Annotated in this window: 55 protein-coding genes and 2 other annotated features (1 of these 57 running past the window's edge); of the genes, 10 read left to right on the top strand and 45 right to left on the bottom strand. The window is 41.5% G+C overall.

The window, feature by feature from the left end; all coding sequences use genetic code 11:
• Window positions 1-458: part of a SafA/ExsA family spore coat assembly protein coding region (safA, locus tag ACIQXR_RS19780; RefSeq protein WP_403080584.1), annotated on the bottom strand (this coding region is incomplete at its 3' end). The annotated region extends 1,227 nt beyond the left edge of the window; the window shows 458 of its 1,685 annotated nt.
• A gap of 283 nt (window positions 459-741) precedes the next feature.
• Between safA and ypfJ the strand changes: the two genes are divergently transcribed.
• Together ypfJ and ACIQXR_RS19770 are read left to right on the top strand one after the other, a co-directional pair.
• Window positions 742-1,587 (top strand): KPN_02809 family neutral zinc metallopeptidase, encoded by an 846-nt coding sequence (gene ypfJ / locus ACIQXR_RS19775; RefSeq protein ID WP_402875767.1) that lies wholly within the window; start codon window positions 742-744, stop codon window positions 1,585-1,587.
• 148 nt (window positions 1,588-1,735) lie between these two features.
• Window positions 1,736-2,269 carry a transcription repressor NadR gene (locus tag ACIQXR_RS19770; protein WP_402875858.1) on the top strand — a complete coding sequence of 178 codons (534 nt, stop codon included), beginning with the start codon at window positions 1,736-1,738 and terminating at the stop codon, window positions 2,267-2,269.
• Between the two features lie 44 nt (window positions 2,270-2,313).
• Here the strand turns inward: ACIQXR_RS19770 and ACIQXR_RS19765 are convergent, their stop codons facing one another.
• The 11 genes from ACIQXR_RS19765 to ACIQXR_RS19715 form a co-directional block, all read right to left on the bottom strand.
• Entirely contained in the window at window positions 2,314-3,042 is a 729-nt protein-coding gene (locus ACIQXR_RS19765) for a DUF6944 family repetitive protein (RefSeq protein ID WP_402875768.1), read from the bottom strand.
• Between the two features lie 329 nt (window positions 3,043-3,371).
• The gene (gene pheA / locus ACIQXR_RS19760; protein WP_402875770.1) at window positions 3,372-4,247 is read right to left on the bottom strand and encodes a prephenate dehydratase; all 876 of its coding nucleotides are present in this window, start codon (window positions 4,245-4,247) and stop codon (window positions 3,372-3,374) included.
• A gap of 127 nt (window positions 4,248-4,374) precedes the next feature.
• Window positions 4,375-4,854, bottom strand: a complete 480-nt coding sequence (locus tag ACIQXR_RS19755) for an ACT domain-containing protein (protein WP_402958204.1) — start codon at window positions 4,852-4,854, stop codon at window positions 4,375-4,377.
• A 15-nt stretch (window positions 4,855-4,869) separates the two neighbouring features.
• Window positions 4,870-6,159 (bottom strand): GTPase ObgE, encoded by a 1,290-nt coding sequence (gene obgE, locus ACIQXR_RS19750; protein WP_402875773.1) that lies wholly within the window; start codon window positions 6,157-6,159, stop codon window positions 4,870-4,872.
• A 48-nt stretch (window positions 6,160-6,207) separates the two neighbouring features.
• Window positions 6,208-6,747, bottom strand: coding sequence for a Spo0B C-terminal domain-containing protein (locus tag ACIQXR_RS19745; protein ID WP_402875775.1), 540 nt, complete (start codon window positions 6,745-6,747; stop codon window positions 6,208-6,210).
• 549 nt (window positions 6,748-7,296) lie between these two features.
• Window positions 7,297-7,587 (bottom strand): 50S ribosomal protein L27, encoded by a 291-nt coding sequence (rpmA, locus tag ACIQXR_RS19740; RefSeq protein WP_402875777.1) that lies wholly within the window; start codon window positions 7,585-7,587, stop codon window positions 7,297-7,299.
• 12 nt (window positions 7,588-7,599) lie between these two features.
• Window positions 7,600-7,932 carry a ribosomal-processing cysteine protease Prp gene (locus ACIQXR_RS19735; protein ID WP_402875779.1) on the bottom strand — a complete coding sequence of 111 codons (333 nt, stop codon included), beginning with the start codon at window positions 7,930-7,932 and terminating at the stop codon, window positions 7,600-7,602.
• Window positions 7,933-7,946: 14 nt separating this feature from the next.
• A complete protein-coding gene (gene rplU / locus ACIQXR_RS19730) occupies window positions 7,947-8,255 on the bottom strand; it encodes a 50S ribosomal protein L21 (protein WP_402875780.1) in 309 nt (102 codons plus the stop codon).
• Window positions 8,256-8,268: 13 nt separating this feature from the next.
• Window positions 8,269-8,353: a sequence feature (ribosomal protein L21 leader region), on the bottom strand.
• A gap of 75 nt (window positions 8,354-8,428) precedes the next feature.
• Window positions 8,429-9,898, bottom strand: a complete 1,470-nt coding sequence (locus ACIQXR_RS19725) for an Rne/Rng family ribonuclease (RefSeq protein WP_402875782.1) — start codon at window positions 9,896-9,898, stop codon at window positions 8,429-8,431.
• 41 nt (window positions 9,899-9,939) lie between these two features.
• Window positions 9,940-10,806 (bottom strand): M50 family metallopeptidase, encoded by an 867-nt coding sequence (locus tag ACIQXR_RS19720; RefSeq protein ID WP_402875783.1) that lies wholly within the window; start codon window positions 10,804-10,806, stop codon window positions 9,940-9,942.
• Window positions 10,799-11,548 carry a peptidoglycan DD-metalloendopeptidase family protein gene (locus ACIQXR_RS19715; RefSeq protein WP_402875785.1) on the bottom strand — a complete coding sequence of 250 codons (750 nt, stop codon included), beginning with the start codon at window positions 11,546-11,548 and terminating at the stop codon, window positions 10,799-10,801. The genes ACIQXR_RS19720 and ACIQXR_RS19715 overlap by 8 nt, the downstream gene beginning before the upstream one ends.
• Window positions 11,549-11,820: 272 nt before the next feature.
• On the opposite strand from ACIQXR_RS19715, the gene ACIQXR_RS19710 reads away from it, so the two are divergent.
• Entirely contained in the window at window positions 11,821-12,264 is a 444-nt protein-coding gene (locus ACIQXR_RS19710) for a S1 domain-containing RNA-binding protein (RefSeq protein WP_402875787.1), read from the top strand.
• Window positions 12,265-12,390: 126 nt separating this feature from the next.
• Here the strand turns inward: ACIQXR_RS19710 and minD are convergent, their stop codons facing one another.
• The 20 genes from minD to ACIQXR_RS19610 all read right to left on the bottom strand — a co-directional run bounded on the left by minD (window position 12,391) and on the right by ACIQXR_RS19610 (window position 31,291).
• On the bottom strand, window positions 12,391-13,194 hold the full coding sequence (gene minD / locus ACIQXR_RS19705; RefSeq protein WP_402875789.1) for a septum site-determining protein MinD: 804 nt from the start codon (window positions 13,192-13,194) through the stop codon (window positions 12,391-12,393).
• 2 nt (window positions 13,195-13,196) lie between these two features.
• A complete protein-coding gene (gene minC, locus ACIQXR_RS19700; protein WP_402875791.1) occupies window positions 13,197-13,880 on the bottom strand; it encodes a septum site-determining protein MinC in 684 nt (227 codons plus the stop codon).
• A 116-nt stretch (window positions 13,881-13,996) separates the two neighbouring features.
• Entirely contained in the window at window positions 13,997-14,515 is a 519-nt protein-coding gene (mreD, locus tag ACIQXR_RS19695; RefSeq protein WP_402875793.1) for a rod shape-determining protein MreD, read from the bottom strand.
• A complete protein-coding gene (gene mreC, locus ACIQXR_RS19690) occupies window positions 14,512-15,384 on the bottom strand; it encodes a rod shape-determining protein MreC (RefSeq protein WP_402875795.1) in 873 nt (290 codons plus the stop codon). Before mreC ends, mreD begins: the two co-directional genes overlap by 4 nt.
• Before the next feature lie 154 nt (window positions 15,385-15,538).
• Complete coding sequence (locus ACIQXR_RS19685; protein WP_402875797.1) at window positions 15,539-16,558, bottom strand: rod shape-determining protein; 1,020 nt, start codon at window positions 16,556-16,558, stop codon at window positions 15,539-15,541.
• A gap of 148 nt (window positions 16,559-16,706) precedes the next feature.
• Window positions 16,707-17,381: a RadC family protein gene (gene radC, locus ACIQXR_RS19680; RefSeq protein ID WP_402875860.1), complete on the bottom strand. Its 675-nt coding sequence runs from the start codon at window positions 17,379-17,381 to the stop codon at window positions 16,707-16,709.
• Between the two features lie 58 nt (window positions 17,382-17,439).
• Window positions 17,440-18,009, bottom strand: a complete 570-nt coding sequence (locus ACIQXR_RS19675; RefSeq protein ID WP_402875798.1) for a Maf family protein — start codon at window positions 18,007-18,009, stop codon at window positions 17,440-17,442.
• A 204-nt stretch (window positions 18,010-18,213) separates the two neighbouring features.
• Complete coding sequence (locus ACIQXR_RS19670; RefSeq protein WP_402875800.1) at window positions 18,214-19,197, bottom strand: hypothetical protein; 984 nt, start codon at window positions 19,195-19,197, stop codon at window positions 18,214-18,216.
• A gap of 108 nt (window positions 19,198-19,305) precedes the next feature.
• The gene (locus tag ACIQXR_RS19665; RefSeq protein WP_403080582.1) at window positions 19,306-19,764 is read right to left on the bottom strand and encodes a type II secretion system protein; all 459 of its coding nucleotides are present in this window, start codon (window positions 19,762-19,764) and stop codon (window positions 19,306-19,308) included.
• Between the two features lies 1 nt (window position 19,765).
• Window positions 19,766-20,614, bottom strand: coding sequence for a hypothetical protein (locus ACIQXR_RS19660; RefSeq protein ID WP_402875804.1), 849 nt, complete (start codon window positions 20,612-20,614; stop codon window positions 19,766-19,768).
• On the bottom strand, window positions 20,611-21,249 hold the full coding sequence (locus tag ACIQXR_RS19655) for a PilN domain-containing protein (protein WP_402875806.1): 639 nt from the start codon (window positions 21,247-21,249) through the stop codon (window positions 20,611-20,613). The genes ACIQXR_RS19660 and ACIQXR_RS19655 overlap by 4 nt, the downstream gene beginning before the upstream one ends.
• A 2-nt stretch (window positions 21,250-21,251) precedes the next feature.
• Complete coding sequence (gene pilM / locus ACIQXR_RS19650; protein WP_402875808.1) at window positions 21,252-22,247, bottom strand: type IV pilus biogenesis protein PilM; 996 nt, start codon at window positions 22,245-22,247, stop codon at window positions 21,252-21,254.
• A gap of 24 nt (window positions 22,248-22,271) precedes the next feature.
• Entirely contained in the window at window positions 22,272-23,021 is a 750-nt protein-coding gene (locus ACIQXR_RS19645; protein WP_402875809.1) for a prepilin peptidase, read from the bottom strand.
• 36 nt (window positions 23,022-23,057) lie between these two features.
• Entirely contained in the window at window positions 23,058-23,507 is a 450-nt protein-coding gene (locus ACIQXR_RS19640) for a prepilin-type N-terminal cleavage/methylation domain-containing protein (RefSeq protein WP_402875811.1), read from the bottom strand.
• A gap of 113 nt (window positions 23,508-23,620) precedes the next feature.
• On the bottom strand, window positions 23,621-24,832 hold the full coding sequence (locus tag ACIQXR_RS19635; protein WP_402875813.1) for a type II secretion system F family protein: 1,212 nt from the start codon (window positions 24,830-24,832) through the stop codon (window positions 23,621-23,623).
• Window positions 24,833-25,873 (bottom strand): type IV pilus twitching motility protein PilT, encoded by a 1,041-nt coding sequence (locus ACIQXR_RS19630; RefSeq protein ID WP_402875815.1) that lies wholly within the window; start codon window positions 25,871-25,873, stop codon window positions 24,833-24,835.
• A 10-nt stretch (window positions 25,874-25,883) separates the two neighbouring features.
• Window positions 25,884-27,542: a GspE/PulE family protein gene (locus ACIQXR_RS19625; protein WP_402875817.1), complete on the bottom strand. Its 1,659-nt coding sequence runs from the start codon at window positions 27,540-27,542 to the stop codon at window positions 25,884-25,886.
• 18 nt (window positions 27,543-27,560) lie between these two features.
• Complete coding sequence (locus ACIQXR_RS19620; RefSeq protein ID WP_402875819.1) at window positions 27,561-29,000, bottom strand: VanW family protein; 1,440 nt, start codon at window positions 28,998-29,000, stop codon at window positions 27,561-27,563.
• A 17-nt stretch (window positions 29,001-29,017) separates the two neighbouring features.
• On the bottom strand, window positions 29,018-29,755 hold the full coding sequence (locus ACIQXR_RS19615) for a PRC-barrel domain-containing protein (protein ID WP_402875820.1): 738 nt from the start codon (window positions 29,753-29,755) through the stop codon (window positions 29,018-29,020).
• A gap of 33 nt (window positions 29,756-29,788) precedes the next feature.
• Complete coding sequence (locus ACIQXR_RS19610; protein ID WP_402875821.1) at window positions 29,789-31,291, bottom strand: hypothetical protein; 1,503 nt, start codon at window positions 31,289-31,291, stop codon at window positions 29,789-29,791.
• A gap of 123 nt (window positions 31,292-31,414) precedes the next feature.
• Here ACIQXR_RS19610 and ACIQXR_RS19605 point away from each other — a divergent pair, with 123 nt between their 5' ends.
• The 3 genes from ACIQXR_RS19605 to ACIQXR_RS19595 are packed head-to-tail and all read left to right on the top strand — an operon-like array spanning window position 31,415 to window position 34,236.
• Window positions 31,415-31,912, top strand: a complete 498-nt coding sequence (locus ACIQXR_RS19605) for a type II secretion system protein (RefSeq protein WP_402875822.1) — start codon at window positions 31,415-31,417, stop codon at window positions 31,910-31,912.
• 11 nt (window positions 31,913-31,923) lie between these two features.
• Complete coding sequence (locus tag ACIQXR_RS19600) at window positions 31,924-32,520, top strand: PilW family protein (RefSeq protein ID WP_402875823.1); 597 nt, start codon at window positions 31,924-31,926, stop codon at window positions 32,518-32,520.
• Window positions 32,521-32,532: 12 nt separating this feature from the next.
• Window positions 32,533-34,236: a hypothetical protein gene (locus tag ACIQXR_RS19595; RefSeq protein ID WP_402875825.1), complete on the top strand. Its 1,704-nt coding sequence runs from the start codon at window positions 32,533-32,535 to the stop codon at window positions 34,234-34,236.
• A gap of 29 nt (window positions 34,237-34,265) precedes the next feature.
• Here the strand turns inward: ACIQXR_RS19595 and ACIQXR_RS19590 are convergent, their stop codons facing one another.
• From ACIQXR_RS19590 to ACIQXR_RS19575, 4 genes are all read right to left on the bottom strand, one after another.
• Entirely contained in the window at window positions 34,266-35,180 is a 915-nt protein-coding gene (locus ACIQXR_RS19590; protein ID WP_402875827.1) for an ankyrin repeat domain-containing protein, read from the bottom strand.
• A 60-nt stretch (window positions 35,181-35,240) separates the two neighbouring features.
• Window positions 35,241-38,729 (bottom strand): DUF5057 domain-containing protein, encoded by a 3,489-nt coding sequence (locus ACIQXR_RS19585; RefSeq protein WP_403080580.1) that lies wholly within the window; start codon window positions 38,727-38,729, stop codon window positions 35,241-35,243.
• Window positions 38,730-38,978: 249 nt separating this feature from the next.
• On the bottom strand, window positions 38,979-40,703 hold the full coding sequence (locus ACIQXR_RS19580) for a sensor domain-containing diguanylate cyclase (protein ID WP_402875831.1): 1,725 nt from the start codon (window positions 40,701-40,703) through the stop codon (window positions 38,979-38,981).
• 221 nt (window positions 40,704-40,924) lie between these two features.
• Window positions 40,925-42,211: a bifunctional folylpolyglutamate synthase/dihydrofolate synthase gene (locus ACIQXR_RS19575; RefSeq protein WP_402875833.1), complete on the bottom strand. Its 1,287-nt coding sequence runs from the start codon at window positions 42,209-42,211 to the stop codon at window positions 40,925-40,927.
• A gap of 99 nt (window positions 42,212-42,310) precedes the next feature.
• On the opposite strand from ACIQXR_RS19575, the gene ACIQXR_RS19570 reads away from it, so the two are divergent.
• Both ACIQXR_RS19570 and ACIQXR_RS19565 read left to right on the top strand, forming a co-directional pair.
• Window positions 42,311-43,222 carry an ATP-grasp domain-containing protein gene (locus tag ACIQXR_RS19570; RefSeq protein ID WP_402875835.1) on the top strand — a complete coding sequence of 304 codons (912 nt, stop codon included), beginning with the start codon at window positions 42,311-42,313 and terminating at the stop codon, window positions 43,220-43,222.
• On the top strand, window positions 43,219-44,064 hold the full coding sequence (locus ACIQXR_RS19565) for an ATP-grasp domain-containing protein (protein ID WP_402875836.1): 846 nt from the start codon (window positions 43,219-43,221) through the stop codon (window positions 44,062-44,064). The genes ACIQXR_RS19570 and ACIQXR_RS19565 overlap by 4 nt, the downstream gene beginning before the upstream one ends.
• Before the next feature lie 54 nt (window positions 44,065-44,118).
• Here ACIQXR_RS19565 and ACIQXR_RS19560 read toward each other — a convergent pair whose 3' ends face one another.
• Complete coding sequence (locus ACIQXR_RS19560; RefSeq protein ID WP_402875838.1) at window positions 44,119-46,770, bottom strand: valine--tRNA ligase; 2,652 nt, start codon at window positions 46,768-46,770, stop codon at window positions 44,119-44,121.
• Window positions 46,771-46,812: 42 nt separating this feature from the next.
• Window positions 46,813-47,040, bottom strand: a binding site (T-box leader).
• 275 nt (window positions 47,041-47,315) lie between these two features.
• Here ACIQXR_RS19560 and ACIQXR_RS19555 point away from each other — a divergent pair.
• Complete coding sequence (locus ACIQXR_RS19555; RefSeq protein WP_402875862.1) at window positions 47,316-47,468, top strand: hypothetical protein; 153 nt, start codon at window positions 47,316-47,318, stop codon at window positions 47,466-47,468.
• A 57-nt stretch (window positions 47,469-47,525) separates the two neighbouring features.
• Here ACIQXR_RS19555 and ysxE read toward each other — a convergent pair whose 3' ends face one another.
• From ysxE to hemA, 8 genes are all read right to left on the bottom strand, one after another.
• Window positions 47,526-48,596 carry a spore coat protein YsxE gene (gene ysxE, locus ACIQXR_RS19550; RefSeq protein ID WP_402958140.1) on the bottom strand — a complete coding sequence of 357 codons (1,071 nt, stop codon included), beginning with the start codon at window positions 48,594-48,596 and terminating at the stop codon, window positions 47,526-47,528.
• A gap of 95 nt (window positions 48,597-48,691) precedes the next feature.
• Window positions 48,692-50,305 carry a LysM peptidoglycan-binding domain-containing protein gene (locus ACIQXR_RS19545; protein ID WP_402875842.1) on the bottom strand — a complete coding sequence of 538 codons (1,614 nt, stop codon included), beginning with the start codon at window positions 50,303-50,305 and terminating at the stop codon, window positions 48,692-48,694.
• Window positions 50,306-50,491: 186 nt separating this feature from the next.
• Window positions 50,492-51,781 carry a glutamate-1-semialdehyde 2,1-aminomutase gene (gene hemL / locus ACIQXR_RS19540; RefSeq protein WP_402875844.1) on the bottom strand — a complete coding sequence of 430 codons (1,290 nt, stop codon included), beginning with the start codon at window positions 51,779-51,781 and terminating at the stop codon, window positions 50,492-50,494.
• A 42-nt stretch (window positions 51,782-51,823) separates the two neighbouring features.
• Window positions 51,824-52,816 carry a porphobilinogen synthase gene (gene hemB, locus ACIQXR_RS19535; protein ID WP_402875846.1) on the bottom strand — a complete coding sequence of 331 codons (993 nt, stop codon included), beginning with the start codon at window positions 52,814-52,816 and terminating at the stop codon, window positions 51,824-51,826.
• Window positions 52,813-53,613 carry a uroporphyrinogen-III synthase gene (locus tag ACIQXR_RS19530; protein WP_402875848.1) on the bottom strand — a complete coding sequence of 267 codons (801 nt, stop codon included), beginning with the start codon at window positions 53,611-53,613 and terminating at the stop codon, window positions 52,813-52,815. The genes hemB and ACIQXR_RS19530 overlap by 4 nt, the downstream gene beginning before the upstream one ends.
• Complete coding sequence (gene hemC, locus ACIQXR_RS19525; protein WP_402875850.1) at window positions 53,613-54,545, bottom strand: hydroxymethylbilane synthase; 933 nt, start codon at window positions 54,543-54,545, stop codon at window positions 53,613-53,615. Before hemC ends, ACIQXR_RS19530 begins: the two co-directional genes overlap by 1 nt.
• 9 nt (window positions 54,546-54,554) lie before the next feature.
• Window positions 54,555-55,385 (bottom strand): cytochrome C assembly family protein, encoded by an 831-nt coding sequence (locus ACIQXR_RS19520; RefSeq protein WP_402986494.1) that lies wholly within the window; start codon window positions 55,383-55,385, stop codon window positions 54,555-54,557.
• 10 nt (window positions 55,386-55,395) lie between these two features.
• On the bottom strand, window positions 55,396-56,745 hold the full coding sequence (gene hemA / locus ACIQXR_RS19515; RefSeq protein ID WP_402875855.1) for a glutamyl-tRNA reductase: 1,350 nt from the start codon (window positions 56,743-56,745) through the stop codon (window positions 55,396-55,398).
• 246 nt (window positions 56,746-56,991) lie between these two features.
• Between hemA and ACIQXR_RS19510 the strand changes: the two genes are divergently transcribed.
• Window positions 56,992-57,474 carry a LiaI-LiaF-like domain-containing protein gene (locus ACIQXR_RS19510; RefSeq protein ID WP_402875857.1) on the top strand — a complete coding sequence of 161 codons (483 nt, stop codon included), beginning with the start codon at window positions 56,992-56,994 and terminating at the stop codon, window positions 57,472-57,474.
• Window positions 57,475-57,671: the final 197 nt, after the last annotated feature.

The raw sequence follows: 57,671 nt of genomic DNA, 5'->3' as shown, positions 1-57,671 counted from the left end.
ACAACGATTTGTTTTTCCTTAACGGGCATTTCCTTTATAGGCATTTGTTTTTCTTTAACAGGCAATTGTTTTTCCTTAATAGGCAATTGGTATTCTTTTATCGCAGGCTGTTGATATTTCTGCTGTTCTTTTATAGGTGCCTGATACTTTTGCTGTTCTTTTATGGGTGCTTGATATTTTTGTTGTTCTTTCATCACGGGTTGTTGTTGAATTTGCTGTTCTTTCATTTGAATCGGCTGAATTTGAGATTCCTTGGATTGATAGGTCACTTGTGGCGCACCCATCTCTTTTTTAATTGATCCCGATGTATTTCCAGGTATATTAATTTTCATGCCCGGCATCATCATATCCGGATTACTTAACTGAGAATTAGATTTTTTCAGTTGTTCATAACTGACGCCATATTTTTTTGCGAGCTTCCAAAGCGTATCACCTTTTTGGACTATATGAATTTTCACGCTGATAACCCCTCCTGTGCATATGTCCATATATACTATGATGTAGTGGGTAAATTGCCATTATTATTTATCATGAAAACTTATGCTTGAAGAAACTAAAATATGAATGAAAGCCACACAGTCGGAAAAACCCATTCAAATAAGGGGTTAGCAGGATTGACCGCTTTTTGCCAGAGGGCATTTCTGTCTAATCGATCCGAACTTTGGGTATAAGGTATAGGATTTATAAAATGCTGATCAAGATAGCACTACATAAAAAACAACAGTCTAGGAGGACATCTAAATGAAATGGAAAGGAAGACAAAAGAGTTCGAACGTTGAGGACAGAAGAGGAATGGGTGGAAAGAGCGTCGCCGGGATTGGCGGCGGATTTGGCATAGTTGTCGTTTTGATCGTTATGTTCCTAGGTGGCAACCCGAGTGATGTGTTGAATGGCCTTGGTTCCAATGATATTACTGATAATGGCTCCTATGAGGAAACGGACCAGGAGAAGGAGCTCGCTCAATTTGTCTCGGTCGTTCTTGGAGATACGGAGCGGGTCTGGTCAGAAGAGTTTCGTAAGCAAGGGCTAGAATATAAAGAGCCCACTCTCGTTTTGTATACGGGAAGTGTCGACTCGGCCTGTGGTACGGCCGGTTCTTCAGTCGGACCCTTTTATTGCCCCGGTGATATGAAGCTTTATATTGACTTGAGTTTCTATCAGGAACTTCAAGATGAATATCAGGCACCTGGAGACTTTGCGATGGCCTATGTCATTGCTCATGAGGTGGGACATCATGTCCAGACCCTTTTGGGCACGTCAAGAAAAGAAATGCCGGACCGGTCTAAGGTCAGTGAAAAAGAATATAATAAAGCTTCTGTTCGATTGGAACTTCAAGCTGACTATTTAGCAGGGGTATGGGCCCATCACGCCCAAGGGGAGAATTTACTTGAGGAAGGCGATCTCGAAGAGGCTTTGAGTGCAGCCAGTGGAGTGGGAGACGACACCATCCAAAAGAAAGCTCAAGGGTATGTTGTTCCTGACAGCTTTACGCATGGAACCTCCGAGCAGCGAAAGCGCTGGTTTAATAAAGGATTCCAATCTGGTGATATGAACGGAGGCAATACTTTCAAGGCAAGTAACCTATGATTGTACAAGATTGAGGGCGGACGTTTCCATGTGCCTCCCTCTTTTTTCTGCATTCACCCGCATGTAAGGAACACCATGGGTAAATCGACTTTCATTCGATTAGCCCCTTTATTTTATGGTAAACTATTTGTACATAACGAGGTGAAGGATCATGCAAAAAAAGAAACTATTAGGCGAAGAAAGACGAACAAAGCTCTTACATATCCTACAAACAAGTTCACAGCCTGTTACCGGTAGCGAACTCTCCAAAATAACCAATGTGAGCCGGCAAGTCATCGTCGGTGACATTACCCTTCTTAAAGCGCGAAATGAGCCGATTATCGCGACTAGCCAGGGGTATATCTACTTGCAAACCGAGACTAGACAAAACCCTGAACGGACCATCGCTTGCCAGCACGAGCCCACGCGAGCCCAGGAGGAATTATTTCTACTTGTCGATATCGGCATAACCGTCAAAGACGTGAAAATAGAGCATCCCGTGTATGGGGACTTAACGGCTTCCATCATGGTCAGTAATCGGAAAGAAGTGGCATCCTTCCTTTCAAAGGTTACTAAAACAAAAGCCACATTATTATCGGAACTGACTAGCGGCATTCACCTTCATACCATTAGTGCCGCTTCAGAAGACTTACTGGACGAAGCAGAAGAAGCATTGAATAAAGCCGGGATTTTAGTTAACTAAAATAGGACACTTCGAAGTAAAGGCATTCGAAGTGTCCTATTTTCTTACGAATCGCTCTCGTTTTCGCCTTCATCTCCACTCTCCCCCTCTTCATTGCTTATTAATTGAGCGATCAGGTTGAGAACGGCTCCTATCGCTTGAATCCAGCTCCCTAACGTTTGTAATGTTTCCGGGTCTAATTGTCCCTCATTATACCCTTGGTTCCCATTCCCTTGGCTTCCGTACCCTTGGTTCCCATTTCCCTGGCTCCCATTTCCTTTGCTTCCGTACCCTTGATTCCCACTCCCTTGGCTCCCATTTCCTTTGCTTTCCAGGCTTGGATTCGTATTTTCTCTTTTCAATTCAATAATCCCAGACAGTGCTTGTAATGAATTTCCCAACAGCTGCATTAAATTACCAACTATATTTATCCCTTCAGCTGGTGCATTTTCGGTTATATCCGCCGCAGATACGCCACCGCCTAAAGCCTGAATAAAATTTCCGTTTATAATCAATAGATCATTCGTGTCATCTGAAAAAGTACCTATCAATCCTGTAATAACCGTCGAATTTCCAATGGCCTGAACTGCACTTCCGATTTGATCTAAAGTGAAAGCTTCCTCTCCATCGGCAATTAAAGCATTACCTGTTCCCTGGAGAGTGTTCCCCACCACATCCAAGTTATTTGCAGAATCGTAATCCGATATAAGGGTTGGTGTATTTGCGATGGCGGATAAAACCGTTCCGATGGCTTGCAGCCAAGATCCGAACGTTTCTTTGAACTCATTACTCATCTTTACCGCACATCTCCCATCCCCTCTTTCATCTTTTTCAGTCTTTTACATTTAAATTCTGTAAGAGGATATTGTAACGATAAATCTGGTTTACCTCTTGGTATGTATTTCTCCCAACCCACTTCATAATTAACCCTATTAAATCCTATTATATGGGCTTAATAGCTTTACGTTCTTTAAAAAAGGCAGAACAATGTGTCACTCCCCATTTTTCTAATTAGATTCAAGGCCTCCTAAAAAAAATCTCCTTGGACTTTTATCCAAGGAGATTTTTTAGGAATGTACTTTAAAGACCATTTAACTGTGTTTCCTTCTGTCTACATCTGTCCTTATCGGTGCACCAATCCATTTTGAACGGTAAAGCATGGATAACTGCCCAAGATTGACACGGTACATCCAAGGGCCTCAAGTTCAGAAATCGTGCCTGGGATGAGCACCTCGTCAAGTGCCATTTCTACATCGATAATGAAGAAATAATGACCTAGTCCTGTTTTCATCGGCCGAGATTCAATTTTGGACAGGTTGAGCTTTCTCCATGAGAAAGCGGAAAGGACTTGATGAAGCTGTCCCGAATGATCGGCTGGGAGCTGGATCATCAACGTCGTTTTACTGTCTCCCTCAGTAGTTAAATGCCCACTGAAATCGACTTCGCCGTTGGATACGACAATGAATTTGGTATGGTTATGCTCATAGTCGTGAATATTTCGTTCAAGAATCGTCAACCCATACTCCTGTGCTGCCATTTCGTTCGCGATGGCTGCAATTTTGGCATCCGGATTCTCCATTACCATTTTTGCTGCTGCAGCCGTTGACGTAACATATTCAAATGGGATGCCACTTAGATCTTTATGTAGGAATTTACGGCATTGTGCAATAGCGTGTGAATGGGAATAGACCCTATCCGGTTTAAAGTCAGGATTGGCATGATCCGGATGAACCATGTAATGCTGTTCGATAGGAATCGTGATTTCCCCTTTAATTGGAAGCCTCACTTCATGAACCAGGTAATCCATCGTTATATTTACCGAACCTTCCAACGCATTCTCGATTGGGACCAGCGCATGGCTTACTTCCCCATCGCGGACAGCGTCGAGACTGTCTGGAATCGTACTCATCGGAATTTTACTATCATTAGGAAATAAGCGAGAGACAGCTAAATCCGTGAACGTTGCTTTCGGTCCAAGAAATGCTATTTTTGAAGTCATATTATAATCCCCTTTTCACGGACAATCTATTGTTTATGTTATGCCATTTTCTGATTTATTACAATAGTTAATCTTTAATGACCACACATAAAAAAAAGCCTGTACAATGAACTGTACAGGCTTTATTCTATGCACCATTCCCAAGGATTTCGACCTTTTCGACGAATTCCATTTTACGCAATCTTGTTAAAAGATCATCAATATCCACCGTCATCCCACTCGTGTTGAGCGAGAGAGTGACGTTGGCACGACCCTGTAAGGGAATCGTTTGGTGAATCGTCATGATGTTGCAGCCAGATGAGGCGACCAGTCGTAAGAGCTCCGATAGAGTCCCGGAACGGTCTTCGAGGTAAAAGAACAGAGTGATTAGCTTTTCTTTGACAATCGTATGAAACGGAAAGACCGTGTCCCGATATTTGTAAAAGGCGCTTCTACTCAGATCCACTTTTTGTACCGCTTCCCAAACTGAATCTGCTTTTCCCCGTTCAATCATTTCTTTAGCATCCAGCGTTTTTTTCATCGCTTCGGGGAGGACATCCTCTCGAACGAGGAAAAATTTCTGATCGGCCTTATTCAAAGTCCGCACGCTCCTTTTGCCTACCACCATGGTTTTTACATATTATCAGTCAATAAATTCAAATTCATATTCAAGGATACGAACGATATCCCCGTTTTTCGCACCTTTTTGGCGCAATCCTTCATCGACACCGAATGAGCGAAGTTGTCTAGCAAAACGCTTGATGGATTCTTCACGTGTGAAGTCCGTCATTTTGAATAGACGTTCAATCTTGAATCCTTTAACAGCAAAGCTGCCATCCGATTCACGCTCGATATCAAATTCATCTGAAAGGGCTGTATGTTTATAAAGAACACGATGAACCCCGGTATTCTCTTCTTCATGATCAAGCGGGAATTCAGGTGTTTCTTCGATTTTATCGGCAATTGCATAAAGAAGTTCACGGATACCTTCACGTGTTACAGCTGAAACCGGGAAGACCGGGAATTCCTCTTCAAGCTTTTCTTTGAATGCCGCTAAATTATCTGCTGAATCAGGCATATCCATTTTACTGGCTACGATGATTTGCGGACGTTCAGTCAAACGAAGATTATACTCTTCTAGTTCCTTATTGATTGTCAGGTAGTCTTCGTACGGATCTCTGCCCTCAAGGCCAGACATGTCTATCACGTGAACGATGACTCTTGTTCTTTCAATATGGCGCAAGAATTGATGTCCAAGACCTACTCCTTCAGAAGCACCCTCAATTAGCCCCGGTAAATCGGCCATGACGAAACTGCGGTGATCTTCCGTTTCAACCATACCAAGATTCGGCACGATTGTCGTGAAATGATATTCGGCAATTTTAGGTCGGGCTGCTGATACGACTGAAAGCAATGTAGATTTACCAACACTCGGGAATCCTACAAGGCCTACATCAGCCAATAACTTCAGTTCCATGATAATATCGCGTTCTTGTCCTGGTTCGCCATTTTCACAAATTTCCGGTGCCGGATTGGCTGGTGTCGCAAAACGGGAATTCCCGCGTCCACCACGGCCGCCTTTAGCGATAATGGCACGTTGTCCATGTTCAACTAAATCTGCGATGACTTCTTTCGTTTTTTCATCAATGACAACTGTACCAGGTGGAACTTTAATGACCATATCCTTCGCAGTTGCACCATGCATATTTTTAGACATGCCGTGTTCCCCGCGAGGCGCCTTGAAGTGACGTTGATAACGGAAATCCATCAACGTCCGCAATCCTTCTTCCACTTCAAATACGACGTTTGCTCCATTGCCGCCATCTCCGCCGGCAGGTCCGCCTTTTGGTATGAATTTCTCTCGACGATAAGCAACGATTCCGTTACCACCATCTCCGCCTTTTATATAGACTTTCGTTTGATCGACAAACATGCTATCACTTCCTTGTTTTCTGCAAGTCATTTCTTGCTGTATACTTCTCTAAAACTTAATATCCATCTTAAAGAATAATTCATTCTCATTACAAATACGCATTTCTATTGATTGCTCCGCTGTTAAGGATTTTTCTATAAATTCCACCACCGCGGATTGATCATTGAAACGGCCCTGCAAATGAAAAGAACAACGCATATCACTTATTTCTTTTTTACACATAGAAACAGCCAGTACATTTTCTCCAAAAGGATCGAGATTCTTTTCTAAAACTTTAAAGTAATCGTTCGTCCAACGAGACATCAACTCGTCCAACTCATTGGAGCCCGCAAAAACATCGATAATTTCAAATTCACATTGAAATGTTGAATTACTCCAATTCGACGTCAACAGCATCTCGCTGAACTTTGGCATATTCAAACTAGAGAGCCTTGCCTCATTCTGGGTTTCAATTATGATCTCGTCAATGAATCCTTTGACACGATCAATTCTATTCAACTCCAAATTCCCTTTTATAATTTGAATTCTATTCAGCCAATCATGTCTAGTCTGACGAAGCGTTTCAATAGTCGTCCAATTTTTATCCATTATTAACACCTTCAATTATGATAAAGAAACTTTTTTTGGCTCTATCATGTTGAATACTTCCATTTGTATCAGTATATCAAAAAACAAAACAAACAGGAAATGAAGCTCGATTCACATGCCTTCATATGAAAGCCCCCGTCCAAAAAATACAGCCACACACCCTGAGTTCTTTGGACGATGGTAGAGCCGTTTGAACTTGCAAAGAGAATGGGCTTATTCATGCAACAATTGGAGATATAATAGTTGAATTGAACAGTCTATTTAAATTCAATCAATGTGTTAGTTAGAGCAATCCAGGATTTTACCCCCTAAAGTATAAGAAAGCCCGCCAAAACTGGCGAGCCTTTTGTGAATCAGAGGTGGTTTTCCATACTAATTGACTAAAATCTCCTGCAAAACGCTGGTTATTCATCATATTTATAGTATAAATAAAGGGCCGGACCCCTTCTACACTATATAAAGCATACCATTATCAATAATGACGCGATATATAGTGTCTCATAGAAGGAATCAGACCCTTTTGAGTCAGCCTCTGTTCAAAGATGCCAATTATGCTTCTTGTGCAACTGGATATACGCTTACTTTTTTACGGTCACGTCCGAAACGTTCGAATTTAACAACACCGTCTATTTTTGCAAATAGAGTATCGTCTCCACCACGGCCTACGTTCTCACCTGGATAGATTTTTGTTCCGCGTTGACGGTAAAGGATAGAACCACCAGAAACGAATTGACCATCTGCACGTTTAGCGCCTAAACGCTTAGAGATTGAGTCACGTCCATTCTTTGTAGAACCTACTCCTTTTTTCGAAGCGAAGAACTGAAGATCTAATCTTAACATTTGTTCCACCTCCTACTGGTTGAGGATAATTTTCATATATTTACCATAATCACGTTCGATGGTTTGTAGCGATATGAGCATTGCGTTCAAGAGCAATTGCACCTTCTCTTCGGATTCCGGCGAAAGATTCCCCGGGATGACGCAGCGAAGGTAGCCGCCGTCTTGCCCTTGCTCTATCTCAGGTTCTACATCCGTTAAGGACATAATCGCATTGACCGATCCAAAGGATACGGCCGATACGCCTGCACAAACGATATCGGAACCTTTTTTAGCAAAATCAGCATGTCCGCTTAATGTGAACGAAGAGATCCGTTCTTGCGGAGCATCAAAGATAACTTTAATCATCTTGATATCAGCCCTTACGCGTTGATTGCTTCAATAACAACTTTAGTGTATGGTTGACGATGACCTTGTTTTCTACGATTGTTTTTCTTCGCTTTGTATTTGAAGACAGTGATTTTCTTTTGCTTCCCTTGTTTCTCAACAGTACCTGTTACAGTAGCGCCTTCCACTAGTGGAGCTCCGACTTTCACGTCCTCGCCACCTACGAATAAAACTTTGTCAAATGTAACAGTTTCGCCTGCTTCAGCGTTTAATTTTTCAATGTAAACCGCTTCGCCAGCTGCTACTTTAATTTGTTTTCCGCCAGTTTCGATAATTGCGTACATACTTGCACCTCCTTGAATGTCTCAGACTCGCCAATCACAGGCGTTTTGTCCAGAAGACAAAAAACTTAAGACCTGTTGTTGAGCGGTTGTAGCACGGGTGCTACAAACATAACATTAAAATCCTATCATGAAACCTGAATGACTGTCAATACATTTGTTGGATTTCTTGTCCATCACTTTACTGACCGCTTGATTTCTTCATAACTTCCGAAGCGCCTGATGGAATACGTATGGACCGGGCCCGGAACATAAGAGATCACTAGCTTTTTGGATATCAGTTCTTCCAATGTCGCTTTATATGATTCCTTTTCCCCCAACAGGACATCCCCCACTGATTGGCTAAGTTCCACCCAAACGGCCTCATCGTCCGTTTTGCGGTGCTCCAGCAACTCCCGCTCCAAGCGGAAGGCAACGGTTTCAGCGCTTTCCACCTTTCCACTTCCATTGCAGGTTGGGCAAGGAACCGTCATGGTTTCACTAAGCGAAGGGGATGTCCGTTTTCTCGTCACTTGAAGGATTCCTAGTTCAGTAAATCCGACAACCTTCATCCGCATCTCATCTTTCGCGGCTTCCTTTTTAAACAGATCGATGATTTCAAGCCTGTGTTGCGGTTTCTCCATATTGATGAAATCAATCAAGATGATTCCACTAATATTTCTAAGCCTCAGCTGACGGGCGACTTCTTTTGCTGCCGCTGCATTCACTTCAAAAAGCGTCGCTTCCTTTTCCACCTTGCCTGTAAACTTCCCTGAATTGACATCGATTACGGTGAACGCTTCGGTTTCTTCGAAAATCAGATACCCCCCATTATCGAGCCAGACCACTTTTTTCATGGCCTTCTCGAACTGGTTATCTAGATTCCGTTCTGAAAAAATGTTCTTCGCACCAGTCTCATAGGATATACTCCATTCCTTACCATTAGCCAGCACCCACTTTTTCAACTCTTGACTCGCATCAAAATCGTCGATAAAGAGCTGACCTGATACCGTTTTCGCCATTTCAGCGATAACCATCTCCAGGAATGTATCTTTCTCATAGAGGAGGGCTGGTGCCTTCATCGTACCGGACTTTCCTTCCAGTTCCTTATGCAGCTGCCTCAGTGTATTCAGCTTGTCGAGAAATGCCGACTCACTTTCCTTCTCCATCGAGGTGCGAACAATCACCCCCTCGTCCTTTTGCTTATATTCTGTTGCTTTTTCTCTCCAATACTTTTGCAAACGTTCATTTTTGAATTTCTTCGACACACCAACATAATCTATTCCATGTATGTAAACGAGGGAATCCGTCGAAAACTCGATCAGCCCCGTCAATTTCGCCCCTTTTGTACCCGTTTCATCACGGCTCACCTGAACGAGCAGCTTTTCACCCTGTTTAACATAATGATTGATGGGTGATTTTCCATCACGCTTCGTCAGTTGATATGCCGGAATTTCATCCCGATGCAGAAAACCATTCTTGTCTGCACCATAATCGACAAACACGGCATCCATTCCTGGCAAGACCTTAGTCACTTTGCCAAGATAAATATTACCTACCGTACTATGTTGATGAGGTGGCATGACTTCGACTTTCCGTAACACTTCATCTTCTAGGACAGCTACTCTCTTCTCACGCGAAGATAGGTTCACAATCACTTTTTTCATCAAAAAAATCCTCTCCTCAATTTGAAGAAAGGATATCATATTTAATAAGAATATAACAGGTCACCAATTTGCCCATTGGTCATTTTCTCGGAAAAATAGGCATGAAGTATTTCCGTCTCATCCAATGAGCCACTCTCTTTCCCATTTTTCATGATGATGACGGGATGCTTGCACCCACGTTGAAACAATTCCAGCACTTTATAAATCGGTTCATGGGCATCCACCATGATGGGTTTTAATTTGGCCAGATCATTCGTGTTTCCGTAATGGCGCTGCAGAAGAAACCGCATGAACGCATAATATCGCTGTCGCCACTCCATGATTAGAGAAAGACTGATAAAAAAGATGATCAGCCAAATATTCAGGTTAAGCGGTTCGAGAAGAAGCCATGTTAAAAACGCCAATACAGCGAATGCACCAGAAAAATATAAGGTATATTTCTGAGCCTCAAGGAAGGTACAGTATAGGGAAACACCAATGAAGAGTAGCCTTCCCCCGTCCAATGGCCAAATTGGCAGCAGGTTAAAGAACAACAACATAAGATTCATATAGAAGAAGGAATGATACAGATCAGAAGAAACGACAGAAAAGAAATAGAGCAGGTAAGCCGCTCCAATGAGCCATATATGTTGCAGTGGACCCGCCAGTACGACTGCAAGATCTTCCTTCAAACTTTTATTGCCATATTCCTCGGTCTCGACAGCCCCACCAAAGGGGAGGAGCTGAATCGACTTGATCCGCCATTTAAAATACTGTGCACACGCAGCATGTCCCATCTCATGGATAAATACGATGAGTAAAAGCATCATCACTTCAATAAAGTGTGCCGTAAGGATGGCGATTCCTATGACGAACCACAGCGTCGGATGAATCTTGATTTTGGACAGTAAGTTCGCATATTCAGTCAAAGGAAATCACCTTTTTAGGATCGATGAATGCATCATTTTCTTTAATGGCTAAGTAAAACCTGCCTTTGGAACCATCCTCGCTTACCGTGACCTGTCCTACTTCTTTCCCTTTCTTCACCAGATCATAGAGCTTCACATCAATCTTTTCCAACTGGCCATACCATGACTCACTTTTATTGGCATGCTGTATGACCACAGTCTTACCGATTCCTTCTTTTTCTCCTGCAAAAATGACCACCCCCTCATTGATGGCTTCGACCTTGGACCCTAAGCTCGTTTCCATTATGATTCCCTCACCGTTCGCCTCGAAGGTTTGGGTAATCTCCCCCGATGCAGGCATCGCATATTCTTCACCCGAATCCGCCGTTTCAGTAGTGGATTCAGTCGGTAAAAATGCGATAGGTTTGCCAAAAGCATTTTCATACCAACTGGAAACCGATGCAAATTGGAACTCTTGGTTCATGTTTTCCGTGACAAAGCTTCTGGCTGAGTCCAAGCGAACGGAAGGGTGCTTGAACATCACGGCAACCACCAAGAATAGGCAAATGCTCACCAAGATTTTCAAAAAGAAATATTCCTTCTTAAAGAGCGGATGATCTTTTTCTGAATACCCGTCAAAAGATTCGAATTCGTACGGGTTCTCCTTTTCAATCTCCGTCCAAGTACTGTTAACCACTGGGCTATCCTTCACCTTTCGTCTCTTGGCGATACGATTGCGGATATCTTTCCTGCGATCATCCATTCCAAATCTACCCCCTGCTCATATCAAAGCGCTCATATTAAAACTTATGAGCAACCTGTCCAGACTATGACGAGGAATCGTTTTTCTTTACGACAGATGAATGGTTTGCGTTTTAAAAACGAATGGACGAAAGAAAAAAAGACTGATTTTCAAACGTTTTGAAAGCCTTTCCCTTTTAATAATGGAAGAGGTGAAAAATCCAATTGATATTCTCCTACTTTATTTGTTATAATGAAGTTGTTTTAACATTATTGAGGGGGAACAATTTTAATATGTCAATCGAAATAGGCAGCAAAGTACAAGGTAAAGTAACAGGTATCACTAATTTTGGAGCATTCGTAGAATTACCAGGAGGCTCAACAGGTCTTGTGCATATCAGTGAGGTAGCGGACAGCTATGTAAAAGACGTTAATGACCATCTTAAAATAGGCGACCAAATTGAGGTAAAAGTGATCAGCGAGAAAGACGGAAAAACTGCCTTGTCCATCAAAAAAGCTATAGATAGACCCGAAGGACAAACCTCTTCTTATACTAAACGCCCACCACGCCAAGGCGATAATCGTAATAAAGATTTTCGTTCTAAAGGCAATTTTCAACCTAAGGAAAACTTCGAAGATAAAATGGTCCGTTTTTTAAAGACTAGCGAAGAGAATTTATCTACGCTCAAACGTAGTACAGAATCAAAACGTGGCGGTAGAGGCGGAAGACGCGGATAACCTGTTGCATTTTTAATACTTTAGTACAATAGATAAGGTAAGCCTATTATGAGGCTTACCTTTTTTATATCCATTTTTCGATAAAAATAAAAAAAGCGAGGGCATGGAATGCTCCCGCTCACTAAATTAACGCACACTAAAGAATTTTTTCAATTTAGACATGAAACCTTTTTGCTCTCCACCAATTGGAGTCAACGGCACAGATTCACCAAGAATCCGGCGGGCAATGTTCCGATAGGCAATCGAGACCCTGTTGTCCGGATTGTAAGCTATCGGTTCCTTTTTATTCGCAGCCACAATGACCTGATCATCATCAGGTATAACACCGATAAGATCGATTTTAAGGAAATTGGTTACTCCGTCAATATCCATTTCTTCATCTTCATGTAAAAGATGTCCACGGATTCTATTGATGATCAATTGAGGAGGATCGATATGCTCTTCTTTCTCAAGCAGGCCGATGATACGGTCTGCATCACGGACGGCCGGTCTTTCAGCGGTGGTGACGATGATGGCCCTGTCCGCACCCGCTATCGCATTCCTAAAGCCCTGCTCGATACCTGCCGGACAATCGATCACGATGTAATCATAGTCCGGTTTCATATCACTGATCAGTTTCTTCATCTGTTCCTCATTCACAGCTGATTTGTCACTGTTTTGTGGAGCCGGAAGCAAATAAAGCAAATCTTCGAAATGCTTATCTTTAATAAGTGCTTGATGAATTTTACAACGCCCTTCGACTACATCGACCAAGTCATAGATGATACGGTTTTCCAACCCCATAATCACATCTAAGTTCCGAAGACCAATATCCGTGTCAATCAAGCAAACCTTTTTGCCTAGAAGAGCTAACGACGTTCCTAGATTGGCTGAGGTGGTCGTTTTGCCGACACCACCCTTACCAGATGTTATAACTATTGCCTCTCCCACGATTAGAGACCCCCTTCTAATCTATTTAAATTAGGTCTATATTTCTTCAAAACTTGCAGTTTATCAATGATAATATTTTCTTCGTCGTCCATGAACGCACATTCCAAGTCATGTCCAAATTTCGTATATTGGTCAGGAGATAAGTTCACTTTCCCCGCAATTCGCAATTGTGCAGGTTTCATGATGGATGCAGCGATGATGGCCTTTTTATTCCCCAAATAACCAGCGTGGGCAATGCCTCTCAGCTGTCCCATAATATAGATGCTCCCACCAGCTCGGACAGTACCATCTGGATTGACATCGCCAATGAGCAACAAATCGCCGGGCACTTCAAAAACCTGTCCCGATCTTATCACCCTGGTCAAAGTTGTCACTTGGTTTTCGTCTTTCCACTGTTTCGCATCTTCCTTTGACATGACATTCGAAATCAACTCATCGACGATAAGCTTTTTCTTTTTATGAATAACTTCTTTGATTTTTTCCTTCTGTTCTGCATCTAGATAGCGGTTCCCGGTATGTACTTTAACGGAAATGGACGGGTCGTTCTCTTGAAACTGATAGTTTGCCGAAAGCTTCACTTCTAACTCTTTCAATAATTCGGAAAATGAGCAAGAATCATCGAGATGAAGCATAAACCCGTCCTTTGTCCCCTTAATCATAACATTTTGCTGAATTCTTTTATTCATGACGTTTGTTTCACCTCAATGAAATATAATTCGACATAGGAAAACAATTTACCTTTTTCTACGCACATGTTAAAGAGAAAATACATTTTAGACCGCATCCAACAGTCCAGTGAACGTTATTCCATTTCTCCCTGCAAATCAAACTTTTCAATAAGTCTCTTTAAAGGGTAGCAACTAATAATAATAAAAACGAGATTCAATATGAGCGTTGGAATGAATCTCCGTTCTGCAAATTCCCCGAATCCCATATCCGCAAAAGTAAGAATATGATTCATTTGATATGACACACCCTCAACAAGTGCCGTAAAGACAAGTGCCATTAAACAGGTAATGAGAATATTGTTTTGAAGGATCTTCATACTTTTGGAAATCAAGTATGCTAGGAAAGGTAAAAGGAACATATAAATTCCCAAAATCTCCGTATATACGACATCATAGGTCAGCCCCAAAATAGCTCCATACAACATCCCCAGCTTCCTTGAACCATACATGGTCAGGAAGAAGACGAAAATGATCATGAAACGGGGAACGAGAATGTTATTGGTTCCAAAGACATCCCCCGCGAAAAGTTGCGCAAAAATACTTTCAAAAACGAAGAAAAGCAAGGCTACTAAAGAAAGGATGAAATGTTTCACTTAGCTTCATCCTCCCCTTCAATTTCTTCTTCAGCTCCCTCAACTTCACGTTTAACGACCATTACATTATTGATATCATAGAAATCGGTTGACGGCTCAATATATGCGGTTTGGTTCAACCCATATTGATCCACCTTCACGTCAACAACCTTACCAATTAGCAGACCTTTAGGAAAGATCCCGCCATAACCGGATGTGATGACCGTGGAGTTCTTCTTGATCTTTTTATCATAAGGAATCCGTTTCATCAATAGAAGATTCTTCTCATCATCGAACCCTTCTATCAAACCATATGCCTTATCATTACCCTGGACGATAGCTGAGACGCGGTTCGCTTTATCGATCGAACTCAAAAGCTGAACGGAAGCCGTGAATTCAGTCGTGGCTTTAACTTTACCGATCAAGCCATTGGCAGTGATGACAGCCATATTTTTTTCCACACCGTTACGCTCGCCTTTGTTAATCGTTAGCATTTCATGCCAGCGGTCCGGATTACGACCTATGACCGTTGACTGAATGGGTGCATACTTTCGCAAGTCATCTTCTTTTTTAAGATTATCACGAAGCTCTTCATTTTCTTCTTTCAAATCCTGCACCTGCGTTTTCAACAAGACGTATTCATCCAGACGAGCTTTTAATTTCTTGTTTTCATCGTATGTATGCTGAAGGTCTTTTAAATCCCCTACAAAACCTGTAATACCCGATACTGGTTTATTAAACACATTACCAACCCAACCGGTTGTATCCTTCAAGAACTTTTCGGGCCAAGTTAACTCTTCTCTCTCTTTTAATGAAAAACCGATCAATGCCACGAGAACGATAATACTAACGAGCAAGAGAAGGAGCTTTTTATTAAAAAACTGTGGCATGATGATCTGCACCTCTATTTTAATTTACTCTATTTGCATGAAGTATAATAATATCCTCTGTCAAAAAACTACACATTTAAGACAGGTAAAAAAATAGAAAAGCCGGCTCAAAATTGCGATCTTTTGTTGAGCCGGCCTTTTTTATAAGTACCGCTTAGCGAGAATCTCTAGATTTCGTCTTGAATAAGTGAATATGGTCCAAGGCTTTCCCTGTTCCAATAGCTACACAATCAAGAGGATTTTCAGCAATAATAACCGGCATTTGCGTTTCTTCACTGATGACTTTATCCAAATTACGCAGTAAAGCTCCGCCACCTGTCAATACTATGCCTCTATCCATGATGTCAGCTGCAAGTTCCGGTGGAGTTTTTTCCAATGTGTTTTTGACAGAATCCACAATGGCTGATACTGTATCACGCAATGCTTTGGATATTTCCTCTGCCGTAATTTCAATCGTTTTTGGAAGACCCGTCAATAAGTCACGACCACGAATTTCCATATTTTCGATTCCTTCTGTATCACCTGCAGAACCGATTTCCATTTTAATAGCTTCCGATGTACGCTCACCAATCATCAAGTTGTAGTTTTTACGTATGTAAACGATGATCGCATCGTCCATCTCATCACCAGCAATGCGGATTGACTGGCTTGTCACGATACCTCCAAGAGAAATGATGGCCACTTCCGTAGTACCTCCACCAATATCAACAACCATGCTGCCTGTAGGTTCCCAAACAGGAAGATCCGCTCCGATAGCAGCTGCAAATGGCTCTTCAATCGGATAAGCATCACGAGCACCAGCTTGTCTAGCTGCGTCAATCACTGCACGTTGTTCAACAGCCGTAATTCCTGAAGGCACACAAATCATGACATATGGCTTGTTGCCAAATACGCCTTTTTTCTGAGCTTCTTTCATATAATATTTCATCATCGTAGCCGTTGTTTCATAATCAGCGATTACGCCATCTTTCATAGGGCGAAGTGCCACTACATTTCCCGGTGTACGGCCAATCATGTTTTTTGCGTCTTTACCGACAGCAACGATCTGCTTTGTATCTGTCTGCACGGCAACAACCGACGGTTCACGGACGGCAATGCCTTTTCCTTTAACATAAACGAGCGTATTCGCCGTTCCTAAATCAATTCCTATATCTCTTGCGCCAATTCCAAACATTATGGTATCTCCCTTTCGTAAACAAAAATGCCTTTTTATAAGTTCAAATGATAATTTGTCGTTTTTTGACAATAGGTTTTTGAAAAAAGTTCCCTCTTTTAAAAATCATAAACAACATTATATCGTATCGTCAAAAATTTGGATAGTGTCATAAATAACCTTTTTCCTTTAAACTCACATATTTATGCTCCCCGATGATGATATGGTCCAGTACTTCTATCCCCATTATTTTACCACATTCTACTAACCTTTTTGTCACTTCAATATCTTCTCTGCTGGGAGAAGGATCTCCGGAGGGGTGGTTATGAAGACAAATGATAGAGGCTGCCGACCTACGGAAGGCTTCTTTAAATACTTCGCGTGGGTGCACAATCGAAGCGTTGAGGCTGCCTATGAAGACAGTTCGTTTATGAAGGACTTGGTTTTTCGTATTTAAGTAAAGACAAACAAAATGTTCCTGCGACAAAAAACGCATTTCTTCCATGCAATAATTGGCCCCGTCTTCCGGGGAACGGATCACATAGCGGTCTTGATCATTTAATTTATGGATTCGTCGGCCAAGCTCTACCGATGCTAGAATTTGGATTGCTTTCGCTTCCCCGATTCCCTTGATTTCAGTCAATTCCTCTACGGACGCTTCTTTCAAAAGCCGGAATCCCTCAAAAGCCTTGATAAGCCTATTGGAGAGCTGAAGCACAGATTCCTCCTTAGATCCCGTCCTTAACAATAGCGCAAGTAACTCTTGATTCGAAAGGCTCTGGGGACCATCCTGCAAAAACCTTTCACGAGGCCTCTCTTCTTTCGGATAATCCCTGATTAACATCTTTTCGCTCAAAGCATCCACCCTTCCTTAATAAAAGGGAGGAAATCAGTCCGAAATCTTACGTCCACGCGGATTCCATCATCTTTAATTCTCTTGCTAGCCTTGAAACTGGGAGTCCGACTACCGAGAAATAGTCCCCATTGATTTGTTTGACAAGAAGCGAACCCAACCCTTGAATCCCATAGCTCCCAGCTTTATCAAATGGTTCACCACTGTCCAGATAACGTTCGATTTCAGGTTCTGATAGCTCCCAAAAAGTCACTTCCGTTTTTTCTGCGAATACGCTGCTGTGCTCACCATATAGGATGGCCACACCTGTATAAACTTCGTGTGTTCTACCCGATAACATTTCAAGCATTCTTTTTCCATCAGCACGATTGGCCGGCTTTCCGAGGATTTGCCCGTCAAGTACCACGACGGTATCGGAACCGATTACCCAACTGTCCGGATATCTTGTTGCAATGGCTTCCGCTTTCCTTACAGCTAATTCTTGCACTGCGTCCTCTGCCTGCATGTTTTCGTCAATACTTTCATCGACATTGGAATTCATACTTTCGAAGGGGATTTGTAGGAATTGTAGAAGTTCTTTACGGCGTGGTGATGAAGAAGCTAAAATTAATGAATGCATAATAAAAATTCACCTTTCTTTACTAGGAGAGATACCTTTTCATCCTATCAAATTATGAAGAATTCCACAATTATTGTTTACCAGGAATCGACAAAGATTCAGTCTTATTTCCTGGAAAATAAAAAAAGGTCCCTAATTCAAACAATTTCCTCCTAAAGGGGAACTTTTTCTTTAGAAAACAGCTTCCCCTTCACATACCTGTTCTTAACTCCCCATACTTTGAAAACCCTTTAGAAACTTCAATAGTTTTCCCTGTGCCTCTAATAGCTGTTCATCCTTTTTGGACGTCTCATACTCACTGATCAGCTTGGCTGCGGCCGCTAAATGGGTGTTCATCTGTGAAAGCTCAGATGAAAGTTTCTCATCCTTTAGCTTATCCATATCTTTTTTCAACGTTTCAGCATCCCATTTCGTTTCCTTCCCACGAAGCTCTCCTGATGAAATCTCTGATAGGGATGAATAAATCCCCTTCATGACATCCAGCGTTTTCTCTTCTTCTGCACTTATTCCCGACGCTTTTAAATCAATTTCCTTCCAAAATACTTCCACATCATAGGTCTTTAAAAATAAAGCTAGCTCTTTACTTGAAATCAAGCTTTCAGCTGAACCTAGGAATAAATAATAGCTGTCCTCCATTTTGAATATTTCAGCAGGAACCTGTTTTTCCACGATTTTCTCCTGGATTTGTTTCGCGGCATCCTCGCTACTGAATATCCCACCTTGAACCAGGAACGTTTTCAGTCCCATCCCCTGCCCTTTTTCACCCCCGCTATCATTCTTTACAACTGGGGATGCCGTCGTCGTGATAGCTGTTTCGACCGGAGAATCCGTTGCCTTTTCCTTCGTTATGGTATTTACGGCGATAAGGCCCAGTACCGATCCAAATAAAATCGCACAAAAAACAGCAATCACAAAAGTCTTTAAAGACCTGTTACCAGGGCGTTTGCCCGTATGTGTATTAAAACCGATAAGCTTCGGCATTTTCTTCTTAGGTGGTGTAGGAACCAATACAACCTTGTTTTCTACGGAATCATCCGGCAAAATCCACTCGAAACTATCATCCGGTTGTTCCTTACTTGCAGCCTCTGGAATTTCCTCTGTAGACTCCCGCTTATTTTCACCCACAAATATTTTTTCTTCTCCATTTATTTTAATCTTTACCCCTTTACGTTTTTCGGACTTGTCCACTTTTCTTCCTCCTCTCTGCTTCATTTTTTTCATCCTAACATAGGGGCAAAAAAAAATAACAAGACTTTTGTCGTCTTGTCATTAATAGGTTTCGTCATTTTTCTCTTTTCATTTATCTGTCACTAATTCAGGTGATACATCTTCAAAAGGGATAGCTTTCCCATCTCCTTCATCACCGCAAAGTTTACGTTTCTCACCGTATAGACATATTCCTACGACCTTATTATCCAAGGCAGTCACATAGGATTCATTAATTGAAGGGTCCCAGTACTCTTTCGTATCAGGGTCTACCACCTTATCGAGAAAACCAGCTTCGACAAGCTCCTGATAGCTGATTTCTGTCACACGATCTCCACGCATGACCTTATCCTTTAAATAAAAATTCGAAGCATCCCTAAAAGCATAACCATTTGAAACGAATGCATTCGTCCGCGAATTCTGTATCACATTGAAAAAAATCGGGACGGCCACTGCAGCCAGTATCCCTAAGATGACAATCACCGCCAAGACTTCCATCAATGTCATGCCCTTTTCATTATCCACATTCCTACATTTTCGCTCCCTCATCCTAATTGCCCTTATCCATATCAGCATCATCTCTTTCATTTGTGTTGAATGGATTTTTCTTTTCACTAGGTTTTGGTGTTACGACAATCGGGGTCTGGTCTTGCAAATCCGTTAATGAAGGATAGTAATAGGCCGTTACAATCAGTTCATATTTCAAAGGTTCTAGGTTTTGATCCCGTTTAGTGATTTCCTCCGCACCCTTAAATGTTAAACTATCTATCGTCACGATACGATTAGTGGACTGAATGGTTCGTATGAATTCCAGCATCTCTTCATAAGATGATGACCTGACATTTATCTTCGCTGAAATCTTTTTCAAGCTATTAGGCAATGTGCCCGGTGCTTCCTGTACGTTATTCTCGACTTTGGGTGTTGTTGCTGTTGCATTCGCTGTCCCCGAGGAATTTTCGTTCTCTGTTGTTTCAGAGTCTTGTGCACGATTCTCTGAACTTCCGGATGCATCATCCGTAGATGTAGCTTCTTCCGTTGCTTCATCCAGTACAGTCTCCTCGGAAGTTTCCCCGTCCGTGAACTCCATATCGATAATAAAGCTATTCGATACGACCTCTGCTTTTTCCATATTCAACACGAATTGATCCGTTAATGGTTGTACAGGTAGCCTTTTTTGCAGCTCTGTCGTCGACTCAAAATCAATCCCGGCTCCCGTCTCCACTTTCATTTGTACCATCGACAGAATCTGCTCCTCATTTTTCAATTCGGATGTCTTGGCGACCAATTCCTTTTTCACGGGATCGAGCAAGTAAAAGTATAAAAAGATAAATAACAAGATAAGGATAAGAAAGGTACCGCTCAATAAAAAGAGCTGTTTTTTATTGAATCCTCTTTTCATTCAGAAGCCCCTCCCTTTTCCGCTGCTTGTTCCTCGTCTTCTTTCACTGCCTCTTTTAAGGCCACTTGATCGGGGATAATCGTATAAACGGCCAAATAGCGAGGAAGATAAGGGCCTGTATTTTCATCAAGGCTTGCGTCCTCATCTTTTCCCGGCTCATCGCTCTTTACTGAATCCACGTTCGCAGAAGCAATCAAATTGGACTTCGTCAATTCCGTTAAATAATTGGCAGCCTGTCTTGTTGCGTCAAACTGAATCGTTAATTCGATGGATCCATCCTCTTTATAGGTAAATTCATCGAAAAAACCTCGTTCAGGGAGCAATGACGTTAATTGTTGCAACATAAACACCGTATCGATGGGAAAAGTATCAGCCCACTCAATGACACGATGCAATTCAGTAACGGAACTTCCGGATTTCTGTGTATTAATCAGATTTTGTTCCACGGTTGCAGTCGCATCCCTCACTTGCAAAATCTGTTTATCCATGCTTTTAATTCGGACTGTTTGCAAAGAATATTGCCAATAGAACAACACACCCGCCGCTAAAGCAATTATGACTAAAAGAATGAGATAGATGAAGAAGCGTGGATTTCTTTTTTCTTTCTTGGGGAGTAAATTAATGTCGACAAGCATGATTATTGCACCCCTTTGATGGCCAATCCAACGGCAGAGTGATAACGATGCAATAAAGGACCATCATCCATTACCATTTGCATGTTTTCATTTAAGATTGTAATAGGAAGTTCCATATGATTTGATAGTTTTTCGCAAATCTCTTCCAGATATGGATGGTCCCCTGTGACTAAGATGGTGGAGACCGAGTCCAGGCCGCTATTTAAATTATACTTATAAAAGGTCAGCAAACGATCAATCTCTACATATGTATCCTCAAGCGTTTGAAAATAAAGTTCTCTGTTACCTTGGTAAGCTAACGTTTCGATTCCGCTTGATGAGTGGTCGACTTCCCATTCGGAAACCTCATCCGGGAGCAAAATATGACGCATGAATACAGGCTTATCTTCAGCAAAAATAGTCGCTGTCACCGAAACCACATCTAATTCTAACAACATGAGCTGTTCGCTGGAATCAAAGTCTCTAGATATATCCCATAATCGATAGATTGCCAGTGAAGAGATATCGGCAGCCAAGGGCTCCAGTTTAGTACTTTCCAGCAAATCACTATATTGCGAGACTTGCTCTTCCGAAGCTGCAAACAAGAGAATTTCCTTACTTTCCGAATTACCCTCCAGGGATACCGTATCGAAAATCGGATCCTCAAAAGGTAAATGAATGCTTGTGCCCAGCTCCAAATATAAAAATCCTTCAATCTCATCTTCTTTTATTTCTTCTGGAATCATCATTTTTCGAATCACGACAAACGGGTCTGGCACTAAAAAGCGCACTTGTCTTTTCAAAAGACCCCACTCTTCAACACATTGCTCTACAATCATCTGCAACGTTTCATAATCGAGGATTCTCCCTTCTTTAATGATTCCAGGAGGCAGATAACGTTCACCATAAGCATGCACGATAGGTGGATCCACTTGCTTTAGCTCTACATACCGGATTACATAATCTTTGAAGATCAAATTCACTATTCGGTTTTTTCCGCTAAAAAAAGAGAAAGCCATAGATAGATACCCCTTACTTTAAAGTCATCTTAAAAAGTGCAAATACCATTGTAAAATAAAATCGCCCCAAAAATAGGCAGTTAACGTGCCGAAAACAATATACGGTCCAAACGGGATGGCCGTTTTCTTCTTAATCATTCCGGTCAGAATGCCGATGATACCAAGGAAAGCCCCATAGAAGGTCGCAAAAAGAAATGATAATAGCACGAGCTTCAATCCCAATGCAAGGCCCAGTACGCCAAACAATTTGATATCGCCGCCACCCATTCCACCCTTACTTACCACGGCAATCAAAAGCAGGAGACCAAAACCGACAGCCGCGCCTAGAATGGAATCCCACCATGGAGATAGTGGATAAAATACTCGCAAAAATAAAAAAACCACTGCAAAAAAAAGCAGGATCTTATCAGGTATAAGCATATAAGTCATATCGGAAACGAAGATGATCATCAATAAAGAGATCAATGCCCAGGCCATCCATAATTCACTGGTCCATCCTAGGAATAAAGGAGCGACAGTGAACAAAATGCCTGTCAGCAATTCAACAACCGGATAAAGCGGGGAAATCCGGGCTTCACAGCCACGGCATTTCCCGCCTTGTATCACATAAGAAACGACCGGTATTAACTCGAACGGCGACAAGGTCCGACCACAAGAAGGACAAGCCGAACGCCGGTTTGTAAACGATTTGTTTGTCGGTACACTTAAACCGACGACGTTATAGAATGAACCTAGGGTCAGACCTAGGATGAAGAGTAAGAGATAGATAGTCATTGAACTTATTTACTCCCATCATGGTACGGGTATATCTTAAGGTAAGACTACATCGGATCTTTTCAACTCTTTTGGATCCTTAGCCGTTTCAAAGTAATCTGCAGCACCGGTTAATTGGACTGTGAAAGTTAAAGAACCATTAGTAGCAGATTTTGTGATTTCAACTACTCCACTCTCATATTCTTCCTTGGTACTAGGATCGGTTATCGGTTCCACATAACCCTTATCTTGCAATTCTTCTAACGTTATAGAATCCGTACCACTACTTAAATCAATATCTTCATCATTTCCCGCAACTGCTGTCCGTGCACCACTAACCATTTGCTGTGCATTGGCAATATGGGCATCTTTCTTCGAGTTATTGATCAATCCCCCAATGCTTGGGATGGCGATGGCTGCGATGATCCCCAAGATGACAACAACGGCCAATAGCTCAATCAGGGTAAGACCACGTTCATTTTTAAGATGTTTTTTAATAAAATTCATATAAATCCTCCTCTTCTCGTTTTCCATTTCGTTACTTTACTGTTACTTTTCTATTAGATTACTATATATTTCTAGAAAAATACAGCATTAAGGGGTAATTATTCTTACATTTTTTACATATTGTCCACTTGGTTGAAGATTTCAAACATCGGCACCATGATCGAGATGACGATCGTGCCGACAATTCCCGCAAGGAGGACGATCATAAGCGGCTCGATAAGCGACTTTAAGCGGTCTGTGCTTGCTTCTACTTCCTTCTCGTAAAAGTCCGCGACTTTCCCGAGCATCGCATCCAGGGCCCCTGTTTTTTCGCCAATCGATATCATCTGGGTGATTAATGGTGGAAAAGCCCAATGTTTTTTCATCGGGTCTGTGATTGACTGGCCCCGCTCCAGGGAATCATGTGATTCCCTGATGACTCGGCCGACCACTTCATTTTCAACTACCTGTTCGACGATTTTCATCGCCTGTAAAATCGGTACGGAGCTACTGAACAGGGAACTGAGGGTCCGCGTCATTCTTGCCAATACCGCTTTTTGCATCATCTTTCCGAATAAAGGCATTCTGAGCATCGCGTAGTCAAAATAGTATTTCGTCTTCGGATTTTTCTTAAAAGATACAATCCCAAAGGCGATCAAGAGTGCAAACAGGATGACCAAGTACCAGGCTTTCTGCATGAACCCGCTCGCCCCTAAAACAAAGCGGGTTATGGCCGGTAACTCGCCACCAAAATCGCTGAACATATCAGCGAACGTTGGCACAACGGATGTTAATAAAAAGATGACCACGAAAAATGCCACGAAGGCGACAACAACTGGATAGGCCATCGCTGATGTGATTTTCTGCCTCGTTGCCTGCTGCTTTTCAAAGTGATCGGCTAGCCGGTCCAAGGTACTATCCAGATTACCCCCAGCTTCCCCGGCCTTGACCATATTGATATACATCGTCGAAAAGATCTTTTTATGCTTGGCACATGCCTGGGAAAGTGCCTTCCCTTCCTGTAAATCTTGTTCGATGCTTTCTAGCGCTTTGCTTAATGGCTTGCTCTCCGTTTGTTGGGCTAATATGCTCGTTGCATCGACGACCGTGACCCCTGATTGCAGCAGTGTGGAGAATTGACGTATAAAAATTACAAAATGCTGCAGTTTCACTGGGTTTCCGATGGAAAGATCCCTTGTTAAAAACGTTTCGGGTACCATCGTCATTTCGATGACCCGAATGCCTTCCAGCTTTAGCTTTTCCATTGCCTCACGCTTTGTATCGGCAGTGACGACTCCCGCCTTTTTTCCTGATTTATTCCGACCTGAATATTTGAACCTGGCCATTTACTCCACCTTGTCCTGTAAAAACGCATGGGCGCTTTCTTTGGATATGAATCCTTCTGTCAATAGTTCCTTAATGCTACTTTCAAGGGTATGCATGCCCTGTGCCTTGGAAGTCTGCATAACATTGACGATTTGATGGATTTTCTCGTTTCGGATTAAATTGGCCACAGCTGCATTATTAACAAGAACCTCGGTTGCCGCCTTCCTGCCTTTTTTATCGACGGTCGGAATCAAGCGTTGCGAGATGATGGAAACAAGGACGTTTGCAAGCTGAATTCGGACCTGAGGTTGCTGTGCCGGTTCAAAGACATCTATGATCCGGTCAATTGTCGTAGGGGCACTCGATGTATGTAAAGTCCCAAACACCAAATGACCCGTTTCGGCTGCTGTAATCGCCGTCTGGATGGTTTCTAAATCCCGCATCTCTCCTACAAGAATCGTATCGGGATCCTGCCTTAGGGCGGCTCTCAGCCCATTTGCGAAATTATTCGTGTCGAAACCCACTTCACGTTGGTCAATGATGCAATTTTGATGCTTATGCAAATATTCGATGGGATCTTCCAACGTTATGATATGCTTACGCATCGTCTGATTCATATATTGAATCATGGAAGCGAGTGTCGTTGATTTTCCGCTACCCGTCGGTCCCGTCAAAAGGACAAGACCTTGAGGCTTTTCGACGATTTTCTTTAAAATGGACGGCAACTGCAGTTCATCCAAAGTAGGAATTCTCGTCGGCACGATTCGGACGGCCAACGCCACACAGGACCTTTGCATATACGTATTGATTCGAAACCTTGAAATCCCGGGAATGCCGTATGAAAAATCCAGTTCACCGCGTTCTTTAAATTGCTCCCACATCTCTTCGGGAATGATCGCTTTAGCCATCCCTTCCGTATCGGCTGGAAGCAACAGTTCTTTTCCGTATTTCTTCAATTCGCCATTCAATCTCATGACGGGTGGTACGCCCACCGTTATATGGATGTCGGAAGCCTTTAATTCAAAGCCCGCCATGAGTAAACTATCAATTTTAGCTCTCAAACAGACACCTCTATTCCAGCACTGCTACTCGAAGAATTTCCTCGGTAGTCGTCAGTCCTTGTTTAACTTTCAATAAGCCATCATCCATTAAGAAAATCGTTTTATATTTCATGGCCACTTCACGAAGCTTGTTAAGCGGCTCGCCATTCATGATCAGCTTTCTCATTTCATCATTGATGACCAGTATTTCTTGAAGGGCAATCCGTCCTTTATACCCAGTCATATTACAAGACGTACACCCACGCCCCCGGTTAATGCTTTCAATTTTCATGCCACGTTTTGCAAAAATATCGATTTCCCGCTTACTTGGCTCCTGTTTTTCGACACAATCCCGGCATACTTTTCTCACTAATCGCTGTGCCATGATTCCGCTCAAGGATGAAGCGACTAAAAAAGGTTCGACGCCCATATCTATCAATCTAGTAATCGTTCCTAGTGAATCGTTCGTATGGATCGTGCTTAATACTAAATGCCCTGTCAAGGATGCCCGGATAGCCACCTCTACCGTGTCCTTATCCCTGATTTCCCCCACCATGATGATGTTTGGATCTTGTCGTAGGATGGAACGTAGACCGGTTGCAAACGTCATCCCGACATTCGTATTGACTTGAATCTGGTTCACACCTTCAAGCTGAAACTCAACCGGATCTTCAATCGTAATGATATTGACTTCCTCGGTGTTCAGCTGATTTAAGGCCGCATATAAGGTCGAAGATTTCCCTGACCCGGTCGGACCTGTTATCAGGACGATTCCGTTTGGTTGGGCAATCATGGATTCAAACCGCTGCAGGTTCAATTTATTGAATCCGAGTTGTTTCAAATCGTTCAACTTATTGCCTAAGTCGAGAATCCGCAAGACAATTTTTTCCCCAAAGATCGTGGGAAGAGTCGACACCCGAAGATCGACAGGATGATGGCCGAGGTTCACTTTAATCCGGCCATCTTGTGGAACTCTATGTTCGGTAATGTCCAATTTCGCCATGATTTTGATTCTGGCAATTAAAACATTTTGCATATTCTTGGGTAACACCTTTTCCAAACGTAATACACCATCCACACGATACCGGACGACCAATTTCTTTTCCTGGGGATCAATATGAATATCACTTGCCTTATGCGTCACGGCATTCGAAAGCAACTGATTGACAAGTCGCACGACCGGTGAATCCTGATCGACTGTTTCCTCTTCATCATTGACGTCGCGATTAAGGCTAACCATCAATTCTTCGAGACCATCCTCATCGGTGTAATGTTTGGCAATCGCGCGCAATATGTCATCTTTTGTTGCAATGGCTGGTTCGATTTGAAAACCGGTTGCGAGCCGCAAATCATCAATGGCATAAAAATCCATCGGGTCGGCCATGGCGACGTAGAGTTTTTCGCCTTCTTTTTTCAAAGGAATCATTAAGTTCCGCTTAGCCGTATCCTCCGAAATCAAACTGAAGATATTCGAATCGAACGGATACCTATATAAGCTTACATGGGGGATGCCTAATTGAAACTCCAATACTTCAATCAACTGTTGCTCCGTGATATACCCTTTTTGCAGCAATACATCACCAAGCTTTTGAGACTGACTTTTATCTTTCAAGGCAATTTGAAGCTGATCTTCCGTGATCAAACCAGCTTCCACCAATAAGTCTCCAAGCCTTTTTCGGGTTTGAGCCATATTTATCCCTGCTTTACCTTATTTTTGGGGAACATTGGGGTCCTCCACATATTTGGGGTATCCACCCGCTTGCTGGTTACTATCACCCTTATCTTGATTACCTTCTTGCTTACCTTTTTCGATATCTTTATTGGTTTTTTTACTATCACTATTCCTAGTGTTACCATTGGACGAATTCTTGTCCGGTTTCTCCTGCTCTTGCCCAGTGTTTTCATCCATTGCTTGATCGTCTATTTCCGTGTTTTCATCCTCCGTATCAGATGCATCTTCATTATCGGAGTCAGAAGGCGGTGGGATGACTTCTGTGAGTTCCAATCCATATACTTCAATTCGATGAATCGGTGCATAGAAATCTTCGGATACGGTTTCCGTTTCCTGAAGATCTCCCGAGGAAGACTCGATGCGACGAAGAACCTTGACCGTTATCCCGTCTTTTCCTTCCTTTTTCACCTGCATGGCAGCAGGTGCCAACTCATCACTATACTGTTTAATCGTTTTCGGCGTGTACCTTTTTTCATCATTCGTCTTTACCTCATAGGAATTCAGGAAAGATTGCCCCTTTAATGTCGCCTTTAATTTCTTTCCTTCTACCTGAAGTTCAACCCGGTATGCATGATCATTCGTATTGGCAAAAACCAGATCATGGCCAATTTCAGAATCGATATGTGCCTCAAATCCCAATTTGGCATAACCAGGAAGTTGATCACTGATATTCCGCTCAAGAATCGTAAAGTTAGTCGGCAGGACCACACCATAAATCGCTGTCGCCAACCGGCTCAATGTGTCTGAGTTATATTTCTTTCCTTCAAGCTCCGACATTTTCTGCAAAAGAGAAAATTGAGTTTCCCCTTTTACTTCCATTGGCTGTATCAAGGGAATCAATTCCTTAATGGCAGTTGCAGCGTCTCCTACATTCACCGTAGCCTCAGCAATTACCTCGTCCTCGCCCACATCTCCATCGATGTAGTTTTCCAGCTCAAGGGTTTTGGTCCCTTCCGTTAAGAACTCCGCACTTACCGCCAGGTCATTGGCAAGTCTATCTATGTCCAACGTAGTAGATGCAAGTGATAAGGACATGTCATATAAATCTTCTAGCAAAGAATCTTTGTCGACCGAGACGACTGCTTTATTTTTCTTGCCTGAAAGCAAAGAAACAACCGTCTTTTCCCTTTGAAAATTGAAAATCCCATTATCTACGGTCATTTGACCTTCCTTATAAGTAATGCCCAAGACCGTATTCTGCGTCCACTTTTCAGTTGCCTCGCTCAGTAGCGTACTTACTTCCCGCTTACTTTGACCCTCTATATCCAGGCTCCCAATCGTCGTGTTTTCACCAAATTGTGCTGAATCTTTGAAAATCTGATTATAAGCCGACGCTCCAAAATGCGAAAAACTAAAAATATATGCGGTTGATAAAATAAAGACCAGAAAAATTTTCAGCATTTGTGGATTCTTCACATAAAGGCAACTCCTTTTTATGCTTCAACATTCATGGAAAGCCCGACCAATACACTCGGACCCGCCGATTGTGCGTTAATAATATCCTCTTTCGAAAGAACGCGACCTTCCGAGAAAAGGACTTTTCCGTCTAGGCCCGTTACATTATTCACCAATCGCTTTCCTTGAAGCAATTCAATTTGCTTATTCCTTAAATCAGCTTCCCCATTGGGGTTTTCTTCGCCGGCAGCCACTTCTGCCTCAGGGACTTGTTCACCCATCAACTGTTCCGCCTGCTCGAGGAAGCGGGATGAAGCATCCTCCGTCACGATCAAAATGTCCTTGCCAAAAGTCAAAACAGTTTCAGATGGGAGAATCACTTCATGATCCCCGACTTTCACCTGCATCCCGATGACTTGACCGTTATCTTCATCCGTAAAATACTCGCGGACGCTTCCTAATAATTCACCTTTTCGGGTCATCACTTTGGCATCAGTAATCTTGATCTTTTTATTCACTAGCTGATTTGCAATCGGGATTTCATTTAAATCGATGACAGAGTTTTCGGTTTCGATCGTTAAAGCGTATTCCCCAATCCCTATTACCTTTTTGAAGGGAATGGCCCTTACACTAACCTGCCAATCTTCATGTTCGATTGTGATAAAATCTAGTGAACCTTTTTCAGGATTTATCACTAATGATTTCACCTTTCCAATTTCCATACCTTCTGAAATGCTGATAATGGGCAAGCCTAAAATTTCTGTACTTTTTTTCATATTTTCACCATACCTATCTTCTGATTTTTCATCTTAACAAAAACGGTTTTCCATGAATGCTAACTCTTCTAGAAGAATTGGGTGCGCGCTGAACTTTTCCTTTAACTGCACGATCAATTCACGAAGCTTTTCCGTCTTTTTCGCTGTGATATACGTTTGAATTAAAAATGATGCAAATATGTAATACTGTTGATCCGGTATTTCCGGATGCAAATGGCTCATAACCAGTTGCTCGAACTCGCTATCATTCAACTGATGCTGTGCGATTTGAATATGGGAAACCATCGTTTGAAACATCTGTTGTTGCAATTCGCTGACATGTTCTGTTGGACTCTCAAGAGTTGTTTCTTCAGGCTTAGCAATGACTGACGACGACTCTTGCTCTTCTTTTGCTTTATCTATTTCTAGGACAAGCGCTTCAGGAATCTCTAGAAGGCTTTCCGGTTCTAAAGAATCTTCTAACTGAATATCTGGTTCTTCCACATTCATTTCCTGACTATCTTCACTACCTGTTTCATCGGACGTATTTTCAAGAGTTCCAGGCTCTTCGGGATTTTTCCCTAAACCATTTGATTCTAAGTAACCATGGAAATCCAGTTTCTCTTCCGCAGTATTCACTTCGATAGTTTCTGTGTCATTTTCCGGCTCTATTACTTCCGTTACCCACTCGCGTTCTTCAGGTAATACAGCCAGTTCTTCCATCTCTTCTAGATGAATAGGGTCACTCTCTTCGTCAATCTCCAGATCCACATACTCATCATCAAGTAGCTTTTCAATCTCGCTTAAATCGTTTTTCATCAGCATTTCTATTTCTGGGATACTTTCTGTTTCTTCAGTTACCGGCTCCATGAAGTCTTCTTCTAGTAATCTTTCAATATCACTTATTTCACCTTTTACCGGCATTTCAATTTCTGGGATACTTTCTGTTTCTTCGGTCACCGGCTCCATAAAGTCTTCTTCTAATAATCTTTCAATATCACTTATTTCCCTTTTTGCCGGTACTTCTATTTCTGGAATACTTTCAACTTCTTCTAAATCATCCGTTCTCGTATCCAAAAACTCTGCCTCAAAAACAACGATCTCATCATCAACGAATTCTTGCTCTTCCTCCGTTTCCTGAACGCGTTCCTCAGATACCGCAACATGATGCTCGCTGCTCTCAAATCCCATTTTTTCTTTCTGTTCCGCCTCTGACTCTTCTATTTTGGATAACGAAGCACGATCTCTCGACGTTTCAATCAAAACGGCAGAATCGTTATACCGTTCATAGAAGTCCGACGCTTCTTCTTGATTCGGGAGCATCAATGGCTCGATTACTTTTCCGATAAGGAATAAGGCCAGCAATAACAGCAAAGTCAAAAGGAATAAAGCCTGCCAAAGAGAATAGTTATTTGCCACAACTAGACCCGCCAGTGAAACCGCTACAGCACCCCCGATTATGACCAGCTTCCCCTTGAAAGTTAGGGACAATGGTAAAACATAAACAATCGGAATCAATAAAACGAGGGATATTCCAGCAAATACGACTGTCTCCAATAAATCACTCCTATACTATTTTATTATATATTTTCCGTTTTTCGAAATTAGCTCCTTAATTTGGGTAATAAATCCTAAAAATATTGTATAATACTTATAGATATTTTGAAAGAAGGGAAAAGTATGGAAGAAAATATTTTTTCGAAAAACCAAAAGGGATTCACACTCGTCGAAGTCCTTGCTTCTATCGCTATATTAGGAATTCTTACCCTAACGGTGATGACCTTCTTTACACAATCCTACGATTATACAAAAAGGAACCAGAGTAAGACAGTCGGAATAAATGTCGCAAGAAATGTAATCAATTACTTTGACCAACTTGAGTTTACTGAACTTTATAAACAATATGGAATCGCCTCATTAGACAAAGAAGGAATCAAGATCACTCTACCAGACTGCAACACTCGCCCTTCCCTCTATACAACAAGCTGTTCCGAAATCTTGCAACCTACCATAAATAATTACAAATATGATACAGAAATCATCCTTAAACAATATATTTATTATCCAGATCCATTAGACAAGAAAACTGGCTATGCTCTTAATAATTTGATTCAAATCGAGGTGAAGGTGGTTTGGGAAGACAAAGAAACACTCGTAGAAGGCCTTTTAAAAAAATAAAAGAATCTCTCTTGAATGAGAATGGCCTGAGCCTGATTGAGATATTACTTGCCGTAACCATTACAACCTTCATTACAGGCGTCATCTATTCACTATTCATCACCGGACTTAGCCTCTATCAAAAAATCCAAATTGAAGGCCAGCTTAGAGATGATGCGGATTATATCGCCACCATGATTATGAATGAACTGACAACGAACCAGCCTAAATATGTTACGCCCCTTAATGAGGATGAAAAAAACGGTGTTACGCTTAACGTCCAGGAAGAGAAAACCGTGGATGGATTCATCATAGAAGATAGCAAGGGAACGGAGCCAGTGGATATTTATTTTAAAGATAGCCAGTTCATCATCGATAATAAAGGCGTGTTGACCACTCTTGATCTTTCCACTTCCTCTTTTATCGACATAAACGAAGGTACACAAACGGAAAAGAAAACGGGCATTACACTCGATGCGGATAGTCCCGACTGCACCATGGGCTCCTCAGGGACCTTTTGTACGCATGGTACGATTCATGTCACGATGGTCATTGAAAATAATATTCATGCTAAAGGGTTCTTTGTTACGACCGAACCACTTGTATTAGAAAGCTCGTTTGGATTTTAAGGAGTGAAATTCATGAAATGGAATAATGAAGAAGGATATACCCTTTTATCCGTGTTGCTTTCTTTTTTGATTCTGACCACGCTTGGCATGGTACTTCTTGCTGCGAGCATTAATGGAGCAAAGAGAACGGAAATAAGGGAAACAGAAATCATGGACGATGTTGCTGATATAAGCGCCGTAAAAGAGGGCATTTCCATCATTGGAGAACACGTGAATAGAATGGGTCCAGGCCTACTTTCAGGTAATAAGACGACATATAATACGCATTTAGAAAACTTTATAAATGAGGAAAATTTAAAAAGTATTGCTAGATATGAAGAGTATTTAAAAAATGCTTCTAAAAATGAAGAAAACTTAAAAAGTATTTTTAAAATAGAAAATATAACAAATGATTATCCAACGATTGATAACCAACATGATAACACGAGAGTCTTTGAAGTAAGCAGCGGGAAATATCATCAAAAGGTCTACATCACGGCGATGCCAAGCTTTCTAAAGTATGCTCTTGGTGCAGGGAAAGATTTGACCATTAATGGCTCTCCCTATATTGATGGAAATATTTACGCGAAAGAGCAATTTAATATCAGTAATCAAGCTTTGTATATGTTTAAATCCTCCCTGCTTTCAAGGAAGACCGACTTGCCGGCCGTTGAAGATTATAGTGAACTACATGCGAATCGGCAAGGGATGAACATTTGTACATCGGCCCCCTCGTGCTACGGTGGAGCAGAACATGACAAAGAAGAGTTGAGATGGCAGCGATTGAATGTTCCCACATTGAAAGACGCTTTTCTTTCTGGAAACATCCTTTTCAATGATGTAGATGACACTTTCAATGAGATTGATATAAAAGAAACGTTTATTGATAAACTATCATCTAGTAGTATTGGTATTTCGGGTCTAGATATTGATATGTCGATTGAAGATTTGAATCAATCCATTAATCAAAAAGATTACCCTAAAAATGAAGAAGTCAGATTCGATGATTTATCGGAGTATGGTACAATATCGCCGATTATTCACTCCGGCGACGCCTATATAGACAGCTTCGATATCGAGCTTGGGGACAAGCAATGGCTAGTCATTTCCGGTAATGCAACGATCGAAAACTCCTTATTGGAATCCATGGATGTTAAAGGAAATATCTTAATTACAGGTGACTTGACGATTAAAGGAAAAGTAAGTTTTGATTCCGTCATCTACGTACTTGGTTCAACTACCCTAAATAATGCAGATATTCCTTGTTACAAAAACAAATGTGGAGATCAACCAGATGATTCTTCTTTGATCTTAATGACACAAGGGAAGCTTAGCATTGCGCGGATAAATAAATTTCAAAATGAAACCAATACGATCAATGGTTATTTTTATACAGAAAGCCAGTCTGCCTGTGAATATCGCTTTGTTTCTGGATGTGAAGCCAAAGAGGATTCCGATATAGAATACCAAACCCCTTCTGAGGTTTATGCAGTGGGATCCCTTTTAAATATTAATGGCGGAGTCTTTTCGAAGAGCTATCTAACTGTCAATAGTTATCGTGGAGACGTAGAAGATGATAAGGGTGATGGCGATTTAAGCTTTCCTGCAGTAAAAGAAGACGCCGAGTCAAGGTTGACCATAAAAAACAACAGAAGACTTTTTCTTAATAAGACGCATGCCCTTCCTACAGTGGAAGGATTGGATGTCATACCCGATAAGTTGAATAAAGATAAATAAAACAGGGAGCTCTTGGGCTCCCTGTTTTGTTATTTCAATAGTTTCATGACCCCTTTATGGTTCCATTCTTTAGCGTAATCATTTGCGGTCTTTCCATCATTGCTTTTTAATGCTTTATTAGCTTTGGCGTCGAGCAATAACTGGACTTGTTCTATCTCTCCGAACTCGCTGGCATACATAAGGGCTGTCTTACCCAGCTCATTTTTGCTATTAATCTGAATTGCCCCTGTACGAGTAAGCAGCTTCACTATATCCGTTCTACCACCAATCACCGCTATAGTTAGTAGAGTATTCTTTCCCTGATCCTGTATCTTTGTTAGTTCTTTATCGCTTTCTATCAATACTTGACTAGCCTTTACATTCCCTTCCTGAACGGCAAGCATGAGCGGCGTTTCTCCGGTTTTATTTTTGGTTCCAGGGTTAGCCCCATACTTTATAAAAAGTCGTGCTAGTTCATCATCCCCTTTTAGGGATACGATATGGAGGGCCGTGTTTCCTTGGTCATCCTTCTCTTTTAGCTTCGCTTCCGCTTTTTTTAGCGCCATTTTAAACATCTCATTTTTGGCTTTCTGCTTTTCTTCGACTTGCATCTGCTGGTAATGATCTAAAGAATGAGCAAGCTGGATGAATAGAGGGTTATCCGCTTTCGTACTCACATCTGCCCCTTGTTCTAAAAGTGTCCTAGCCAAAGAATAAAGTTGCATGTGTAAGGCGTATTCCAGTGGAGTGTATCCCTCTTCCGATTCTTTATTGATGAATGCCTTTGATTTATTATTCTTCAACACCTTTTCCGCCTTCGATTCTTCCCCTGCTTTTATATAAGTAAGCAGCGATTCAAACTGTTCTTTCTTTTCCGCTTTGGCTGTGTTGTATTGATATACCCCACCAGCCACAATCAAGATACATAAAACTATTGAACTAATGATTAAGATTCTTTTTTTCATAGGATGTCCTTTCCTGTTTAGAAGATAAACGAAAGCCGGGTTGCCCCGGCCCTTAAAATATTAATATTTATCTTGCTTATCATTTGAATCTTTTTCGGCCATTGGCGTAACAGTGACCTTCACGACAGCTTTGTATTCTTTACCTTTATCATCTTTTACTGTAACGGTCATTTCAGTTTTTCCTACTCTCACTCCATGAACAGCTCCATTAGATACCGTTATATAATCATTCTTTAGAGGAGAGAAATCAGTTGTATCGACGTTTGTTGCATCTGCTGGACTATGATGTACGACAATGGGTTGTGAAGTACCTTTTTGTAGCGTGATATCCGGTACGATGATTCCTTCAAGAGGTTGACCTACTTGGACCTTGACTATGGCCTTCACAACAGGGTTTGATTTAGATGTAATCTCTATATTCGCCGTCCCAGTACTGACGCCCTTGATTTTACCATTCTCCACCACTTCCACAATGTTGCTATCGGAAGATGTCCAAACTACTGTTTTATCCGTTGCGTTACTTGGTAAAATTTCAACGGTGAAATCTTTAAATTCATCGAACTTATTCATGGTAATCACGTTTGGGTACACTTCAATACCTGTTACGGGTACCTCTGTCACCGTAATCATGGAAGTGTGTTTGACTATCTCACCATTAGAATCAATGCCCGTTACAGTCATGAGGGTTTCACCAGTCGTTAACCCTGTAATGGAGAAGTCTTCTTTATTAACACGAGCTATATCATAGTTACTTACTATAATTTCTAAGCTAGATTTACCATCCTTGGGTGATATATTCGTAATGGGTAATGGTAAAGTCTCGCCTACATGTAATGTTAGGTCCGTTAAAGTAAACGAATCGACTGGAATTCTTACTGTCACAGGAACTCTCTTTTCAAAAACATTCCCGAAATTGTCCGTAACTTTCACTTTTAAGAATGTATTTCCTTCTTTTATTACTTTAGCCGTTCCTGAAGCAGGATTTAAATCCAAAATATTTCCTCTGCTTTCTTCACTCCATGAAATACTCTTGACTCCTGCATCTGCGGGCAACTTTTTCAAGTCAATCGAAAAGTTTTTTTCTGTACCCTTACTGAGTACGTAAGAATCAGGAAAATCAATACCAGTTAAGGCGAAATCCGCATTGAACGTTAATGTATTAAACGTTAACTCCTTTTGGATATTAGTTAAATCCTTATATCTCAATATAGAATTAGCCAATATATACTGTTTTTTTGCAGTTGGCGTGACATGGACACTGAACGTCAAAGGACTAGCAACGAAGTCATTGCCCACTTTTTTGTAGACAATACTCAATGTCTTTTCTAGGGATATACCAGTTGATGCTGTCCCACTTTTCGTACCGTCACTAGTGACCTCCAAATCTGCCGGAAAACTTTCTCTCAATGCCATGGCTTCTAGAGTGACGGAATTTCCAGAAAGGGCTTGAGCTTCTATTCCAGTGATTTTTTTCGGTGTTACCGTATATTCGATTTCTACAGGTTGTCCGACTTCCACTAAGTTATTTGATTTCAGAGTCCTGCTTACTTCAAGATTGGCATTTATTTTTTGTACTTTTACTTTCACTTCTTTTTCACTGACTGCGCCAGATTGGTCTGTTGCTTGGACCTTGATCGTCACAATTTTACTATCCTGTAAATTATGAGGTAGAGACATATTAATTGTCGATCCATTAATCACATCTTTTTCTTCCGATACTTCTTTCTCGTCCATAAACACTTTAGTGGATAGATTTTTATCTTTTAAATCATAATCTTGTAGTGTGTAAGATAATTCGATGTTCTGGTTTAAAGGGATGACCTGATTTTCCGTTGGAGTATGAATGGTAATTTCAGGTGCATGATTCGACCCTAGGAACGCTCTGTACATCGTGTTAACGAATAACTTTTGCTCATCATCAGGGAAGCTATCACTTCCCCCCTTATGACCTGTTCCAGAGTACGTAATGTTCCCTTTCGAGTAGGTATAATAATGATTCCAGCTATCATTTTCATCCCTACTGTTTCCAGTGATATTATACCAAGGAATTATTTCTGGATCCTCCAAGTCAAGCGTGTAATACTGATTATGGGTTAATGCCACTGATAATTCATTTTTCAATGCATATGGATAGGTTGTCATTAAACCATCATTGATTTTTTTCGTCGTTTTCGAAGTATTGGGTGCACCATATCCAAGATTCGTCTGAGGACTGATTTGACCTGTATCATTCATGAAATTATTTACCCAATTATTATTATTTTCGAAAATGGTATCGTGGGTAAACATGATGCTTTGTTTAGAAGCAATAAACCTTTTCAATGAAGCCACTGCATTTGTATTTATATTCGCCGATCTATTATAAGAATCGGCAAATCCAAAGATGACCATGTCATATTTTCCATTGATGACCTCATGCGAATAACTCGTTTCTTCTTTTTTTGACTTATTAAAAGTGTCCATGCTCGTTGCGTCAATTGAGATACTATATTCGTTACTATTTAAATAGGATTGATTCATATTATTCGGGTTGCTATTCCTTTTTAACGAACTTTTTTCATTGGTGTAGACTTGGAGCACTTTTACTTCCACTTTTTTGTCAACGAACTTAATCATCCCTTTTTCATAACTCTTTAAGTTATTACCGGAATCCACAAGCTCCATTTTCCAATAACGTACCCCTGAATAACCATTTGGTAGTTTAAAAGAAAGGTTTGTTGATTTCGAAGTAATGTTCTCTTCCAATACAATTTCGTCTGTCGTATATTTGTCGTCAAAATTGGAATCGATATATAGCTTGGCTTTTAGGCTCCTCGAGTTGATATCCGAAGGAACGACTACATTCATCGTGAATTCCATGTCCTCTTTTGGCTGATATGTCTTCTCCTTATCAGGGGCTTTAGTTAATGTAAAGCGTGGGGATTGCTTGTACTTATCTCCTTTAAGAAAATCATTAAAAGCCTTTTTCATATTATCTTTATCTGTTTGTGTACTTTCATTATTATTTTTTCCACTTCCATACCAGAATTCGTTCCAGCGATCCCAAAAGCTTCCGCTTGAATTGGTACTAGTACTATCATAGTTGATGACATTATTTTTACTTAATAGATTTTGATTGCTAAACTTCGCTTTTATTTTAGAACCAGTCGTTAGACTTTTGGTATGTAGGATGACAGGTTGTCCTTTATTAATGAAATCATTAATGATTTCATTTGCTTTTAAATTCGTTATGTCATTCATTACACCTTTTGTATTATGATTATCCCCACTTACAGGGTCAGAAGTATAATTCCCCTCCATAATCGCAATAACATCATATTTGCCATCCAGCTCTTCCCGCTGTGCGACAAACTTCTTCATCGTCATTAAGGTATACTCATAGTCATTACCCAGGATACTCTTTAATTGTGAAGATTCCCCCGTTGCAATTATCTCAAGGATTCTCAGTTTAGGACCAGACGTTTGAACAGCTGCTTCTAAAGGTTTAGGTAGAAATAGAAACGAAAATAGTAACACCAATGACAAGAAGAACCCCACTGATTTTTTCATAATTTACACATCACTCTCATTTATAATTTATCTCTCCTCTGCCTTATACGAAGCAGTTTTAGTTCCTGGTAATGTAAGTCTATATGTTTCTCTCTATCGATTTCTTATACCATTATTAGTTATATAGTCTTATTACTTAAGCATATTTTATCAAAAAATGCACAGGAATGGGCAATAAATCCATTAATTTTTAATATTGGTAAAATCACCCTTATAAAAAAAGGCAAGACTCCAAGGAATCCTGCCTTTTTACCCTTCATATACTGCCACTTTATTTCTCCCAGCTTGTTTTGCGCCTGTATACATGGCACGGTCAGCGTGCCTGATTATCGATTGGGCATCTTCGGCATCGACCGGTGCTGTTGCGACCCCAATGCTTGCTGTAATGGAAATGGACTCTTCCCGTCTATTTTCATTTAAATCCGAATGGACGGTGAAGGGCTTGTTGGCTATCGAGAGTCTGATAAATTCAGCGAATTGATAGACTTCTTCTTTTCCAACATTGGGTAAGAGGATAACGAATTCCTCTCCACCGTACCTTGCTGTTACCCCTAAATGACCAACAATGCCCTCTAGACGCTCCGCCAATTCACAAAGGATTTCATTACCGCTTTGATGCCCATATGTATCGTTAACGGACTTAAAATGGTCAATATCAAGAAGGATCAGCGACAACTGATTGATTGATTGGTTTTGTAAACGTTCGAACTCCTTATGTAACACACATTCAAAATACCGAAAGTTATATAAATGGGTTAATGCGCATCGTTCACTGCTATATTTGGTTTTTTGATAATGGCGAGCATTTTCAAGAGCCACCCATAAGTAGGATGAGAGAATGTCCATGATCTTCGTTTGATGCGTACCATACGCCCTCTTCTTGGAAGAGGTAACAATGATTTCTCCTGCCACAACGGAGTTTCGAAGAATCGGAATGGCCATGATGCTTTCCACGTCTTCGGGGAAATTCCCATAATTGGACAGATGCTTCCATTCCTTTTTAGCATGAAAGACCTTGGCTTTTTTCAATTGAAAGAGGGTTGCATAGATTCCTTCTTTTATGGAAACAGGTTGAATCCTTTTTTCTATTTGTACGCCATTTTCTGCATATCGTAATATCTGGGCGTTTTCTTTTTCATCGAATATCTCGAAGACCAGCGTGTACTTGGAAGGGATGATCGCTGAACTGCCATCAATAAATAGATCCAGTACCTCGTTCGCCTGTAGCCTTTGAGTCAACTGATGACCAAATTCACTCACCTTTTTTAAATGCCTGTTTATTTCCTTAGTAAAATAGTATTGTTTCATGATATAAGCCAAACTGATCAAAGCCGCCCCTACGAGCAAAATGGCCAGGGTCCCCATTTCGATATATAAAATAAATAAAATAATCCCGATTGGCATGGTCATGAGGCTTAAGAAACCGTCCCATAAAGCATCCTTTGTTTTCATCTCCAGCTTTTTTCCATACAGCAATGAATGTGAGACGGTGATAGCTAAATGATTGAATAAAAAATAAGAACACTGATAAACGAGAATCAACAGAATGTCGGAAACATCAATACCGGAAGTGAAATCATGATCTCCACCTAAGCCATAATAGACCAGTCCACTCAATAGGCAAAATATAAATGACGTGATGGAATTAAGCGGAAACCGATACCAATCCTTTTTGGCTAATCGAAGCCTGACTATAATGAACATGAAGGTAACCTGTGTGACCAGGATTTCGATAGCTAGTCCGAACACTAGAAAGACCGCGAGCGAAACTCCCTGTACGACTGTGATCGGGATATTGTTAATCATAATCGGCATCAAGGTCAATACACTTATGAGTGCGAGAAAAGCAACAATGTCTCCCGTATTCCCACTCGTGATTGGCGGAAATACGTGAAAAGTCCCGACTAAACCAGCGGGTATAATAAGAAACCACATCACATAGACAGCCATTCTTTTTTTTCTAGAAATAATCATTTATTCTCCCCATCCCCATGAGTATCTTGACACATTAATCATACCAGTAATCAGTTACTTTAGCACTATACCCAAATTAAAAAACTTTAAAACTAATAGGTTAAAAGTCTTTGTTTCTTTGTTTTTGGAACCTAAAAAAACCCTTCTGTCTTAAAAGACAAAAGGGTATAAAGCTAAATATGATAGAAAAAATGGCTGCAATAAGTGGCACATGCTGATGATCACTCAACACTGTATACAAATTTCCGGACAAGAGAAAGAAAATAGAGGGAACCCGTGATGACCAGTACTTCTCGTGCGTTTGTTCTTTGTTTGCCGGTTATGATCGCTTTCTGCCAATCCTTCTCCAATTCCCGTTTCTCCTTAGAACAATGTTCATAAAGCACTTCCGCGTTCGCTGCCCGTTCATGTTCGAATTCAGTAACCGTTATTTGACTTGCTTCCGTGTCGAGTAGCTGAAGCATCGTAGCATAATCCTTATCACGAAACGAACTGAATATAAACCGGTAACGATGATTCGGATAGCGTGTCTTTAACGTGTCAAGCAGCACCTCAATACCGGCTGGATTATGCGCCCCATCAATGATGATCAACGGTTCATCGGAAATTATCTCAAAACGGCCATTCCACTGTGCTTCCCCTATCCCCTTCCGAATGCTTTGTTCATGGATGTCCTCTCTTACAATTGTAGCAGCTGCGATGGCCAGTGCCGCATTATTGATTTGATGGCGCCCTAGCATCTTTACCGCTATATTTTCGATGGTGGTATCCTTGAATGAAAAAGAGAAGCTTTGGCCGAGTTCATCTTGCTTAATGCCATGTACATGAACGTCTTTATCGATTTGATAATAGGGAACGTCCATGGAACGTGCTTTATCTTCTATCACCTTTGCTGGTTCCTCTGTCGTCACTCCACTGATGATGGGTGCCCCTTTTTTAATGATCCCTGCCTTCTCAAAAGCAATTTCTCCAAGCGTATTACCGAGGATATTCGTATGCTCCAAAGAAATGGAGGTGATGATGGAAAGAAGTGGCTTGACGACATTGGTGGTATCGAGCCTTCCCCCAAGTCCCGTTTCCAGTAAAACCAAATCCGTGCCTTTTTTGCTAAAATAAGAAAAAGCCATCGCTGTCAGGATTTCAAATTGAGTGGGTCCATTTCCTTCACCATCCATCTCTTGTACGATTGGCCACAGTTCTTGAAATCCAGAGACAAAGTCCTCATCGCTGATTTCCTCCCGGTTTATCTTTACCTGCTCATTCAGTCGAATTAAGTATGGGGATGTGAAAGAAGCCACCCGTAGCCCTTCAGCCAAAAGGATTTCCTTTATGAATTGGAGCGTAGAACCTTTGCCATTGGACCCTGCAATATGTATATATTTAAGCCCTACATGGGGGTTTCCTAATTTAGCTAATAATGTTTCCATTCGTGACAAGCCAAAGTTCATACCTAATTGGACCTGTCTTTCTTCAAAAAATCGGTTGATTTCATTCATGTCCGTTACCATTTATCGATAAGCCTCCTCTTTCTTTATACCGCTCTTATGCGTTAAAATTATTTTATCAATATATTAACGATTTACCTAGATGAAAGGTAGTGATTGACCATGAAATCTTCTTCACTCCATTGTTGGATTGTCGTCAACGGCTATTTGCAACATGAAAAGTTTTCTAGCTTGGCTTTATTCATACAAGAGTCCGCTGAAAGAAAAGGGATATCGGCAACACTTGTCCGAAATTCCGACCTGGTTCCCGTTATTGAAAAGGGAACCCCGTATCTAAAAGGAACTGATGGAAAATTACCAGATTTCGTCCTGTTTATGGATAAGGATATTCATTTGGCACGCCATCTGGAACTGCTCGGCCTACCCGTATATAACAGCAGCTCGGCCATCGATATATGCGATAGCAAAGCCAAAACGCATCAAGCTTTAGCGGGTCACGGCATTCCGATGCCAAAAACCCTGTTTCCCCCGTTTACTTATGAAGGAATAGAAAGAAAAAACCTGGATGCATTCAAAAAAATCGGCAATGAGCTTGGCTACCCCCTCGTTGTAAAAGAAGCATACGGTTCATTCGGGGAACAGGTGTATTTAATTCCTACGGAGGATGAATTTATGGAAACGGTGAAAAAGCTTGGGCACCGGCCTTTTATTATGCAGGAATTCATTGAGCATAGTAAAGGCCGGGATATCCGTGTCAATGTCGTCGGCAATCAAGTCATCGCTTCCATGCAACGGAAGTCCGAGCATGATTTCCGAGCAAACATGACAGCTGGTGGAACAGCCTTCCCCTACACACCCACCAAGGCAGAAAGTGATCTTGCCATCCGTTGCGCTACTCTATTGGGTGCGGATTTTGCCGGGGTAGATTTGCTGTTCGGAGAAGATGGCCCGCTATTATGTGAAGTGAACTCGAACTCGCACTTGCTCAACATTTACGAATGTACGGGCATTAATATTGCTGACAGCATGTTTGATTATGTGATGGATGCATTCGAAAGAAAGGGATTCCAATGAAAAAGCATACAGGCTGGCTGATTTATAACCAAGAAGATGCCGCAAAAAACAGGGGATACATAGATTGGATGCTGGAAGAGGCCAAAAGTCTCGACCTAGATTTGCGTTTATATTATCGCGACCACATACAAATCGGCCACCGTTCGAATCAATTGTATGTCGAACACAAGCACGAACCGATAGATTTGCCTGATTTTGCAATAGTCCGGACCATCGATCCTTTCTTCACCAAACAATTGGAAAGGCTACATATCACATGCTTCAACTCTTCTTTCATCTCGGAAATCGTGAATGATAAAGCAAAAACGCATCAATATGTGACTTCAATCGGCATTCCGATGTCCGATACCGTTTATTGCTATGGCACTCCCTCAACAAGCGATATGGAATTACCATTCATTGCGAAAGACGTTCATGGACGTGGTGGAAAACAGGTTTACTTGATTGAACATGAAAAAGACTTGAGAGAACTGCCTAACGCAAAATGGATCGTTCAAAAACCGGGTGTATTCGGAAAGGATATCCGTGTCTTTGTCATTGGGAACAGAATCATTGCAGCTGTCCTTAGAGAGTCCTCTTCTAACTTCAAGGCCAATTACACGTTAGGCGGATCTGCTTCGTTATATGAGCTGTCAGCTGCCGAACGGACACTCGTAGAACGGGTAATTGCCGCCTTTGACTTTGGCATGGTCGGGATTGATTTCATTTTCGCCGAAGATGGCAGCCTCATGCTCAATGAAATTGAAGATGTAGTGGGAAGCAGAACGTTAAGTGCGCTCAGTAATCTTAATATTGTAAAAGAGTATCTATTGTTTATAAAAGAGAAACTATCGGTTAAGTAACAAACAAAAGGATGAACCAGCTTCTTACATAGCCGGTTCATCCTTTTTTGTTTTTTAAAGCTGTTTCAATTCATTGATTCTATGAATGACAGAATCACGTTTCTCACTGTAGTCTTTTTCTTTGGCACGTTCTTCTTCAATGACGCTTGCTGGCGCTTTTTTGACGAAGCCTTCGTTGCCTAGTTTTTTCTGTACGCGTTCTACTTCTTTATTAAGTTTGTCGAGTTCCTTTTCAAGACGTTTCACTTCTTCGTCGATATTGATCAGCCCTGTTAGTGGAAGGATCAGTTCAACACCCGTAACCACAGCTGTCATGGCTTGTGCTGGTTCTTCGACATCGATGCCGATTGTCAATTGTTCAGGATTACAGAAGCGCTCGATATAGCTGCTGTTTTTTTCTAATGTTTCTAAAATGGACGCATCTTTTGCTTTTAGAATCAAGTTGATTTTTTTGCTTAAAGGCGTGTTGACTTCAGAACGGATATTCCGGACTGAACGGATGATTTCAACAAGCAGTTTCATTTCCTCCGCTGCAGCTGTATCCGTTAACTCTTCCTTCACTTCAGGCCATGCAGCAACCGTGATTGATTCGCCTTGGTGCGGAAGGTTTTGCCAAATTTCTTCCGTTATGAACGGCATGAATGGGTGAAGCAATCTCATCGTGTTATCTAGCACGTATGCAAGAATCGAACGAGTCGTTTTCTTCGCCGCTTCGTCTTCCCCATATAGCGGAAGTTTAGCCATTTCAATATACCAGTCACAGAAATCATCCCAAATGAAATTATAAAGCACGCGACCCACTTCACCGAATTCATAACGGTCCGCAAGTCTTGTCACGTTTGAAATCGTTTCATTCAATCGAGTAAGGATCCATTTATCAGCAACGGACTTTTCACCGCTTAAATCGATTTCATCATAGGTCATGCCATTCATGTTCATTAAGGCAAAACGGGAGGCATTCCAGATCTTATTGGAGAAATTCCATACCGCTTCCACTTTTTCAGTGCTGTAACGAAGATCTTGCCCTGGTGAGCTTCCTGTTGAAAGGAAGTAACGTAGCGAATCTGCACCATATTGGTCGATGACATCCATTGGATCGACACCATTGCCAAGCGATTTACTCATCTTGCGTCCCTGTTCATCACGAACAAGACCATGGATCAGAACGTCTTCGAATGGGCGCTCTCCCGTAAATTCAAGCGCTTGGAAAATCATCCGTGATACCCAGAAGAAAATGATATCATATCCTGTTACAAGTGCTCCGGTCGGATAGTAACGTTTGAAATCGATGCTTTCCTTGTCCGGCCAGCCCATAGTCGAGAACGGCCATAGTGCGGAGCTGAACCACGTGTCCAGGACGTCTGTATCCTGTTCCCAGTTCTGTGCATCAGCAGGTGCTTCCTGTCCCACGTATACCTCGCCAGTTTCTTTATGGTACCAGGCCGGGATGCGGTGACCCCACCAAAGTTGACGGGAAATACACCAATCGCGGATATTTTCCATCCAGTGCAGATACGTTTTCTCGAAACGATCCGGAACGAAGTTGACCTTTTCATCCTCGGATTTCTTTTGAAGGTCAACCGATGCATCAGCAAGAGGCTGCATTTTAACGAACCATTGAGTAGAAAGATATGGTTCTACAACTGCTCCGCTACGCTCTGAATGGCCGACAGAGTGAAGGTGGTCTTCAATTTTGAAGAGTACTCCAGCTTCTTGCAAGTCTTTGACGATTTGCTTACGGCATTCGAAACGGTCCATTCCTTCATATTTACCGGCCTTCTCATTCATCGAACCATCTTCATGCATGACAAGGATGCGTTCTAGATTATGACGGTTTCCGATTTCAAAGTCATTAGGGTCATGAGCCGGTGTAATTTTAACGGCACCTGAACCGAAATCCATATCCACATAATCATCGCCAACGATCGGAATTTCACGACCTGTGATTGGCAGACGAACCATTTTCCCGATTAAATGCTTGTAACGGTCATCTTTAGGATGTACCGCAACTGCCGTATCACCAAGCATCGTTTCTGGACGGGTTGTCGCAATTTCAATTTCTCCCGATCCGTCAACTAGCGGGTATTTCATATGATAGAATGCACCTTGAATATCTTTGTAGATTACTTCGATATCAGAAATGGCCGTTTTCGTCGATGGGTCCCAGTTAATGATATATTCGCCACGATAAATCAATCCTTTTTTATAAAGGGTAACGAATACTTCATTGACCGCTTTAGAAAGACCTTCATCTAGCGTGAAGCGTTCGCGGGTATAGTCAAGGCCAAGGCCAAGTTTTGCCCATTGTTCACGGATATGGCTTGCATACTCCTCTTTCCATTTCCATGTTTCTTCCACGAATTTCTCACGACCTAGGTCATAGCGGCTAACGCCTTCAGCACGAAGCTTTTGTTCCACTTTCGCCTGTGTTGCGATACCGGCATGGTCCATACCAGGAAGCCATAGCACGTCATATCCTTGCATACGCTTCATACGTGTCAAGATATCTTGTAGTGTTGTATCCCAAGCATGACCAAGATGTAGCTTACCTGTTACGTTTGGTGGAGGGATGACGATTGTATACGGTTCTTTTTTATCATCACCTGTTGTTTCAAAGTACTTCCCATCAAGCCACCATTTATAACGGCCTTTCTCTATCGTTTGCGGATCATATTTTGTTGGCATCGAAATTTGGTTTTCTTCCATGTTGTTTTCCTCCTTTTGGGCATAAAAAAACTTCCATCATCATAAAAGGACGAAGGAAGTTGTTCGCGGTGCCACCTTTTTTCCGAAAAAGAAAGAAATCTTTTCTCGGCTCTCAAATCGGATAACGGCTCTTCACCGGCCTTCGCTACTAACTATTCACGAAGACTGCTCGCGGACGACTTCTGATGCTGCCTGCTTAGAAACCTCGCACCAATGGTTTCCTCTCTGAAAAGGGCATTTCATCTTACTATTTCCGGTCTTTACATTCATTTATATTCATATGTAAAATCATTAATTGCATATAGTATATAGTACAAAAAAAAGGGGGGTCGAGTCAATCATCTTTTCGTTTACTTTCGTAAGTATGGCCCTATTCACTAAGGGAGGCTCACAAGAACAGAACGATTTTCCTATTATACATCAACGTTTCATGATGTTCCGCATTTCTCACATGTTTCGCAGCCCTCCCATACAATAAAAGAAGTCCTACAAAGGAAGGTGCAATCTTGAGACGAAAATACTCACCTTATACGTTGCCACCTTGGATGAAAAAGTTCCGCGGTGTTTGTCAGCAATTCATTGTCCCCTTCATTGTTTTTCAAGGAATACGTACGTTAATATTTCCAACTTTCTTCGATATGCTCCTGTTGGTCGCCTTTATTTTCTTAGCCATGTCTTTATATTTAGAATGGATATAATTATTCCCCTACAACAAAAAAATATACATGATTGGATATTCATCCATTCATGTATATTTAGCTTGGGGGCGATTGTTCCTCTTTGGCCGCCTCGGCAGCCGCTTTTTTCTGTTTTTCGACTTCCTCGACCTTCATCACCATATATTCCACATTCTTCAAAAGCCAGAATTGTCGTTGCAACTTCGTGACATTATCCAGTTCCGTCCTTAGACCTTTACCCTCGGAATAGTTCTTCACCACATCCAGTGCTGATCCCGGGAAAGCCAAATAACTTTGCATCAGCAGCATTTCCTCTTCTTTCAAAGGAAAGAAACGAAGATAATTATAAAGCCAATCGACGCAATCATCACATTGGACTGGATAGGTCCTTGCCGTTTTGACGAGAAAAGGTAGTAAGTCAAAATGGGGAGGGGCCGTATTCGAATTCTCGAAATTGATAAAGTAACCATATCCTCGTTCATCATATACAAAGTGCTTCAATGAAACCTTTCCGTGGGTGAGGACGGTCCTTACTTTTTCGCTTTCCTTTGTCTTTTCGAACCATGTTTCAAACTTTTTGATAGAGTAGTTCAATGCCTGGGTGATATCCGTAAAAAAGGTGCAGACCGACATCTCAAATGGAGACATATACCACTTTCTTTCACAGGTGACAATGTACTCCTCCATAAAGTCCTTCTGCGTATTCCACTCACTCAGTGTTCTTTCATAATGAGCTTCCCGCTCCTCTGTATCCACCTCTGTTTCTTTCACAGACAGTGTATGCATCCGTGCAAGTTCCCTGAACATTTGCTTATGTTTCTCATCACGTTCGCCATTTTCTTCATTATTCAACCAAGGCATCAGGTAATATAATCGGCCGTTATGAAGAACGGCATAGCGCTGGTCCATCGTTTGGTAAATAGGCACGATTCGGTTATATCCCCGGTGATACAATGTTTGGATATTTCGGATAAAGTCCATTCCATTGTGGGGAGTAATCGATTTCAAGGCAAAGGTTCCACGGTCGCTATACACTTTTTTCACTCGTCCAAAGTCCTCGATATATTGTACATAAAGCGCGTATTCTTTTAAGACATAGGCTGAATCACTATCCTGAATATTCTTTTGTTGATTCTCGTTTTCCCTCACGAGACTCACTCACTTTCTTTTTAAAAAAGCTCGCCAATCGTTTGAAATGCAAGATAAAGCAGGAGCAGAGCCAAGGCCCTGCTTACTGCTTGTGATTAGTTTTTGTAAGCAATGGACTTTGGAATGTAAATGACTTGCCCTTCGGTAACGCTCTGATTGCCTTCTAGTTCATTACTAAGAAGCAAGGATTGTACCGTGACGCCATAACGCTGGGCCAGATCATCTATCGTTTCCCCCTGCTGTACAATACAGACCTTCATCCTGACCAATTCTTCTTCCTGCTTTCTTCCGAAAAGATCCATGATGGTGTGTTGCTTATCCGCATTATCCTGGTTTTCTTTTTCACCTTGTTCGGCATTTTGCTTTTTTCTGCCTTTATAATTTTTCATTCCTTTTGCCTGTTTTTCTGGTTTTTCTCTTCTTTTGAATAGATCGGTCAAAGATGAAAGGGATTCCGGATCCTTTTCGAGGCTTGAGGATTCATTCTCATCACTAAGATTGTCATCTTGCCTATTGACGATGACATCCTGTTCTTGATGAGGCGAACCCGGAATTTTAACCACTGGCACATTTTCCACATCGGTCAAATAAACGGAGCCTTCCTTTTCTTCTTCTATTTCAGCGACTTTTCTTTTCACTTCGGTTTCAATACGTTTTCCTTTTTTATCTTCTATCTCAGCCACTCTTCTTTTGACCTGTTCCTCGATGTTCCCTTTGTTCTCTGCATCTTTTTTTGCCTCGATTTCATCCACTCGCCTTTTGACCTGTTCCTCGATACTTTCTCCTTTTCCTCCCTCTATCTCATCCACCCTTCTTTTAACCTGCTCTTCAATTCTTCCTCCTTTTTCTGTCTCAAACGATGCTGGCCACTTTTCCTTGGAAACAGGAGTCTCATTTTTCTCTTCCTCAATTTCAATTACTCTTCTTTTCACTTGCGTCTCTATGTCGTTATCCTGTCTGTTGACCTCGGGTTCCCACTGCATCTCCTCAGGAAATGGGGATACAGGAATTTCAAAAACAGGGGCGTTATGTTGATGATTACTTAGGTATACCGGTTCCTCTTCTTCATCCTCTTTTGCTTCCGCGACTCGTTTTGCTTCTGCGGAAAATGGCGTGTATAGATCACTTTGCTCGTCATTGCGGAAGACATGATGGAAATCAGGGACGGGTGGTTCTGCAGCCGCATATGGAACGTATGATTCATTTTCTTCATCTGATTCCTCAAGAAACTCAGTCTCCTCGGTCTCTTGATCTACTTCCATGCGCTCTTCCACATAGGAATCATTGTAAATACCGGTTATCAACAAATCCGCCTGTAATTTTAGGCAGTTATGTTCAGGCAGAGCATAGTCAAAACTCTGAATCGTGATATCGATTTCCTCCAATGAGGAGATTCGGTTATTCGGTATCGTTATATCAACCGGAAATCGGTGTGTGAATTCATTGAGACCATCTGGATGCCTCTCAACCTTTTGAACGGCTTTCGGCAAAAAGCTTTGAGAAAATTCCTCATAATCACCGTTTTGCGAGTCTTTGTATTCACCACTTAAATCTAATGAACCCCGGATAAACACATATTGATCGCTTTCCTGGATCGTCACATTTGGATCGAGGGATATGGAATAGAGCTCAGCCACTTCCTGTCCCTTATGAAACCAAACGGACTCTTCCAAAGAAAATCGCAAATACGATTCATTTTCTTGCGACAAGACAACTCCTCCTTTCAGCTTCAGAAAAACAGTACCTATACCAATAACAATCTATGAGGAAAGGGAAATGATTATTCCTTTAATCAATGGGAAAGATGGATGAATGAATCGAACAAATGGTTGAATGGAGGGGGGAAATCATCACAAATAAAAAAGGGCTTCCCCGGAATGGGGAAACCCTTACGATTATTTTTTCAATGTAGCGAAAGCTTTTTCAGCTGCTGCGATTGTTTTTTCAATGTCTTCATCGCTATGAGCCGTTGATAGGAATAAGCCTTCGTATTGAGAAGGTGGAAGATAAATCCCTTGGTTCGCCATTTCCCGGTAGTACGATGCAAAAAACTCTAAATCAGATGTTTTGGCTGTATCATAGTTCACTACATCTTCATTTGTAAAGAAAAGTCCGATCATGGAACCGGCACGGTTGAATGTATAGGGAATGCCATATTGTTTCGCCGCTTCCCCGATTCCTTTTTCAAGCATATCGCCTTTACGGGTAAACTCATCATACGATTCAGGTGTCAATTGACTCAGGGTTTCAAGTCCTGCTGTCATCGCAAGAGGGTTACCAGATAATGTACCTGCTTGATAAATATTACCGCTTGGCGCTACTTGCTCCATGATTTTACGTTTGCCGCCGAAAGCCCCGACAGGTAATCCGCCGCCAATCACTTTACCTAGGCAAGTCAAGTCCGGATCAACGCCGAAATAACCTTGAGCACAGTTATAACCTACTCGGAAGCCTGTCATGACTTCATCAAAGATCAATAAGGATCCGTATTGGGTCGTCAAGTCACGTAGTCCTTCAAGGAAACCAGGTTGTGGCGGTACGACTCCCATATTCCCTGCAACCGGCTCGACGATTATACAGGCGATATCTTCACCAAACTGTTCGAACGCGTATTTAGTGGCTGCAAGATCATTATATGGTACCGTGATGGTATTCTTTGCTATTCCTTCAGGCACTCCTGGACTATCAGGTAAGCCAAGCGTAGCCACACCAGAGCCGGCCTTAATCAGCAAGGAATCACCATGTCCATGATAAGACCCTTCAAATTTCAGGATTTTATCGCGGCCTGTATAGCCACGCGCCAATCTCAATGCACTCATCGTAGCTTCTGTTCCTGAAGAAACCATTCGGATCATTTCGATTGAAGGGACCCTCTCGATGACTAGCTTAGCCAGTTCATTTTCAATCAGCGTAGAAGTACCGAAGCTTGTACCTGATTCTGCTACCTTTTTCAATGCCTCAACTACACGGTCATTCGTGTGACCAAGAATAAGTGGACCCCATGAAAGAACGTAGTCAATATATTCGTTGCCATCAATATCATAGAGTTTGGATCCTTTACCCCGTTCCATGAAAATAGGATCCATATCCACTGACTTGAAGGCACGGACAGGACTATTTACGCCCCCTGGCATCAGGTCTTTAGCTTCGGCAAACGCCTTTTTTGAGTTTTCGTATGAACGCATGTATCCGTCCCCTTTTCTCTAATAAACTATATTATTTTTTCCTCACTTATTATCTTCATCGATCCAACGGGCTACATCTTTTGAAAAATAAGTAATGATCAAGTCAGAACCTGCTCGTTTGAAGCCTGTCATCATTTCCATTACGATTGATTTTTCATCGATCCAGCCGTTTTGGGCGGCAGCCTTCACCATTGAATATTCCCCACTTACGTTATAAGCCACAATCGGAAGTGTGAAGGTATTTTTCATGTCCCTGATGACATCCATGTAGGAAAGAGCTGGTTTCACGATTAAGAAGTCGGCTCCTTCTTCTACATCGGATTCTGCTTCACGGAAAGCTTCTAGACGGTTAGCCGGGTCCATTTGGTACGTTTTCCGGTCGCCGAACTGAGGAGCCCCATTGGCCGCATCACGGAAAGGACCATAAAAAGCGGACGAATATTTCACAGCATAAGACATGATCGGGATATCTTCGTAACCAGCTTCATCTAGTCCTGCACGGATGGCCGCAACAAATCCATCCATCATATTAGAAGGGGCAATGATATCGGCACCTGCTTCTGCTTGGCTGATGGCCGTTTTGGCAAGAAGGTCAAGTGACGCATCATTTAAGATTTTGTCTCCCTCAACTACTCCACAGTGACCATGGCTTGTGTATTCACATAAGCATGTGTCGGCAATGACCATGACTTCAGGGTATTGTTTTTTGATGAGTCGGGTTGCTTGTTGGACAAGTCCATTATGATGAAAGGCTCCAGTGCCTTGTTCATCCTTATCATGTTCAAATGGAACACCGAATAAAATGACTGATTTAATGCCAAGACCCACGACCTCATCCATCTCTGCCGCTAGATTATCCATCGAAAGCTGGTAAATTCCTGGCATGGAGGCGATTTCTGTTTTTATGTTCTCGCCGTCGATGATGAAAATCGGGTAGATTAAATCCTCTTTATGTACGTATGTTTCACGGACCAAAGCCCTCATGCCGGCACTTGCACGCAGGCGGCGGTGACGATTGAATAAAATATCTTTCATTTTATGGTTCCTCCTTTAGGATTCTTTTTAACAATATATCGTACTACTTCCTCAACCATCGCTTCTGTTGTATAGACATCAGGACATACAGAAACATGTAAACCATTTCTCGATGCCGTCCTGGCACAAATCGGTCCGATACAAGCAATGACAAGGTCTTTTATGTATGTATTCAATTCATATTGTTCAATGATCTGTGTAAAGTGATTCACCGTGGAAGAGCTTGTAAAGGTGATGATATCCACTTTCCCGTTCAAGATTAATTGGACCAGTTGTCTTTCGCTCTCTTGTGGAAGTATGGTGTGATAGATAATCATTTCATCACACGATGCACTCGTTTCATTAATGGCCTCCGCTATGACCGTCCTTGCGAGGTTCCCTTTCGCAAGGAGGACACGTTCACCGGGTTCGAGGTGAGTAATAAACTCCGAAACAAAACGCTCTGCAACATATTCGGATGGAACAAAATCCGCTTCATATCCATACGCGTTCAAAGCCTCTTCCGTTTTGGATCCAATGACGGCTATTTTCGGAAGCACCACATGTTGTTGCTTGCCGAGCAGCCTGAACAAAAAATCCACACCATTCTTGCTCGTTAATATGACCCAGTCATAGCTGTTCAATCGATTCAACCGTTCTTGTACCTCTTCCAGATTTTCTGGAAGGGTAAACTCAAGCAACGGCACCATCAGAGGAGTTCCCCCATTTTTTTTCACTAAAGTTTGCAAACCCTCTGCTTGCCCTTTCCCTCTGGTGATTAAAACCTGATAATCTTTAAGAGGCAAAAACGGCTTCATTACTGATCAAGCTCCTCTTTTACACGATCAATCAACTCTTTGCCACCGAATTCACTAATCAATCTAGCAGCTTCAAGGCCAACAGCTTCAGGATTTGGGCCCTCAGCCATTTCTTTATAAATCACTTTACCATCCGGGGAAGCGACTAAAGCTGTTAAGGAAACATCTCCATTGTCTTTTGCAACTGCCAATCCTGCAATCGGCACCTGGCAGCCACCTTCCATTTTATCTAAAAAGGCACGTTCAGCTTCTACGGTCTTTTTCGTATTTTCACACGTGAATTTAGCAAGCTCAGACAATAAATCATGATCATCTGCACGGCACTCAATGGAAAGAGCTCCTTGGCCAACAGCCGGTAAACAAATGTCTTCATCTAAAAATTCCGTTACGACGTCTTTCTTCCAACCCATTCTAGCAAGACCTGCAGCAGCTAGAATGATGGCGTCATACTCTTCATTTTTTAGTTTATCCAAACGGGTATCAATATTCCCGCGAATCCATTTAATTTCAAGATCCGGTCTTCTTGACAAGATTTGGGCACTGCGACGCAAACTGCTTGTTCCAACAATAGAGCCCGGTTTCAATTCAGAAAGCTTTTCATGATTCTTTGAAATCAATGCATCACGGTGATCTTCTCTTGGTGGAATGCAGCCAATCGTCAATCCTTCTGGAAGCACCGCTGGCATATCCTTCATGCTATGTACAGCCATATCAATTTCCTTATTCAGCATGGCCTGTTCGATTTCTTTAACAAATAGTCCCTTACCGCCTACTTTCGAAAGCGTCACATCCAGGATTTGGTCACCTTTCGTGACTATTTCCTTCACTTCGAACTCGTAGGGAAGGCCAAGTTCCTTAAGTTGATTAATCACCCAATTCGTTTGGGTAATCGCTAGTTTACTACGTCTAGAACCGACAATGATTTTTCTCATAGTTTCCTCCTATGTATTCCAAACATGGAATGATGAAAGACTTCCAAAAAGGAAAAAGTTAATTAATACAATCATGAAGAATCCAATATTCAAAAAGGCCAAAGCCCTGCCATAAACCTGTTTTCGGATTTTCAAGTATAAATAAACACTGTATCCTATCAATATAACAAACGAACCGATAATTTTCATATCCAACCAAGAAACACCTGGTAATTTAAGATTGGCCCACTGAATGCCCAGTATCAAAGATACCCCCAATAACGGAACGCCGATTACAGCGAGAACATACGACAGATTTTCAAGCTTCGTCAAATCACCCAGTCGAAGCAACCGCTTACCCCATTTCTTTCGCTTCAATAAGTCATATTGAATCAAGTAGAGTAAGGAAAACACGAATGAAAGAGTAAAAGCACTATAAGATAGTAAGGCAAACGTGATATGAATAAATAAAAGCTCAGAAACCAGCTGTTGTGCAAGGACTTCCGATTCTATCTGGACAGGGGCAAACGTATGGATGGCCATCACCATGAACCCAAGTAGATTAGTAAAGAATACGATAAAATCGACACGTAACAACCGGTTAATGATCAATGATAATGAAACGAGGAGCCAAGCATAAAAATATAGCCCTTCGAAAATCGTCAAGATTGGAAATCTTCCCGTTTTCATTACATAAAGAAATAAAAAAATTGTTTGCAGTACCCAAACAATAGAAAGCAACCAGAAGGCGATTTTATTAGCCTTCTGGTTATTATTTAGAAAATCGAAGAAATATAAAAGCATACTGACGGCATATAACAATACAGTACCTTCATGTAACCTTGTCATTAGTAATTCCATATCTACCTCATTAATGGACAGGAACTGGATTTAGTAGAGAAGACTTCGCATGTGCCTTTTCAGTTTCATTGTCCTCTACCATCTTTTCTTCAACCAATTCCTCTAAATGAAAGATTTTCACAAAATTATTTAATTGTTCTTTTGCATTTGGTTCCTCTGCCAGTTCTTTGGCATATAAAATCGGATCCCTCAGCATTTGATTAATGATGCTCTTCGTATGTTTATTCAATACTTTTATATCACGTTCACTCAAGTGTGGGAGCTTTCTTTCAATGCTCTCCATCGTTTCCTTTTGAATCGATAACGATTTTTCCCGTAGGGACGAAATGACTGGAACCACACCAAGCAAATTCATCCACTGATTAAATTCAACAATCTCGAATTCAATCATTAAGCCAATCTTTTCAGCAGCTTTCTTACGTTCTTCGATATTCGCTTGTACGATTCCTTCAAGGTCATCGATGTCGTATAGGAATACGTTTTCCAGTTCAGCCAACGTTGGATCCAAGTCACGTGGAACAGCGATATCCACCATGAAGATAGGACGGCCTTTGCGAAGCTTGTTCACAAATGTCATCATTTCTTTTGTGACGAGAAGGTCTTTCGATCCAGTGGACGTAATTAAGATATCCGCTTCCACCAATGCACATTGCAGTTCCTGAAGCTGTTTTGCATCTCCATTAAATCTCTCAGCTAAATCAACCGCCTTCTGATAAGTACGATTGATGACAGTAATGCTATCCGCACCATTACTGTGAAGATTTTGAATCGCCAATTCACCCATTTTACCTGCTCCGAGAATCAGCACATTCTTGCCACTTAAGCTTCCAAAGATTTTCTTCGCCAATTCAACGGCCGCATAGCTCACGGAAACTGCATTCGTATTGATTTCCGTTTCCGAATGGGCTTTTTTGGCCAGTGTAAGGGCTTGCTTGAAAAGATGATTAGAAACCGTTCCTATTGTATCTTCCTTCTGTCCCAACATATAACTCGAGCGAACTTGTCCCAAAATCTGCGTTTCCCCAAGAATCATGGAGTTCAGGCCACATGTAACTGAAAATAAATGCTCAACAGCAGCGTCCCCTTCATAGAAAAACAGATATTTAGAAAACTCCTCTTTATCGATGTGAAACCACTCAGAAAGGAATTCCTTAATATAGTATCGGCTAGTATGAAGTTGATCACCTACCGCATATATTTCCGTTCTATTGCATGTGGAAATAATGACATTCTCCAAAATACTTTTTTTATTTTTAAGAGCTTTCATTGCCTCGGCAAGTTCGGCTTCATTAAACGACAATTTTTCCCGAATTTCTACAGGGGCAGTTTTGTAATTGATACCAACCGCTAGAATATGCATCTTTTCTTTTGCACCCCCAAAATTTTTCATGTACCTTCATTATACCATGTACAAAAACTGAAACAAAAAAATATATGAACAGTTTATGAACGTATGCTACCATAATAAGAAAGCTTGTTCACCCACTAATATAGTGAATATATAAGCCGTATTTTTATATTAAATACATATTTCGACATTGTGTACAAAAGAACCATATCAAAAATACCAATAAACTTCAAGTAATCGAATTGATAGGAGGATAAAATGAAAAAGCAACGAATTTTTCCCGGAATCATTTTAATCGGTTTCGGACTTTATTTTTTTCTTGAACATTCACGAATTGAAATTTTCCCAGGTTTCTTTAGCTGGCCTACACTATTATGTATTGTCGGTATTGCCTTTTTAATCCAGGCCTACAGTGGGAGTGAGTATGAATCCATACTTCCCGGTGTCATCCTGCTCGGATTCGGCGCCCATTTCCATATCGCCAATAACCTAGAGATTTGGCCGGATAGCCTTGGTATCTTTATTTTAATCATTTCTCTAGGTTTTATTCTTAGGACACGTAAAACGAATACAGGCATGATGCACGGGATGATTTTATTCTTCATAGCGATCCTCACTTTGTTTTATGACAAAATCACCTCATCTTTCGGAATACTGGAAACAGGAACCTATAATATAGAAAAATTTTGGCCATTTGTTTTAATCGCAATTGGTGTGTATATCTTACTTCGAAGAAAATGAAAAAGGCCTCCCAGTGGGAGACCTTTTTTCACTAAGAAGAGAAGGGGCTGTCCCAAAAGTCAGGAAAATGACTTTTAGGGCAACCCTTTTTTTATGAAATTCATGCACAAAAAAATCGCCCTTTTTAGTAAAATGAAGTTACCACACACCATTTACGAAAGGACGATTTTTTATGAGCAATCCAAAGATCACTACAG

This window comes from Peribacillus sp. NPDC097224 (assembly GCF_044761985.1).
In the GTDB taxonomy this organism is placed as follows: domain Bacteria; phylum Bacillota; class Bacilli; order Bacillales; family DSM-1321; genus Peribacillus.
The sequence above is the reverse complement of the archived record's forward strand: the minus strand, read 5'-3'. Positions and strand labels throughout refer to the sequence as shown.

Coding starts and splice junctions, on each gene's coding strand:
- ACIQXR_RS19615 (WP_402875820.1), bottom strand. CDS start 29,755: ATGAAAAAAAGTACAGAAATTTTAGGCTTGCCCATTATCAGCATTTCA.
- ACIQXR_RS19530 (WP_402875848.1), bottom strand. CDS start 53,613: ATGAAGCCGTTTTTGCCTCTTAAAGATTATCAGGTTTTAATCACCAGA.
- ACIQXR_RS19640 (WP_402875811.1), bottom strand. CDS start 23,507: ATGAATTTTATTAAAAAACATCTTAAAAATGAACGTGGTCTTACCCTG.
- obgE (WP_402875773.1), bottom strand. CDS start 6,159: ATGTTTGTCGATCAAACGAAAGTCTATATAAAAGGCGGAGATGGTGGT.
- ACIQXR_RS19575 (WP_402875833.1), bottom strand. CDS start 42,211: ATGGTAACGGACATGAATGAAATCAACCGATTTTTTGAAGAAAGACAG.
- ACIQXR_RS19605 (WP_402875822.1), top strand. CDS start 31,415: ATGGAAGAAAATATTTTTTCGAAAAACCAAAAGGGATTCACACTCGTC.
- ACIQXR_RS19675 (WP_402875798.1), bottom strand. CDS start 18,009: ATGCATTCATTAATTTTAGCTTCTTCATCACCACGCCGTAAAGAACTT.
- ACIQXR_RS19590 (WP_402875827.1), bottom strand. CDS start 35,180: ATGAAAAAAAGAATCTTAATCATTAGTTCAATAGTTTTATGTATCTTG.
- radC (WP_402875860.1), bottom strand. CDS start 17,381: ATGTTAATCAGGGATTATCCGAAAGAAGAGAGGCCTCGTGAAAGGTTT.
- ACIQXR_RS19565 (WP_402875836.1), top strand. CDS start 43,219: ATGAAAAAGCATACAGGCTGGCTGATTTATAACCAAGAAGATGCCGCA.
- pilM (WP_402875808.1), bottom strand. CDS start 22,247: ATGGCTTTCTCTTTTTTTAGCGGAAAAAACCGAATAGTGAATTTGATC.
- ACIQXR_RS19595 (WP_402875825.1), top strand. CDS start 32,533: ATGAAATGGAATAATGAAGAAGGATATACCCTTTTATCCGTGTTGCTT.
- ACIQXR_RS19735 (WP_402875779.1), bottom strand. CDS start 7,932: ATGATTAAAGTTATCTTTGATGCTCCGCAAGAACGGATCTCTTCGTTC.
- ACIQXR_RS19645 (WP_402875809.1), bottom strand. CDS start 23,021: ATGACTATCTATCTCTTACTCTTCATCCTAGGTCTGACCCTAGGTTCA.
- ACIQXR_RS19580 (WP_402875831.1), bottom strand. CDS start 40,703: ATGATTATTTCTAGAAAAAAAAGAATGGCTGTCTATGTGATGTGGTTT.
- ACIQXR_RS19560 (WP_402875838.1), bottom strand. CDS start 46,770: ATGGAAGAAAACCAAATTTCGATGCCAACAAAATATGATCCGCAAACG.
- rpmA (WP_402875777.1), bottom strand. CDS start 7,587: ATGTTAAGATTAGATCTTCAGTTCTTCGCTTCGAAAAAAGGAGTAGGT.
- ACIQXR_RS19570 (WP_402875835.1), top strand. CDS start 42,311: ATGAAATCTTCTTCACTCCATTGTTGGATTGTCGTCAACGGCTATTTG.
- hemB (WP_402875846.1), bottom strand. CDS start 52,816: ATGAAAGATATTTTATTCAATCGTCACCGCCGCCTGCGTGCAAGTGCC.
- ACIQXR_RS19765 (WP_402875768.1), bottom strand. CDS start 3,042: ATGAGTAATGAGTTCAAAGAAACGTTCGGATCTTGGCTGCAAGCCATC.
- ACIQXR_RS19510 (WP_402875857.1), top strand. CDS start 56,992: ATGAAAAAGCAACGAATTTTTCCCGGAATCATTTTAATCGGTTTCGGA.
- ACIQXR_RS19715 (WP_402875785.1), bottom strand. CDS start 11,548: ATGGATGATCGCAGGAAAGATATCCGCAATCGTATCGCCAAGAGACGA.
- ACIQXR_RS19625 (WP_402875817.1), bottom strand. CDS start 27,542: ATGGCTCAAACCCGAAAAAGGCTTGGAGACTTATTGGTGGAAGCTGGT.
- ACIQXR_RS19755 (WP_402958204.1), bottom strand. CDS start 4,854: ATGGTGGTAGGCAAAAGGAGCGTGCGGACTTTGAATAAGGCCGATCAG.
- mreC (WP_402875795.1), bottom strand. CDS start 15,384: ATGCCACAGTTTTTTAATAAAAAGCTCCTTCTCTTGCTCGTTAGTATT.
- ACIQXR_RS19635 (WP_402875813.1), bottom strand. CDS start 24,832: ATGGCCAGGTTCAAATATTCAGGTCGGAATAAATCAGGAAAAAAGGCG.
- hemL (WP_402875844.1), bottom strand. CDS start 51,781: ATGCGTTCATACGAAAACTCAAAAAAGGCGTTTGCCGAAGCTAAAGAC.
- hemA (WP_402875855.1), bottom strand. CDS start 56,745: ATGCATATTCTAGCGGTTGGTATCAATTACAAAACTGCCCCTGTAGAA.
- ACIQXR_RS19710 (WP_402875787.1), top strand. CDS start 11,821: ATGTCAATCGAAATAGGCAGCAAAGTACAAGGTAAAGTAACAGGTATC.
- pheA (WP_402875770.1), bottom strand. CDS start 4,247: ATGACTTCAAAAATAGCATTTCTTGGACCGAAAGCAACGTTCACGGAT.
- rplU (WP_402875780.1), bottom strand. CDS start 8,255: ATGTACGCAATTATCGAAACTGGCGGAAAACAAATTAAAGTAGCAGCT.
- ypfJ (WP_402875767.1), top strand. CDS start 742: ATGAAATGGAAAGGAAGACAAAAGAGTTCGAACGTTGAGGACAGAAGA.
- ACIQXR_RS19655 (WP_402875806.1), bottom strand. CDS start 21,249: ATGCTTGTCGACATTAATTTACTCCCCAAGAAAGAAAAAAGAAATCCA.
- ACIQXR_RS19725 (WP_402875782.1), bottom strand. CDS start 9,898: ATGAAAAAAGTGATTGTGAACCTATCTTCGCGTGAGAAGAGAGTAGCT.
- ACIQXR_RS19585 (WP_403080580.1), bottom strand. CDS start 38,729: ATGAAAAAATCAGTGGGGTTCTTCTTGTCATTGGTGTTACTATTTTCG.
- ACIQXR_RS19685 (WP_402875797.1), bottom strand. CDS start 16,558: ATGTTTGGAATTGGCGCAAGAGATATAGGAATTGATTTAGGAACGGCG.
- ACIQXR_RS19665 (WP_403080582.1), bottom strand. CDS start 19,764: ATGAGGGAGCGAAAATGTAGGAATGTGGATAATGAAAAGGGCATGACA.
- ACIQXR_RS19555 (WP_402875862.1), top strand. CDS start 47,316: ATGAAAAAGTTCCGCGGTGTTTGTCAGCAATTCATTGTCCCCTTCATT.
- ACIQXR_RS19520 (WP_402986494.1), bottom strand. CDS start 55,385: ATGGAATTACTAATGACAAGGTTACATGAAGGTACTGTATTGTTATAT.
- minC (WP_402875791.1), bottom strand. CDS start 13,880: ATGAATAAAAGAATTCAGCAAAATGTTATGATTAAGGGGACAAAGGAC.
- ACIQXR_RS19660 (WP_402875804.1), bottom strand. CDS start 20,614: ATGAAAAGAGGATTCAATAAAAAACAGCTCTTTTTATTGAGCGGTACC.
- ACIQXR_RS19745 (WP_402875775.1), bottom strand. CDS start 6,747: ATGGATAAAAATTGGACGACTATTGAAACGCTTCGTCAGACTAGACAT.
- hemC (WP_402875850.1), bottom strand. CDS start 54,545: ATGAGAAAAATCATTGTCGGTTCTAGACGTAGTAAACTAGCGATTACC.